General features: G+C 64.0%; 50 protein-coding genes (1 of these 50 running past the window's edge). 13 read left to right on the top strand and 37 right to left on the bottom strand.

Annotation, left to right across the window (positions count from 1 at the left end; translation table 11 throughout):
* The first annotated feature begins 179 nt into the window (after positions 1 to 179).
* Positions 180 to 1,478, top strand: coding sequence for a leucine-rich repeat-containing protein kinase family protein (locus AC1Q6X_RS25450; protein WP_492405377.1), 1,299 nt, complete (start codon positions 180 to 182; stop codon positions 1,476 to 1,478).
* Between the two features lie 54 nt (positions 1,479 to 1,532).
* On the opposite strand, the gene AC1Q6X_RS25455 is transcribed toward AC1Q6X_RS25450, so the two are convergent.
* A complete protein-coding gene (locus AC1Q6X_RS25455) occupies positions 1,533 to 2,798 on the bottom strand; it encodes a nitronate monooxygenase (RefSeq protein WP_070290627.1) in 1,266 nt (421 codons plus the stop codon).
* Positions 2,799 to 2,981: 183 nt separating this feature from the next.
* Positions 2,982 to 3,467, bottom strand: coding sequence for a YajQ family cyclic di-GMP-binding protein (locus AC1Q6X_RS25460; protein ID WP_034759416.1), 486 nt, complete (start codon positions 3,465 to 3,467; stop codon positions 2,982 to 2,984).
* A 185-nt stretch (positions 3,468 to 3,652) separates the two neighbouring features.
* Here AC1Q6X_RS25460 and murB point away from each other — a divergent pair, with 185 nt between their 5' ends.
* Complete coding sequence (murB, locus tag AC1Q6X_RS25465) at positions 3,653 to 4,681, top strand: UDP-N-acetylmuramate dehydrogenase (RefSeq protein ID WP_492498780.1); 1,029 nt, start codon at positions 3,653 to 3,655, stop codon at positions 4,679 to 4,681.
* Here the strand turns inward: murB and ppnP are convergent, their stop codons facing one another.
* The 15 genes from ppnP to AC1Q6X_RS25540 all read right to left on the bottom strand — a co-directional run bounded on the left by ppnP (position 4,682) and on the right by AC1Q6X_RS25540 (position 22,764).
* On the bottom strand, positions 4,682 to 4,996 hold the full coding sequence (gene ppnP, locus AC1Q6X_RS25470) for a pyrimidine/purine nucleoside phosphorylase (protein ID WP_492419311.1): 315 nt from the start codon (positions 4,994 to 4,996) through the stop codon (positions 4,682 to 4,684).
* Between the two features lie 25 nt (positions 4,997 to 5,021).
* The gene (locus AC1Q6X_RS25475; protein ID WP_070290630.1) at positions 5,022 to 6,047 is read right to left on the bottom strand and encodes a diguanylate cyclase; all 1,026 of its coding nucleotides are present in this window, start codon (positions 6,045 to 6,047) and stop codon (positions 5,022 to 5,024) included.
* A gap of 10 nt (positions 6,048 to 6,057) precedes the next feature.
* Positions 6,058 to 7,110 carry a chemotaxis-specific protein-glutamate methyltransferase CheB gene (gene cheB / locus AC1Q6X_RS25480; RefSeq protein WP_121668795.1) on the bottom strand — a complete coding sequence of 351 codons (1,053 nt, stop codon included), beginning with the start codon at positions 7,108 to 7,110 and terminating at the stop codon, positions 6,058 to 6,060.
* Positions 7,111 to 7,120: 10 nt separating this feature from the next.
* The gene (locus AC1Q6X_RS25485) at positions 7,121 to 9,430 is read right to left on the bottom strand and encodes a hybrid sensor histidine kinase/response regulator (RefSeq protein ID WP_492498781.1); all 2,310 of its coding nucleotides are present in this window, start codon (positions 9,428 to 9,430) and stop codon (positions 7,121 to 7,123) included.
* Entirely contained in the window at positions 9,427 to 10,113 is a 687-nt protein-coding gene (locus AC1Q6X_RS25490; RefSeq protein ID WP_492498782.1) for a chemotaxis protein CheW, read from the bottom strand. The genes AC1Q6X_RS25485 and AC1Q6X_RS25490 overlap by 4 nt, the downstream gene beginning before the upstream one ends.
* 9 nt (positions 10,114 to 10,122) lie before the next feature.
* On the bottom strand, positions 10,123 to 11,370 hold the full coding sequence (locus tag AC1Q6X_RS25495; RefSeq protein WP_070220075.1) for a CheR family methyltransferase: 1,248 nt from the start codon (positions 11,368 to 11,370) through the stop codon (positions 10,123 to 10,125).
* Positions 11,367 to 11,822, bottom strand: coding sequence for a chemotaxis protein CheW (locus tag AC1Q6X_RS25500; protein WP_492498783.1), 456 nt, complete (start codon positions 11,820 to 11,822; stop codon positions 11,367 to 11,369). Before AC1Q6X_RS25500 ends, AC1Q6X_RS25495 begins: the two co-directional genes overlap by 4 nt.
* Before the next feature lie 4 nt (positions 11,823 to 11,826).
* Positions 11,827 to 13,638 carry a methyl-accepting chemotaxis protein gene (locus tag AC1Q6X_RS25505; RefSeq protein ID WP_492498784.1) on the bottom strand — a complete coding sequence of 604 codons (1,812 nt, stop codon included), beginning with the start codon at positions 13,636 to 13,638 and terminating at the stop codon, positions 11,827 to 11,829.
* Positions 13,639 to 13,951: 313 nt separating this feature from the next.
* Entirely contained in the window at positions 13,952 to 15,187 is a 1,236-nt protein-coding gene (locus AC1Q6X_RS25510) for an argininosuccinate synthase (RefSeq protein ID WP_034759383.1), read from the bottom strand.
* A gap of 71 nt (positions 15,188 to 15,258) precedes the next feature.
* On the bottom strand, positions 15,259 to 16,179 hold the full coding sequence (gene argF / locus AC1Q6X_RS25515) for an ornithine carbamoyltransferase (protein WP_070220082.1): 921 nt from the start codon (positions 16,177 to 16,179) through the stop codon (positions 15,259 to 15,261).
* A 287-nt stretch (positions 16,180 to 16,466) separates the two neighbouring features.
* Entirely contained in the window at positions 16,467 to 19,316 is a 2,850-nt protein-coding gene (locus tag AC1Q6X_RS25520; protein WP_492498785.1) for an ATP-binding protein, read from the bottom strand.
* A gap of 180 nt (positions 19,317 to 19,496) precedes the next feature.
* Entirely contained in the window at positions 19,497 to 19,952 is a 456-nt protein-coding gene (locus AC1Q6X_RS25525; protein WP_070220085.1) for a hypothetical protein, read from the bottom strand.
* 267 nt (positions 19,953 to 20,219) lie between these two features.
* The gene (rsgA, locus tag AC1Q6X_RS25530) at positions 20,220 to 21,125 is read right to left on the bottom strand and encodes a ribosome small subunit-dependent GTPase A (protein WP_034785059.1); all 906 of its coding nucleotides are present in this window, start codon (positions 21,123 to 21,125) and stop codon (positions 20,220 to 20,222) included.
* Positions 21,122 to 21,487 (bottom strand): 4a-hydroxytetrahydrobiopterin dehydratase, encoded by a 366-nt coding sequence (locus AC1Q6X_RS25535; protein WP_230505819.1) that lies wholly within the window; start codon positions 21,485 to 21,487, stop codon positions 21,122 to 21,124. The genes rsgA and AC1Q6X_RS25535 overlap by 4 nt, the downstream gene beginning before the upstream one ends.
* Positions 21,484 to 22,764, bottom strand: coding sequence for a M48 family metallopeptidase (locus tag AC1Q6X_RS25540; protein ID WP_492498786.1), 1,281 nt, complete (start codon positions 22,762 to 22,764; stop codon positions 21,484 to 21,486). Before AC1Q6X_RS25540 ends, AC1Q6X_RS25535 begins: the two co-directional genes overlap by 4 nt.
* A gap of 56 nt (positions 22,765 to 22,820) precedes the next feature.
* Between AC1Q6X_RS25540 and orn the strand changes: the two genes are divergently transcribed.
* Positions 22,821 to 23,417 (top strand): oligoribonuclease, encoded by a 597-nt coding sequence (gene orn, locus AC1Q6X_RS25545; RefSeq protein ID WP_170846480.1) that lies wholly within the window; start codon positions 22,821 to 22,823, stop codon positions 23,415 to 23,417.
* A gap of 143 nt (positions 23,418 to 23,560) precedes the next feature.
* On the opposite strand, the gene AC1Q6X_RS25550 is transcribed toward orn, so the two are convergent.
* Entirely contained in the window at positions 23,561 to 23,923 is a 363-nt protein-coding gene (locus tag AC1Q6X_RS25550) for a hypothetical protein (RefSeq protein WP_492498787.1), read from the bottom strand.
* The gene (gene gcvA / locus AC1Q6X_RS25555; RefSeq protein WP_070220093.1) at positions 23,920 to 24,864 is read right to left on the bottom strand and encodes a transcriptional regulator GcvA; all 945 of its coding nucleotides are present in this window, start codon (positions 24,862 to 24,864) and stop codon (positions 23,920 to 23,922) included. Before gcvA ends, AC1Q6X_RS25550 begins: the two co-directional genes overlap by 4 nt.
* Before the next feature lie 303 nt (positions 24,865 to 25,167).
* Here gcvA and AC1Q6X_RS25560 point away from each other — a divergent pair, with 303 nt between their 5' ends.
* The 5 genes from AC1Q6X_RS25560 to AC1Q6X_RS25580 all read left to right on the top strand — a co-directional run bounded on the left by AC1Q6X_RS25560 (position 25,168) and on the right by AC1Q6X_RS25580 (position 30,116).
* Positions 25,168 to 26,067, top strand: a complete 900-nt coding sequence (locus AC1Q6X_RS25560) for a DMT family transporter (protein ID WP_070290640.1) — start codon at positions 25,168 to 25,170, stop codon at positions 26,065 to 26,067.
* 194 nt (positions 26,068 to 26,261) lie between these two features.
* On the top strand, positions 26,262 to 27,356 hold the full coding sequence (locus tag AC1Q6X_RS25565; protein WP_492498788.1) for a hemin-degrading factor: 1,095 nt from the start codon (positions 26,262 to 26,264) through the stop codon (positions 27,354 to 27,356).
* The gene (locus AC1Q6X_RS25570) at positions 27,344 to 28,270 is read left to right on the top strand and encodes a heme/hemin ABC transporter substrate-binding protein (protein ID WP_492498789.1); all 927 of its coding nucleotides are present in this window, start codon (positions 27,344 to 27,346) and stop codon (positions 28,268 to 28,270) included. Before AC1Q6X_RS25565 ends, AC1Q6X_RS25570 begins: the two co-directional genes overlap by 13 nt.
* The gene (locus AC1Q6X_RS25575) at positions 28,267 to 29,319 is read left to right on the top strand and encodes a FecCD family ABC transporter permease (RefSeq protein WP_492498790.1); all 1,053 of its coding nucleotides are present in this window, start codon (positions 28,267 to 28,269) and stop codon (positions 29,317 to 29,319) included. Before AC1Q6X_RS25570 ends, AC1Q6X_RS25575 begins: the two co-directional genes overlap by 4 nt.
* Before the next feature lie 8 nt (positions 29,320 to 29,327).
* Positions 29,328 to 30,116 (top strand): ATP-binding cassette domain-containing protein, encoded by a 789-nt coding sequence (locus AC1Q6X_RS25580; RefSeq protein ID WP_492498791.1) that lies wholly within the window; start codon positions 29,328 to 29,330, stop codon positions 30,114 to 30,116.
* A 21-nt stretch (positions 30,117 to 30,137) separates the two neighbouring features.
* Here AC1Q6X_RS25580 and AC1Q6X_RS25585 read toward each other — a convergent pair whose 3' ends face one another.
* From AC1Q6X_RS25585 to AC1Q6X_RS25615, 7 genes are all read right to left on the bottom strand, one after another.
* Positions 30,138 to 30,572 carry a hypothetical protein gene (locus AC1Q6X_RS25585; RefSeq protein ID WP_070310859.1) on the bottom strand — a complete coding sequence of 145 codons (435 nt, stop codon included), beginning with the start codon at positions 30,570 to 30,572 and terminating at the stop codon, positions 30,138 to 30,140.
* Positions 30,569 to 32,008, bottom strand: a complete 1,440-nt coding sequence (locus AC1Q6X_RS25590; protein ID WP_492498792.1) for an efflux transporter outer membrane subunit — start codon at positions 32,006 to 32,008, stop codon at positions 30,569 to 30,571. Before AC1Q6X_RS25590 ends, AC1Q6X_RS25585 begins: the two co-directional genes overlap by 4 nt.
* The gene (locus tag AC1Q6X_RS25595; RefSeq protein WP_492498793.1) at positions 32,005 to 33,075 is read right to left on the bottom strand and encodes an HlyD family secretion protein; all 1,071 of its coding nucleotides are present in this window, start codon (positions 33,073 to 33,075) and stop codon (positions 32,005 to 32,007) included. The genes AC1Q6X_RS25590 and AC1Q6X_RS25595 overlap by 4 nt, the downstream gene beginning before the upstream one ends.
* Positions 33,076 to 33,101: 26 nt before the next feature.
* Positions 33,102 to 34,640 carry an MFS transporter gene (locus AC1Q6X_RS25600; protein WP_492405349.1) on the bottom strand — a complete coding sequence of 513 codons (1,539 nt, stop codon included), beginning with the start codon at positions 34,638 to 34,640 and terminating at the stop codon, positions 33,102 to 33,104.
* 116 nt (positions 34,641 to 34,756) lie between these two features.
* Positions 34,757 to 35,674, bottom strand: a complete 918-nt coding sequence (locus AC1Q6X_RS25605) for a LysR family transcriptional regulator (protein ID WP_492498794.1) — start codon at positions 35,672 to 35,674, stop codon at positions 34,757 to 34,759.
* A 77-nt stretch (positions 35,675 to 35,751) separates the two neighbouring features.
* The gene (locus AC1Q6X_RS25610; protein WP_492498795.1) at positions 35,752 to 36,162 is read right to left on the bottom strand and encodes a hypothetical protein; all 411 of its coding nucleotides are present in this window, start codon (positions 36,160 to 36,162) and stop codon (positions 35,752 to 35,754) included.
* 435 nt (positions 36,163 to 36,597) lie between these two features.
* A complete protein-coding gene (locus AC1Q6X_RS25615) occupies positions 36,598 to 37,296 on the bottom strand; it encodes a UPF0149 family protein (protein ID WP_492498796.1) in 699 nt (232 codons plus the stop codon).
* 103 nt (positions 37,297 to 37,399) lie between these two features.
* Between AC1Q6X_RS25615 and AC1Q6X_RS25620 the strand changes: the two genes are divergently transcribed.
* Positions 37,400 to 38,413 (top strand): serine/threonine protein kinase, encoded by a 1,014-nt coding sequence (locus AC1Q6X_RS25620; protein WP_492498797.1) that lies wholly within the window; start codon positions 37,400 to 37,402, stop codon positions 38,411 to 38,413.
* A 245-nt stretch (positions 38,414 to 38,658) separates the two neighbouring features.
* On the top strand, positions 38,659 to 41,103 hold the full coding sequence (locus tag AC1Q6X_RS25625; RefSeq protein WP_492498798.1) for a coiled-coil domain-containing protein: 2,445 nt from the start codon (positions 38,659 to 38,661) through the stop codon (positions 41,101 to 41,103).
* Positions 41,104 to 41,281: 178 nt separating this feature from the next.
* On the opposite strand, the gene AC1Q6X_RS25630 is transcribed toward AC1Q6X_RS25625, so the two are convergent.
* From AC1Q6X_RS25630 to AC1Q6X_RS25680, 11 genes are all read right to left on the bottom strand, one after another.
* Positions 41,282 to 42,235 (bottom strand): hypothetical protein, encoded by a 954-nt coding sequence (locus AC1Q6X_RS25630; RefSeq protein WP_492498799.1) that lies wholly within the window; start codon positions 42,233 to 42,235, stop codon positions 41,282 to 41,284.
* A 273-nt stretch (positions 42,236 to 42,508) separates the two neighbouring features.
* Positions 42,509 to 42,883 carry a DUF8785 domain-containing protein gene (locus AC1Q6X_RS25635; RefSeq protein WP_096234439.1) on the bottom strand — a complete coding sequence of 125 codons (375 nt, stop codon included), beginning with the start codon at positions 42,881 to 42,883 and terminating at the stop codon, positions 42,509 to 42,511.
* 126 nt (positions 42,884 to 43,009) lie between these two features.
* Positions 43,010 to 44,248, bottom strand: a complete 1,239-nt coding sequence (locus AC1Q6X_RS25640) for a TerD family protein (RefSeq protein ID WP_492498800.1) — start codon at positions 44,246 to 44,248, stop codon at positions 43,010 to 43,012.
* A complete protein-coding gene (locus tag AC1Q6X_RS25645) occupies positions 44,245 to 45,231 on the bottom strand; it encodes an HpcH/HpaI aldolase/citrate lyase family protein (protein ID WP_492498801.1) in 987 nt (328 codons plus the stop codon). The genes AC1Q6X_RS25640 and AC1Q6X_RS25645 overlap by 4 nt, the downstream gene beginning before the upstream one ends.
* A complete protein-coding gene (locus AC1Q6X_RS25650) occupies positions 45,224 to 46,330 on the bottom strand; it encodes a cysteine protease StiP family protein (protein ID WP_492498802.1) in 1,107 nt (368 codons plus the stop codon). Before AC1Q6X_RS25650 ends, AC1Q6X_RS25645 begins: the two co-directional genes overlap by 8 nt.
* Positions 46,327 to 47,079 carry an HAD family hydrolase gene (locus tag AC1Q6X_RS25655; protein ID WP_230505837.1) on the bottom strand — a complete coding sequence of 251 codons (753 nt, stop codon included), beginning with the start codon at positions 47,077 to 47,079 and terminating at the stop codon, positions 46,327 to 46,329. The genes AC1Q6X_RS25650 and AC1Q6X_RS25655 overlap by 4 nt, the downstream gene beginning before the upstream one ends.
* Entirely contained in the window at positions 47,057 to 48,214 is a 1,158-nt protein-coding gene (locus tag AC1Q6X_RS25660; protein ID WP_230505838.1) for a phosphoribosyltransferase domain-containing protein, read from the bottom strand. The genes AC1Q6X_RS25655 and AC1Q6X_RS25660 overlap by 23 nt, the downstream gene beginning before the upstream one ends.
* A complete protein-coding gene (locus tag AC1Q6X_RS25665; RefSeq protein ID WP_230505839.1) occupies positions 48,211 to 49,248 on the bottom strand; it encodes an ATP-grasp domain-containing protein in 1,038 nt (345 codons plus the stop codon). Before AC1Q6X_RS25665 ends, AC1Q6X_RS25660 begins: the two co-directional genes overlap by 4 nt.
* Before the next feature lie 212 nt (positions 49,249 to 49,460).
* The gene (locus AC1Q6X_RS25670) at positions 49,461 to 50,177 is read right to left on the bottom strand and encodes a TIGR00266 family protein (protein WP_035826041.1); all 717 of its coding nucleotides are present in this window, start codon (positions 50,175 to 50,177) and stop codon (positions 49,461 to 49,463) included.
* Positions 50,178 to 50,308: 131 nt separating this feature from the next.
* Entirely contained in the window at positions 50,309 to 50,884 is a 576-nt protein-coding gene (locus tag AC1Q6X_RS25675; protein ID WP_492498803.1) for a TerD family protein, read from the bottom strand.
* Positions 50,885 to 50,983: 99 nt separating this feature from the next.
* The gene (locus AC1Q6X_RS25680) at positions 50,984 to 52,066 is read right to left on the bottom strand and encodes a DUF475 domain-containing protein (RefSeq protein WP_492498804.1); all 1,083 of its coding nucleotides are present in this window, start codon (positions 52,064 to 52,066) and stop codon (positions 50,984 to 50,986) included.
* A 246-nt stretch (positions 52,067 to 52,312) separates the two neighbouring features.
* On the opposite strand from AC1Q6X_RS25680, the gene AC1Q6X_RS25685 reads away from it, so the two are divergent.
* The 3 genes from AC1Q6X_RS25685 to AC1Q6X_RS25695 all read left to right on the top strand — a co-directional run.
* Positions 52,313 to 52,738, top strand: coding sequence for a divergent PAP2 family protein (locus AC1Q6X_RS25685; protein ID WP_070224702.1), 426 nt, complete (start codon positions 52,313 to 52,315; stop codon positions 52,736 to 52,738).
* 238 nt (positions 52,739 to 52,976) lie between these two features.
* Positions 52,977 to 54,149, top strand: coding sequence for an efflux RND transporter periplasmic adaptor subunit (locus tag AC1Q6X_RS25690; protein ID WP_409026908.1), 1,173 nt, complete (start codon positions 52,977 to 52,979; stop codon positions 54,147 to 54,149).
* A gap of 3 nt (positions 54,150 to 54,152) precedes the next feature.
* Positions 54,153 to 56,240, top strand: partial view of an efflux RND transporter permease subunit gene (locus AC1Q6X_RS25695; protein ID WP_070224700.1) — the 5' portion only. It continues 1,134 nt past the right edge of the window; only the first 2,088 of its 3,222 coding nucleotides appear in the window; its start codon is at positions 54,153 to 54,155; its stop codon lies beyond the right edge, outside the window.

Consider the following 56,240-nt stretch of genomic DNA (forward strand, 5'->3'; position numbering starts at 1 on the left):
CAGGACCGTGAAACAACTTTGCGCCGATGATAGTGCTGCAACCAGTGTGAAAGTAGGTTATCGTCAGGCTTGTTATTCGAAAAAACCCCCATCGGTGACCCGGTGGGGGTTTTTTTACGTCCGCTGGTTTTGTGTACGCCAGCGATTGCCGGATTTTTGAAAGGGATATCTTGTCTGCTATGCATACGCTGGAACAATTACGCACTGGCCAACTGGCCGGCCTGCGCCGCCTGAAGCTGTCGTGCGGCTTGACGGACTTCCCACGCGAGATATTCGACCTGGCCGACAGCCTGGAAATCCTCGACCTGTCCGGCAATGCGCTATCTTCGCTGCCCGACGATCTGCCGCGCCTGCACAAGCTGCGCATCATATTTTGCTCGGATAATCTGTTCACCACCTTGCCGGCCGTGCTCGGTTCCTGTCCTGGGCTGGAAATGATCGGTTTTAAGGCGAACCGGATCGGCCACGTGCCGGCCGCAGCCTTGCCATCGGCACTACGCTGGCTGACGCTGACCGACAATGCCATCGAAGTCTTGCCTGATGAACTCGGCAAGTGCGGGCAATTGCAGAAACTCATGCTGGCGGGAAATTGCCTGAGCAGTTTGCCGGCATCGCTGGTGAACTGCCGCAAGCTGGAACTGGTGCGCATCGCCGCCAACCGTTTCACGGCGCTCCCCGATTGCCTGCTGGCCTTACCACGCCTGAGCTGGCTCGCGTATGCGGGCAATCCCTTTACGGAAGCGCGTGAACTGGCGGCCCTGAGCGGCGCCGGGACGGCGGGCGTGGCTTGGCCGCGTTTGCAACTGGCGCAGCAGCTGGGCGAGGGGGCATCGGGCGTGATTTTCCGTGCCCGCCTCGATGGTGTTGAGGATGTCGCCGTCAAAGTATTCAAGGGGGCGATGACCAGCGACGGCTTGCCGCGCAGCGAAATGGCTGCCTGTGTCGGCGCCGGCGCCCATCCGGGGCTGATCCCCATCCTCGGGACGCTCGATGCGCATCCGCAAGGGGCGCTGGGACTGGTCATGCCGCTGATCGACGTGGCCTATCGCAACCTGGCAGGGCCGCCCAGCCTGTCATCATGCACGCGTGATGTGTATGCCGAAGGCGTGCGCTTTGAGGCACCGCAAGCCTTGACCATTGCCCAGGGCATCGCCTCGGCCGTATGCCAGCTGCATGCGCGCGGCATCGTGCATGGCGACTTGTATGCACACAATATCCTGTATGCGGACGGTGGCGCCTGCCTGCTGGGCGACTTCGGCGCGGCGTCGATGTTTGCGTCCGGTTCACCGCATGGGGAGGTACTGCAAGGCATAGAGGCGCGTGCCTTTGGCGTGCTGCTGGGCGAGTTGATCGCGCATTGCGCGGCGTCCATGCCCAGTCTGCAGGCCATGATGGATGCTTGCCTGCAGGAAGAAGTATTGCGACGGCCCAAGTTCGACGTGATCGAACGGGCATTGCGGCAGATGCTCCCCGCATAAAAAAATGGCGCAGCCTTCGCAGGCTGCGCCATTTTCATGTCATGCTGACAATATTCAGCCCGCTACCAGGATTTCTTTTTCCGGCAGGGCGATCTGGTTGTCGACGCTGAACTGGTAATCCTTGAAGACGTGTTCGGCCGTCAGGATCTGGTATTCGCCGTTGTCGAGCTTGTGCGTGGTGTCCTTCAGGCGATATGTGTAATGGCCGCAGGTCCAGCAGTTGAAGTTGCGCATGTGCGTGCACAGGCAAGTCTTGTCCATCACGACGACGGTTTTTTGTTCCGGATGGGCCGCCACTTCGCGGTTGTACGAGTTGATGTATGCGCAGTTGCCCGTCGCGTCGAGCAGGTAGCCATACGATTCGCAGCCTGGACGGATGCCGGCGCCGATGGCGGGCGTGTTCTTCAGCATGCGCATCGGGTAACCGGTCGGCGAGACGCCGTTGACGATGATGTCTTCTTCCGAGGCCTTGTAGTATTCCTGCTTGACCTTGTTCGGCAAGCCGCATTCCTTGGTGACGGTAAAGCGCGTCGCCACTTGCACGCCGGCTGCGCCCGCTTCCAGGAAGGAAACTGCGTCGCTGCCCGTGAAGATGCCGCCGGCGGCGATCAGCGGGATGTCCAGCTGTTCGGCTTTCAGGTAGGCCAGCAGTTCAGCCGTGATCGTGTGCAGGTCGTAATTGGCCCAGTCCATGCCGAAACCCAGGTGGCCGCCGGCCAAGGGTCCTTCGACGATGATGAAGTCGGGCAAACGGTCCAGCTTGGCGTTCTTGCGCAGGAAAATCTGCAAGGCGCGCACGGACGAGACGATGATGCCCAGCTTGGCGTCACGGAAACGTGGATGGTCGGCCATCAGGGCGAACGAACCGAAGTGCAGACCGGCGGACAGGGTGATGCCGTCGATGCCGGCGTCCAGTGCCGCGTTCAGGCGCACGCGCAAGGTTTCACGGGGGCCATTCATGGTCAGCTTTTCCATGCAATTGACGAAGATCAAGCCATCGCCCTTTTTCGCTTCCATGGTACGGCCGATGTGCAGACGCTGCGCTTCCGCCAGGCGGCCCAGGTCGAACTGCACCACGGCCTTGTCGCTGTTATTGATGTTGAATTTGTACAGTTTCGTCTTGTCTTTGACGAAGGTGGTGTCGAAACGGCGATCCGACACGTCTTCCACCATGGCATCGGAGATATGCCCGATACCGTTCAGCCGTGCCGCTTCCAGGGCCAGCTCCGACGTGGAAATATCCACACCCATTCCGCCTATCATGATGGGCACATATTCTTTTTTGCCAAATCGCAGGCGGAAATCATCAACACGTTTCATTGCTATCCTTAGACTACCGTGGTTATCACTGAGCCAGATGTACGGTCAAGCCCGCTGCCGGTCAGGCGCGCGGGCGCATGTAGCTGTGCGCAGCTTCAATTCTACCCCAAGCGGGCAGGTGCTCCGAGGCAGCTTGCCGCCATGCCGGTGCAAGCGCAGGCCGGAGCGTGCGCGTCATCGAAATTAATCGCGGAAATTGTTAAATTCCAGCGGCATGTCGGGCACGTCCTTGCGCAGCATGGCCATGGCCGCTTGCAGGTCGTCGCGCTTGGCGCCCGTGACGCGCACGGCTTCACCCTGGATGCTCGCTTGCACTTTCATCTTGCTGTCCTTGATGACGCGCACGATTTTCTTGGCATCATCCGATTCGATGCCATTCTTGATCTTGATGATCTGCTTGACCTTGTCGCCGCCGATCTTCTTGATGTCGCCTTCGTCGAGGAAGCGCACATCGACCTTGCGTTTGGTCAATTTATTGGTCAGCACGTCGCGCACCTGGCTGAGCTGAAATTCCGAATCCGCGAATGCGGTCAATTCGTTTTCCTTGTGTTCGACGCGGGCATCACTGCCCTTGAAGTCGAAGCGGGTCGTGATTTCCTTGTTGGATTGCTCGACGGCATTCTTGACTTCGATCATATCGGCTTCGGAGACTACATCAAATGACGGCATGGTCTGTTCCTTTTCTTGTTAAAGCGAGCGCGCGCTCGGCGCGCTGGGCCTTGGCGGCTGATTCTGCGCCATGGGACGGCCCTGTTAAAGATGCGACATTTTAACGGACAACGGGCAAGTCGCCCTTGTCCTGAGGTGGTTTTTTGTCGCTTTCGCTCTATAATCGAGCAAAATTTCCCTATCCCATGCATCCAGAGCTCACCATCGAACACAATTACAACCTCCAGCGCCTGAATACCTTCGGCATCGCGGCCCATGCGGCCGCCTACGTACGCATTACTTCGCAGGCCCAGCTGCAGGCCGGGCTGCAAGATCCCGCCCTGTCCGCCATGCCGCGCCTGATATTGGGCGGCGGCAGCAACATCGTGCTGACGGGCGATTTTCCCGGCGCCGTGCTGCACATGGCCACGCGCGGCATGCGCCTGGCGCAGGCGGATTTCGAGACGATACTCGTCACGGCCGCGGCCGGCGAAAACTGGCACGACTTCGTGCAGTGGACCCTGGCACAAGGCGTGGGCGGACTGGAGAACCTGTCCTTGATCCCCGGCACGGTGGGTGCGGCGCCTATCCAGAATATCGGCGCGTATGGCGTGGAAATCAAGGATTATCTGCATAAGGTGAGCGTCATGCACAGCGCCAGCGGCATCGTCTTCGACATGGACCGCGACGCCTGCCGTTTCGCCTATCGCGACAGCATCTTCAAGCAGGCCGACGGGCGCGAGCTGATCGTGCTGGAAGTGACGTTTGCCTTGCCCGCCGAGTGGCAGCCGAACTTGCGCTATGCGGAACTGGCGCAGGCCGTGGCCGAGCGCCATCTTGCCGAGCCGACGCCGCAACAGGTGGCCGACACGGTGATGGCGATTCGCCGGCAAAAATTGCCGGACCCGGCCGTGATCGGCAATGCGGGCAGCTTCTTCAAGAATCCGGTGGTGTCACGCGAGCAATGTCTTGCCTTGCTGGAACGTTTCCCCGCCTTGGTGCACCATGCGCAGCCCGATGGCACGGAAAAGCTGGCGGCCGGCTGGCTGATCGATCAGTGTGGCTGGAAGGGGAAAAACCTGGGGCCCGCGGGAGTGTATCCCAAGCAGGCGCTGGTTCTGGTGAATAATGGCGGCGCTCGTGGCGCGGACATTACCCGGCTGGCGGAAGCGATACAGGATGATGTAGAGGCGAAATACGGCGTGCGCCTGTCGCCCGAGCCTGTGTTTGTTTAATCAAGCGAAGTGGCAGACGTAATCCACGGTTTCCGTTGTTTCGATGTCAAAATAGCTATTGCCCGGGATTTTGAATTCCGTGCCCGCGCCATAGCTGTGCCACTCCGTCGCGTCGGCCAGGCGCACCTTGCACAGGCCGCCGATGATTTCCATCGTTTCCGGGGCGCCCGTGTTGAAGCGCAACGATGACGGGAAAATCACGCCCACGCTTTTCTTCGTGCCATCGGCCAGGATGACGTTGTGCGAGACGCATTTGCCGTCAAAGTAGATATTCGACTTCTTGACGACGCTGACATTGTCCAGTTGTGTGCTCATGCTTCACTTTCCTTGCTGTTAAAAATCAGTCCTGGACGTCATCGGCGCTCAGCACGCTGTTGCGTCCGCCGCGCTTGGCCGCGTACAGGGCCTGGTCGGCGCGGTTGATCAGTTGCTCGACCGTCGAGTCGGGCGAAGGCACGACGGTGGCCACGCCGATCGAGATGGTAACGATGCCCGTGCCTGCCGCCGGGTTCTCGATCTGCAAGCCTTCCAGATGGCGCCGGCATGCTTGGGCGATCAGCAGCGCGCCGGCCGCTTCCGTTTCCGGCAGGATCAGGGCGAACTCTTCGCCCCCGTAGCGGGCGGCCAGGTCGGCCGGGCGTTTCAAATGTTCCGTGAGCACGGCGGCAACTTTTTTCAGGCACAGGTCGCCCGCCAGGTGGCCGAAATGGTCGTTATAGCTCTTGAAATGGTCGATATCGCAGAACAGCAGGCTCAGCGGCGCCTTGTCGCGCTGGCCCCGCTGCCATTCGAAATGCAGGGTTTCATCGAAACGGCGGCGGTTGGCGATGCCCGTCAAGCCATCGAGGGCGGCCAGTTTCTGCAATTCAATGTTCGCGTCCGCCAGGTTCTTTTGGCTTTCGCGCAGGAAACGAAAAGCCTGGTCGCGCTGCAGGCGGCTGATGTGCGCGTTGGAATGGTAGCGTATGCGCGCCAGCAGTTCCAGGCGGTCCGGCAGTTTCACCACATAATCGTTGGCGCCGACGGCAAAGCTGTGGGCCTTCAGTTTCGGGTCGTCCTTGGCCGACATCACGATCACCGGCACGTGCGCGAGCGCCTCGTTTTCGCGGTACTGCTGGATCAAGGCGAAGCCGTCGATGCCCGGCATCACCAGGTCTTGCAGGATGACGGTCGGTTGCAAACGCTGCGCCGTGTCCAGCGCCTGCGTGGCGTCGGTCACATAATGAAATTCGATATCCTGCTGGTCGCTGAGCATGCGGCGGACTGCCTCGGCAATGATCAACTGGTCGTCCACCAGCAGCACGCTGACCTTGAATTCGGTCAATGCGGGTTCATGCTGGGTGAAGCTGGAGGAGAATTCTGGCATTGCATTCTTTTCAGATGTTAGGGGAGGGCTCCCACCCATTGTTGAGTTTGGCGCCCAGACGGCCGCGCAGGCTGGCGCCTATTCTATCCAATGGCAGGATTTGCTGCGCCGCATCGAGTTCAGCCGCCGCGCGCGGCATGCCATACACGGCGCTGCTGGCCTGGTCTTGCGCGATCGTCGTCTTGCCTGCGCGGCGCATGGCCAGCAAGCCGTCGCCGCCGTCGCGCCCCATGCCTGTGAGCAATACGCCGATGGCGTCGCCGCGCCAGTGCTGCGCCACGCAGTTGAAGAAGACATCGACGGACGGGCGGTAAACATAGTCGCGCGGTGCTGCATCGTAACCCAAACGATAATTTTGATCTAGCAGCAAGTGGTCATTGGTCTTGGCGATCAGTACCGTGCCGGACACCAGTTCATCGCCTTCGGCGATCACGCGCACGGGCATGCTGAGCTGGTCATCGAGCCATTTGGCGAAGTGCGAGGCGAAGGTTTCATCGATGTGCTGCACCACCACGATGGCGCAGCCGGGCGGCGCCGTCCAGCCGGCCAGCACCTTGGCCACGGCCGAGGGGCCACCCGTCGAGGCGCCGATGGCCACCAGCGTCGATACCTGGCCGTCGCCCCGTTCGCCGCCATTGCCGTTCGCCGGGCGCGGCGGCGGCGCTTCGGCGCTGTGGCGTATCAGCTTGCCGATGGTCTTGATCTTGGCCAGCAGTTCGCTGTCGCCGCCCACTTCCCCCTGCAGCACCGGCGTGGCCGTGACGTCGAGCGCCCCCGCGCCCAGCGCGCGGAAGACCTGGTTGACATTGTCTTGCGGCCGGCCCGTGACGACGAGGATGGCGCACGGGCTTTGCTCCATGATCAGGCGCGTCGCTTCCACGCCATCCATCTCCGGCATGTTCAGGTCCATCAGGATCAGGTCGGGTCGGTTGCCTTCGCACATGCGCACGGCCTCCAGCCCCGTGCGGGCGATCCACAGCACCTGGTGTTCCTGCGTACTGGCGACCACCCGGCGCAGGGCCTCGGCGGCCATGGCGACATCGTTGGCAATGGCAATTTTCATGAATGACGGCTCATAAGCGGGCATCTCCTATCAGGTCGGCCACCGCGTCGAGCAAGGTCTCGTCGTGGAAGCTGCCTTTGGTCAGATAATAATCGGCGCCGGCGGACAGGCCGCGCGCGCGGTCTTCCGGGCGGTCCTTGTACGAGACGATCATCACCGGCAGCTTGTGCAGGTGCAGGTCCTTCTTGATCAGCGAAACGAGTTCGATGCCATCCATGCGCGGCATGTCGACGTCGGTGATCACCAGGTCGTACTCGCCGCTGCGCACCACGTTCCAGCCGTCGATGCCGTCGATGGCCACGTCGACCTCGAAACCGCGCGCCAGCAACAGCTTGCGCTCCATCTCGCGCACCGTCAGCGAATCGTCGACGACGAGGATGCGCTTGGCGCGGCGCTGCTGCGCGTGGCCGGCCTGCGCCAGCTGGTGCAGGCCGCCTTCGTGCAGCAGCTTGTCGATCGACAGCAGCAAATCGGGCACGTCGAGGATCAGCACCGGCTCGCCGTCGTCGAGCAGGGCGGCGGCGGAAATGTCGCGCATCTTGCCGAAGATCGGGTCGATGGCCTGCACCGCCAGGCTTTGCTCGCCGCGGATGGCGTCGACCACCAGCGCATAGCTTTGCTTGCCGCGCCCGATCACCACCACCGGCAAATCGTCGGTCTGGCTGGCCGCTTCGCCCAGTTCCAGCACCTGCGCCGCCGACACCAGGCCCAGATGTTCGCCCTTGAGTTCGAAGAACTGCTTGTTTTCCAGGGTATGGATGGCTGCTTGCGGCACGCGCACCACGCTTTCCACCTTGACGATGGGGATGGCATAGGCTTCGCCGTGCACGTCGACCACCAGCGCGCGCACGATCGACTGCGTCAGCGGCAGGGTGATCAGGGCGCGGAAGCCCCGGCCCGGCTCCGATTCCAGGCGCACCGTGCCGTTTTGCTGGCGTATCGTCTCATGCACGATGTCGAGGCCCACGCCGCGTCCAGACAATTGATTGGCCGTCGCCTTCAGGCTGAAGGCGGGCAGGAACAAAAACTCCAGCAGCTCGCCCGGCGACAGCGCGGCGGCCATGGCGGGACTGGCCATCTTGCGTTCGATGACGGACTGGCGGATTTTTTCCAGGTCGACGCCGCGCCCGTCGTCGCTGATCTCGATGCTCAGCATGCCGGCGCGGTGGCGCGCTTCCATGCGTATCGTGCCCATCGCTTCCTTGCCCGCGTCGATGCGTTCGTACGGGCCTTCCATGCCATGGTCGATGGCATTCCTGAGCATGTGGTTCAGCGGGCTTTCGATCTTCGCCAGGATGTCGCGGTCGACCAGGGTGTCTTCCCCTTCGATCTCCAGCTGCACTTCCTTGCCCAGGCTGCGCGCCAGGTCGCGCACCATGCGCGGAAACGCATGGATGCCGTCGCGGAAAGGGCGCATGCGCAGGGCCAGCACTTCGTCGACCATGCCTTGCGAGACGGCCAGCAGGCGCCGCTCATAGGTTTCGATGTCGGCGATGTGCTCGAGCATGAACTGCTTCAGCGGTTGCGTCTTTTGCAGCGCCAGCAGGGACTTTTCCATCAGGCCCGGGTCGGCCAAGCGGGCAATGGCTTCGTGCAGGTGCTCGATGGCGGAAAACAGGCTGCTCTGGTTGCGCTTGAAACGCTGCAGGGCACCGACGAACGGGTGCATCTGGTGCGCATTGATGCGCGATTCGCTGGCCAGCGACAGCAGCTTGTCGAAGTTTTGCGCCACAGCCTTGGCCGGTGCGGCACCCGTACGCGGGGCAGGCGCGGCCGCCGACTCAGGCTCTTCGCCTGCCAGGCCGCTGGCCACGGGAGCCTGCAGTTCGGTCGGGTTGGGCGTTTCCTGCGGCAAGGGGGCGGGAGCGGAGGCAGGCAACGAGGGCAGGGCCGGCAATTCGGGCAGGTCGGCGATGCCGGCGATGGCGTTCAGGGTCTGGTCGATTTGCGCCGCATTCGCGGCCAGCCACGCTTCGGCGCCCGCGTCGTCCAGGCGCGACAGCTGCACGATCAGGTCGACGCCCGACAGCAGCACGTCGACCCGTTCCGGCGTCAGCTTCAAGCGGCCGTGCTGGGCGGCGACAAAGCTGTCTTCCATGCCGTGCGCCAGCTGCACCACCACCTGCAGGCCGACGATGGCGGCGGCACCCTTGATCGAGTGCGCCGCGCGCATCATCGCCTCGACGGCCGCCGCGTCGCCCGCATGGCGCTCCATGGCCAGCAAGCCGTCGGTGAGAATCTGGGTCTGGCTGTCCGCCTCCATGCGGAACAGGTCCAGCATGGAAAAGGCACTCAGGTCGCCGTGCTGGTCCTGGCTCATCGTAATAGTCTCGCAAGTTGAAAGCCGATCAGCGCCGTGTCGAGGCAGCCGATGCGCATATCGCCCTCGGTGATGACGCCGGACAAAAAGCGCGACAGGCCCTTGTTGATGGTCGCCGCCGGCGCCTGCACGGCGCCCGACGCATAGCGCACGATGCCGTGCAGGTCGGCCACGGGCAGGGCGTAAGCCTGCTCTTCCCAGCGCAGCAGCAGCAGGCGTGCAAACGTGTGGCGGCCGCGGGCCGCTGGCGCACCCTGTTCGTCGATGCCCAGCAAACTGGCCAGCGACATGCACGGATACAGCTTGCCGCCGATATTGACGATGCCCGCCAGACCGCGCCCGCTGCGGTGCGGCAGCACATGCGGCTTGGCCTGCGGCGCCACGGCGTCGAACACGTGCGTGGGCAGCGCCAGCCATTCGCGGCCGATGCGAAACACCAGCGCGGAACTGTCGCGCACTTCGCCGCCCGTATCGATCTGGCGGAAGTGGCTGGCCCAGTCGCGCCGGTAGTGTTCGTCCACGGGCCGCTGCAGGTTGCGCCGGGCGGCGCCCGCGTACACGTCGCAGTTGCGGCAATGCACGTTGGCTGGCAGCTTGGGGCAGCTCTGGTCGCCGACCACGCCGATATGGTTCCAGCAGTCGTCGATGGTGGCGGGGGACTCGGTGGCGATGAGATTTGTCATGCTTGCCCCTTAGTTGGACGCCTGGCGGCGCTCGTAAATGCGTGCCGCGCGCGCCTTCAGGGTGGCGGCGGCCGTTTGGTTGCCATTGCGTTCGGCCAGCAGGGCCAGATGGCACAGCGCCTCGTAATGGTCGGGCTGCAGGTAGATGCAGCGGCGCCAGTAGTCGTCGGCCAGGTCCATCTTGCCGGCCAGTTCGTTGATGATGCCCAGCATGAAATACGCTTCCGCCGCCTCGGGCACTTTCGCCAGGTGCGCGTGGCATTTGTCGCCGGCCTCGCGCAACTGGCCGCGGTCGGCCAGCAGGCGCGCCTCTGCCAGCAAATCGGCTTGCGCTGCCGGCGCGGGCGATGGCACGGACACGGGGCGCGTGCGCGGCACCGCCGACGCGGCGGAAGAGGGGGCTGCTACTGCAGCGCGCCCTGGCGCGGGCGGCACGCTGCGCAGGGGACGCGCGACAGGCAGCGGCGCCACTAGCACGGGGCTGGCCGGCGCCGCTGTTTCCTTCTTCAGGGCGAAAGCCTGGCGGAACTGCAGCGGCGCAAAGCCGTTCTGGCAGAACGAGGGCACTTCCGCATAACCGGCCAGCAGCATGCCGTCGTCGGCCAGCAGGGCGGACAGGTTGGCGATGGCGGCGCGCGTGGTCGGTTTGTCGAAGTAAATCAGCAGGTTGCGGCAGAAGATGACGTCGTAATGTTTGCTGCAGCTGGCGGTATCGAACTGCAGCAGATTGCCCTGCCTGAAGGTCACCTGGTCGCGCAGGGAGTCGATGATGCGGTAGGCGTCGTCGGCCACGTGCGTGAAATAGCGTTCGCGGAAGGCCACGTCCTGCGCGCGGAAGGCGTTGCGGCCATACACGCCGGCCTGCGCCCGCTCGATGCAGCCGGGGCTCAGGTCATACGCGTCGATGCTGAACGCCTGTTTCGGCACACCGCCGTCGCGCAGCGCCATGGCCATCGAATACGGTTCCTCGCCGCCCGCGCACGGGATCGACAGGATGCGCGTGGCGCGTCCGCGCGCCCAGCGCTCCTGCACCAGTTCGACGGTGGCGTAGAACGCTTGCGGATCGCGGAACAGCCACGATTCGGGCACCACCACCAGTTCGATCAATTGCGTCATTTCGGCCGGCGTGAGCGCCTGCAGGTAAGCCTGGCTATCGGCAAAGCCCGTCCGCTCCATGCGCTGATTGACGGCCCGCTCGGCCACGGATTTGGACACCGACAGGCCGGTCGCGCGGCGCAGCAGGGCTTGCGCCGTCATGCCGCGCTCGCTTCCTGAAACAGCAGCGCGCGCACGTCCGGCGGCAGCAGGTGTTCCAGCTCGACCAGCTGCACGATGCCGTCGGCGTCGCTGGCCACCTGGCCCAGGAAGGGCACCGTCGCCACGCCGCTGTCCTCAAGCCCTTGCGGGTCGATATCGGCGATGCCGCGCACCTGCGAGGCCAGCAGGCCCAGCGCATGCATGGCGCCGTCCGGCGCGCGGTAGTCGACGATGACGATGCGCGTGTCGAACTGCGCGGCGGCGGGCGGCAGCCCGGCCAGGCGCGACAGGTCGATCACGGGCACGGGCGTGCCGTGCAAGTCCATCAGGCCGGCCACGTAGTCTGGCGTAAGCGGCAACTGCTTCAGCTCCAGCAGCGGCAGCACGCGCACGATGCCGGCCAGGGGCAGGCCGTAGCGGTCGCGTCCGATGTGAAAGAGCAGCACTTTCATGGGATCAGATGGTGACGGCGAAGGTCGACACGCTCGACTGCAGGTCGCCCGCCGCATATTGCAACTGGTGCACCGCCTCGCTGGTGGCTTTTAATGACTCCACCGTTTGCTGGGTGGCGTCGTTGAGCTGCATCATGGTGTCGGAAATCTGCGACGCGCCGATCGCCTGCGACTGCATGCCTTGCAGCACGGCGTCGAACTGCGGCGTGAGTTTCTGCACCTGGTCCATGACGGACGACAGCTGCTCGGCCACTTGGCGCACTTCGCCCACGCTGCGGCGAATTTCTTCCGAGAATTTATCCATGCCCATCACGCTGGCGGATACGGCAGATTGCATTTCTTTCAACATTTGTTCGATATCCCAGGTGGACACCGAGGTCTGGTCGGCCAGGCGGCGGATTTCCGTCGCCACGACGGAGAACCCGCGGCCCGCCTCGCCCGCCTTTTCCGCCTCGATGGCGGCGTTCAGCGACAGGATGTTGGTCTGGTCGGCCACCTTCGTGATGGTGATCAGCACGCTATTGATATTGCTGGCCTTTTCCGACAAGGCGGCCAGCTTGGCGTTGATGGAATCGGTGGCCGAAACCATATGCTGCATGGTCGAATCCATGCGCTTGAGGTTATTCTGCGCTTCGGCCGTGGCATTCGTCGTGTAGTCGGCCACGGCGGTGGCGTCTTCCATGGTTTTGAGCAACTGGCTCGTGTTGGCCGAGATTTCCTTGGTGGTGCTGAGAATTTCCACGCTCGTTTGCGCTTGCTCAATGCCCGTGGCTTCCTGCTGGCGCGCCGAGGCGGCAATTTCCGTGGCGGACGTCGTCACCTGGATGCCGGCCTTTTGTACATTGTTGAGCAGGCTGCGCAGGTTTTCGAACATCTTCGCCAGGCCATTGCCTAGTTGCCCGATGGCATCGCTGCCCGTGATGCTGACCTTGCCCGTCAGGTCGCCCGAGGCCGCCTTGGATACCACATCCAGCAAGGAATCGACCTTGGCCCGCAAGGTGTTGGTGGCGGCCAATTCGTTGGCCTGGTTGTCCTGGATGGTTTGCGCCATGCGGTTGAACTCTTCCGTTACCTTGCCCAGTTCGTCGCGCGAGAGGATGGCGGCGCGCGCGCCTTGCTCGCCGCCGGCGATGCGCCCGACGGCGTCCGTCAGGCTGTTCAGCGGGCCGAGGATGGCACGGCCCAGCAGATAGGAAATGCCCAGCGCCAGCACCACGCACAGCAGGCCGCCCAGGGCCAGGGTCAACATCATGGTTTCCTGCAATTTTGCCGTGGTGGCCGTGCGTTCGGCCAGCAAGCGGGTTTCCTCGGCGGCCACTTCGTCGAGCAGCTTGTTCGCTTGCGCGACAGCCGGGTAGCCGCTTGGCGGCATGGAGCGCGCCACCGCTTCCGTGGCGCCCGGCGCATTGCCCAGCGCGCGGCGCTTCTCGATCAGGGGATGGATCCACTCCTTGACCCAGGTGCTGGTCAGCTGGTCGATCTTGCGGAAACGTTCCGACTGCAGCTTGTTGTCGACCGTCATGGCGATGGCTTTTTGCGTGTGTTGGCTCAGCATTGCCGTTTCATCGGTTTCCGGGGTCAGCGAGGCTTCGTTGCCGGTCAGGATGAAACCGCGCGCTTCCACCTGGATTTGCAGGATGGAATTGTGGATCTTGTCGATCTCGACCAGCACTTCCATCGTATGGCGGTCCCATGCATTAGCCTCGGACAGCCGCGAAAAGCTGTTGTAGGCCACGCCCAGCAGGATCAGGATGATGGCCACGATGGAGCCGAAGCCCAGGTACAGTTTATTCTTGATACTCAGGTCTTTGAACATGGTGGCTCCGGAAGCGGGAAGTTTTCGACTAAGAGTCGCCTAACAGAACCGTAGCGAGCGGCAGCGAGTTGCGGCTGAGAAGCGCAACTGTGCGCATGCACAGTGAGCATCGCAGGCCGCAAATCGCGCCGCGCAGTAGGTTATGTTAGGTGCTCTAAATTGCACTGTAGCATTTTGCCACGGGGACAGCAAAATGGGGGTGATCCGGGTGCGCGCAGGGCCGTAAATCGCGGACGAGTGCGTTTCAAACGCAAAAAAGCCGCCCGTGGGCGGCTTGAGCTGGCGCGGGAGCAGGTGCCCCCTGGCTAACTAATTACTTCTGGCCTCGTTTTTCGCGGGCGATGGCGGCGATGCGCATGCGCAAGGCGTTCAGCTTGATGAAGCCGCCGGCATCGGCCTGGTTGTAGGCGCCGCCGTCTTCGTCGAAGGTGGCGATGTTCATGTCGAACAGCGAATCCGTCTTCGAATCGCGGGACACAACGATGACATTGCCCTTGTACAGCTTGATGCGTACCCAGCCGTTCACGGTTTCCTGCGTGTGGTCGATCAGGGTTTGCAGGGCAACGCGCTCGGGCGCCCACCAGTAGCCGTTGTAGATCATCGACGCGTAGCGCGGCATCAGGTCATCTTTCAGGTGGGCCACTTCGCGGTCCAGGGTGATCGATTCGATGGCGCGGTGGGCCTTGAGCATGATGGTGCCGCCCGGGGTTTCATAGCAGCCGCGCGACTTCATGCCGACGTAGCGGTTTTCCACCAGGTCCAGGCGTCCCACGCCATGCTTGCCGCCAACCTTGTTCAGTTCGGCCAGCACGGTCGCCGGCGACATGCGCACGCCGTTGATGGCGACGATGTCGCCTTTTTCGTATTCGATGTCCAGGTATTCCGCTTCGTCCGGCGCCTTTTCAGGGCTGACGGTCCAGCGCCACATCGTTTCTTCCGCTTCGGCGCTCGGGTTTTCCAGGTGGCGGCCTTCAAAGCTGATGTGCAGCAAGTTGGCATCCATCGAGTACGGCGCGCCGCCGTTCTTGTGCTTCATGTCGATTTCGATGCCGGCGTCTTCCGCGTACTTCAGCAGTTTTTCGCGCGACAGCAGATCCCACTCGCGCCATGGGGCGATGATCTTCACGCCTGGCTTCAGGGCGTAGGCGCCCAGTTCGAAACGCACCTGGTCATTGCCCTTGCCGGTCGCGCCGTGCGAGATGGCGTCGGCGCCCGTGGCGTTGGCGATTTCGATCAGGCGCTTGGCGATCAGCGGACGGGCGATCGAGGTGCCCAGCAGGTATTCGCCTTCATACACGGTGTTGGCGCGGAACATCGGGAAGACGAAATCGCGCACGAATTCTTCGCGCACGTCTTCGATATGGATGTTTTCCGGCTTGATGCCGAATTTGATGGCCTTGGCGCGCGCCGGTTCCAGTTCTTCGCCCTGGCCCAGGTCGGCCGTGAAGGTGACGATTTCGCACTGGTAGTTATCTTGCAGCCATTTCAGGATGACGGAGGTGTCGAGTCCGCCGGAATAGGCCAGGACTACTTTTTTAATGTCGCTCATATTGCTTCCAGTTGTCGTTGTCGATGTATGTATTGCGATGCTGCCAGGTTTTTTATGCAGTGCCGGGCGAATTATTCGATTTTACCGAGTAACAGGTATTCGATCAGCGCTTTTTGCACGTGCAAGCGGTTTTCCGCCTCGTCCCACACCACCGATTGGGGGCCGTCGATCACTTCGGCGGCCACTTCCTCGCCGCGGTGGGCGGGCAGGCAGTGCATGAACAGCGCGTCGGGCGCCGCGCGGGCCATCTTCGCGCCATCGACGATCCAGCCGTCGAAGGCGGCGATACGGGCCGCGTTTTCCGCCTCGTAACCCATGCTGGTCCACACGTCCGTGTTGACCAGGTGCGCGCCTTCGCAGGCGTCGGACGGGTTGGCAAAGAAAGTGTAGCGCTCGGTCTTGACTTGCGACAGGTCGATGTCGTAGCCCTTCGGCGTCGATACGTTGACGTGGAAGCCGAACACTTCGGCCGCCTGCAGCCACGAGTACAGCATGTTGTTGGCGTCGCCGATCCAGGCGACGACCTTGCCGGCGATCGAGCCGCGGTGTTCGATGTAGGTAAAGATGTCGGCAAAGACCTGGCACGGGTGGTGTTCATTGGTCAGGCCATTGATCACCGGCACGCGCGAATTGGCGGCGAAACGCTCGATGATTTCCTGGCCGAAGGTGCGCACCATGATGATGTCGCACATGCGCGACATGACCTGGCCCGCGTCTTCCACCGGCTCGCCGCGGCCCAGCTGGGAGTCGCGCGTGTTTAGGTAGATGGCGGCGCCGCCCAGCTGGTGCATGCCGGCTTCGAACGACAATCGCGTGCGGGTGGAGTTCTTTTCAAAGACCATCACCAGGGTGCGGTCGATCAGCGGATGGTAGATTTCGTAATTCTTGAACTTGCGCTTGATCAGATGGGCGCGTTCGATCACATATTCATACTCTTCCAACGTGAAATCGGAGAACTGGAGGTAGTGCTTGATCGGTTTTTTTGTCGACATAATGACCACTTGAAGATGCGCAGGCCGCCGGCGGCGTGCCTTTCCCGCCGGGTTGCATCAGCGTACAACATCTCGTCTGATGACTGCCTCGCCCGGCGCGCTGCTGTGTTGATCGGTGCCCGCGCCTGTTTGTCGCGCGGGTCGATGCGGTTTGCCAAGTTGTAAATCATGCAATGGCAGGGACTTCAGCCATTCAATTATAAGGGTTTTGCTTTTAGATTGGAAAGACTGGCCGGACGGGTACTTGTGTAGACAAGTATCCGCGTCCAGCCATGGTCTTGCCGGCATCAATAGATGCTGGCCGGGCTGGCCGCATCGATCTGCGGCGCCACCAGGGGCAAGTCCAGCGTGAAATGCGTGCCGGCGGGGCTGCTGGCCACCTGGATGGTGCCACCCAGCAGGGCCGTGACGATGTTGTAGCTGATCGACAAACCGAGGCCGCTGCCGCCCTGGCCCAGCTTGGTGGTAAAGAAAGGGTCGAAGATGCGCGACAAATGCTGTTCGGCGATGCCGCCGCCATTGTCGGCGAAGACGATCCGCACGCGCGCGCCATCGAGCGTGGCGGACAAACGCATGCAGCCCTTGCCGGCGGCGCCGTCGTTGGGCGCGGGAGCGAAGGCGTGCAGCAGGGCGTTGTTGATCAGATTGGTGATCACCTGGCCGAACGGGCCCGGATAGCTGTCCAGCGAGATGCCGAATGCGATATCCGTCTCGATGCGGTGGCCCGAGCTGCGGATGCGGTTCATGACGGTGGCGATGATTTCATTGCTCACCTGCTGCAGGTCGAACTGGCGCCGTTGTTCGGTGGTGCGGTCGACGGCCACCTGCTTGAAGCTGTTGACCAGGTCGGCCGCGCTGTGCAGGCCGCGCATGACCAGCGCCGATGCCTTGCCCGCATCGTCGATGTAGGCGGCCAGGTCCGAGCGTCGCAGGCCGGGACCGTTCATCAGGCGTTCCACGTCTTCCGTCTTTTGCAGCATGGTGCTGGCGATCAGCAGGCTGTTGCCGATCGGGGTGTTGAGTTCATGCGCCACGCCCGCCATCAGCGAACCGAGGGCGGCCAGTTTTTCCTGCGATACCAGTTGCGCCTGGGCGTCTTGCAGTTGCCGGTAGGCGCTGGCATTGTCGAGCGCGATGGCGCCATACGCGCACAGGGTGCGGAAGATCAGGCGTTCGCGTTCGCCGTAGGCATGTGCATGGCAAGCCTGCACCGTCATCACGCCCAGCACGCGTTCGCCCACCGTCAAGGGCACGTACAGCACGCTCTGGTTATGCAGCGTGCCGGGCACGGTGTAGGCGTGGCGCTTGGGCGGTACCTGGTCGATATACACTTCGCGCCGGCCAAGCAGGCAGCGCACGGAATAGGCGCGTGGGTTGCTCAGTGGAATGGCGTTGTCGGACAGGGGCCGGCCCGCTTCCACGCCGTGCGCGCGGCGCAGCGCCGTGCCCGCCGCATCGAGCATGTAGACGGCGAAGGTGTTGACTGGCAGCAAGGCATGCACGTGGCGGTCCAGTACCTGGAACACGGCGCTGGCGTCGAGGTGGGTGGTGATTTCCTGGCCGATGGCCGACAGCCGCTCCAGGGTCTCGCTGGTCTGCTGCAATACTTCGGCGCGGCGCGCTTCGGAGGCGGCCAGTTCGCGGTGGTGATAGCCTTCCGAACGCGCATGTTCCGTCTGGTGGTAGACCTGCATGGCGGTGGCGCGGTTGCTCGCCTGCTGGGTGTGGCTTTTTTCGCGCGCCACGCCCGCATCGAGGGCGATATCGTAGGCGCGCGCATAGTCGCCCGCATGCGCGTACTCGCGCGCCAGCGCATCGAGCAGTTCGCCCGGCGGCACATAGCCTTCGATGGAGTCGGCCACCTGCAGTGCCTGGTGCAGGAAATGCAGGGCGGGATTGCGTTCCTGCATGCCTGCGGGCGGCGGCAAGTCATGGCGCGCATGCAGCATGGACAAAACGCGCAGCGCCGCCACCTGGTGCATGGCGTCGCCCTGCGCGGTGGCCAGCTGGCAAGCCCGTTCGGCCGCCTGCAGCGCTTCGTCCGGGCGATCCAGGTAAGACAGCGCGTGGGCGCTGCCGCGCTGGGCCATGCTGCGGAAATCGGCCTGGCCCAGCGCTTCGGCGCGCTGCGCCAGGCGGCTGAAGGCGTCGAGCGCCGTGTCGTAGTCGCCCTTGTCCAGGCTCAGTTCGCCCAGGTGGAACAGGGCGTTGGCATAGGTGCGCGCGCCCGCCACGGGGGCCAGGATGTGCAGCGCTTCGCGCAGCAGTGTTTCGGCGTCGGCCAGGCGCCCCAGCTTGCGCATGGTCTCGGCCGTATGCGTCTGGCAGGCGCCGATGCTGCGCGGCCAGCCGGTGGGGCGCGCCAGGTCCAGCGCGCACTGCATCCATTCGAGGGCCGATTCGTTGTCGTTGAGGCTGGAGAAGCAGTCGCCGATATTGATGGCGGCCGTGATCGCGCCGCGCAGCTGGCCGCTTTCCAGGGCCGCCTCATAGCTTTGCATGTAGTGGCCGGCGGCCGTGCCCAGGTCGCGTGACGTGTGCGCCAGCAAGCCGCGAAAGTCGTGCACCCAGGCGGCCAGCGGCGCGGGCAGCTTGCCGCTGGCGCCGTCGGTCTGGAAGTGGCCGCCCCATCGGACCTGGGCGGCCGGCGCGTCGTGCAAGACGGCCCAGCGCGCCGTGGCCGCGTCGGCCAGGCCGGCGCGCATCGCATCGCCGGCGCTACGCGCTTGCTGCGCCGCGGCCAGCAGTTCGGCGTCGCAGCGGGCATGGTCGCCACGGTCGACGGCGATCGAGGACAGCAGCCAGTGGGCGTCGGCGCAGCCGGCGCCGTCGCCATGCGCGCACAGGATGGCGTGCGCCGCCAGGGCCAGGCTTTCGGCCGCATCGAGTGCGCCTTGCAGCCATGCCACTTCCGCCTGCACCAGTTGCAGACGCGCTTGGGCGCTGGCCAAGGCGGGTGGCGGCAGTTGGACGTGGGGCAACAAGGCTGCCGCTTCGGCTGCATGGTGCAGAGCCTGTGCGCAGTTGCGCTGGCGCAAATACCATGCCAGCAACAGCAGCAGCGGTACGCGCCCGGCGCCGCGCAACGGCAGCAATGCGCTTTCCCACTGCGCTACGTCATGTTCGAGCGCGAACATTTCCATTCAAGCATTCTCCCCGCAAACAGTGGCGCCAGCCTGCGACCGCACAGGCCATGCGTCATCGCATTGTAAGCTGCATTCAGGGGAATTGTTCAGTCCGCAGGGCAGAATTGTGCGTCCCGCCCGGCCGCCACGACAGGGCGTTTCTCCGGCCGTGCTACGGCCGGCCGCAGGCGTCTAGCGTGACACGAGGCGGATGCGGGCGCTGCCGTCCATGGTGCTGGCGCTGCGCATGTCGGCAGGCATGCGCAAGCCGGGCAGGAACTGGGCGTCGTCGATCACCACGCGCTCGCCCGTATTGCTGAAAACGAAGGTCGAGCCCTTTTTGCTGACAAACTGGCCCGGCCCGGTGGGATAGATTTCCACGCTGGGCTTTGCATGCAATTCCCTGTCGTCGATCAGGCGGCCAAAGAAATGGGTGTCCTGCTGCTGGACTTCCAGCCGTTGTCCATTCGACAGGCGGTATTGCTGCTCGATGTCTAAGGCTTCCTGTGCCGTGACGTGATAGTAGGTGCCAGAGGTGACGCGCACGCTGTCTGCGGCTTGCGGCGTCATCGCGGTTTGGGCCTGGGCTGTGCCGCCGGCAAGGGCAAAGATAGCGACGAGGAGGGGGAGTAAGCGTTTGGTCAGCATGACATTCACCTTCGATCAGGATGGCAGGATGGAGAGTAGTTAGATCGTGTGGTCGCTGGCGGGTTTCCGGCAGCGACTGGTGTCAAGTTAGCAAACGCGCCTGGCCACCGCCAGCGGCAGGCGACGGGCGGCTGGTTCTGCGCGCTGAAATGCCTAAAACGGCGGATGAACGGTTTTGGGATTAAAGTCGAAAAGCAAGCTCGGCCGCAAAATTAAATTTTGCCGGCCGAGGTTTTGTTGTGACTTTATTCGTGCTGCGGCATTTTCTTAATACAGTGTCTGCGCCGATTCGTGCAGCAGCTGGCCATACAGGGTATGGCGCATCTTGGCGATCTTGCCTTCCGACAAGGCTTGCAGGATGGCGCATTGCGGCTCGATCAGGTGGCGGCAGTTATAGAACTTGCAGCCGCCCAGGTAGGGCTGGAACTCGCGGAAAGCCCGCTCGAGCATGCCTTCGGACAGGTGATACAGACCGAATTCCTGGAAGCCGGGCGAGTCGATGATGGAACTGTTGGCGCCCAGTTCATCGAGCTTGTACAGCCGCGTAAAGGTCGTCGTGTGTTTGCCCGTGTCGAGCGCGGCCGAGATTTCGCGCACGGCGATGTCCGCGTCCGGCACCAGCAGGTTGATCAAGGATGACTTGCCCATGCCCGACTGGCCGATCAGGATCGACGACTGGCCCGCCAGCAGCGGCGCCAGGGTGGCCACGGCGTGCTCGGGCTCGGCGCGCGCCGACACTTCATCGACGGGATAGCCCATCGAGGAATACGGCAGCAGGCGCTCGCGGGCCCGTTCCAGCGAAGCGGTCACGTCCGTTTTGTTCAGGATGATGCGCGCCTCAATGCCGGCCGCGTCGGCCGCCACCAGCGAGCGCGAGATCAGGTCGTCGGCAAAACCCGGCTCCGTCGCCACGACGATGAACAGCTGCGTCAGGTTGGCCGCCAGCAGCTTGGATTTGTACTGGTCCGAGCGGTACAGCAGGGTCTTGCGTTCCTCGATGCGGTCGATGACGGCCTGGTCGTTCGAGGTGCGCGTCAGGTGCACGATGTCGCCCACGGCCACATTGGTTTTCTTGCCGCGCGTCACGCATTGCAGCTTGGCGCCGTCCACGTCGGCCAGGTAGTGGCGGCCGTGGGCGGCGATGATGACGCCGGTCAACTTGCCTTCGCTCATGGGGTCACCTGGCTGCTCTGGAAGATGAGGTCGGCCTTGGCGGCGCAGATGAAGTCGTTTTCGGACAGGCCGCCGGCGCCCTGGTTGACCGAGTGCGTGTCGTAGCGCACGGCGCAGGTTTTGTAAGTAATGATGAGCTCCGGATGGTGGTCTTGCGTATGGGTCATATAGGCCAGGGCGTTCACGAACGCCAGGGTCTGGTAGTAATTCTTGAAGCCGAAGTCGCGGCACAGCTTGCCATTTTGTACTGTCCATTGCGGCAGCAGCGCGTGCAGGGTGGCGACGCCGGTGTCGCCCAGCGCGTGCTGGCGCGGCGCGCAGGACAGTTGGGCCAGCTCTTGCAGTGTGGATGGCGTATTCATGTCGTAGCCCCTTTCAGGTGGCGGATGCGCACGCTGGCCGGCGGGTGGCTATCGTAAAAGGCCGAGTGCAGCGGGTCGGGCGTCAGGGTCGACGCATTGTCTTCATACATTTTCACGAGGGCCGAGACCAGGTCGTCCGCCTGCGTGTGCGTGGCGGCAAAGGCGTCGGCTTCGAATTCGTGCTTGCGCGAGCTGAGCGAGGTCAACGGTCCCAGCAGGAAAGTGAATACCGGCAACACCAGCAGGAACAGCAGCAAGGTCAGCGCATCCGTCGGCTGGCCGGTGAGCGCCAGCGCCACGGGATCGACGCCCAGGCCCGCATAGAACCACGGCTGCGTCTTCAAATAGCCCAGCAGCGCCAGAAAGCCCAGCGAGATGACGAACATCATGGCGATGCGCTTGACGATGTGCTTGAGCTTGAAGTGGCCCAGTTCATGCGCCAGCACGGCTTCGATCTCCTGCGGCGCCAGGCGCGACAGCAGTGTGTCGAAGAAGACGATGCGCTTGTTGGCGCCAAAGCCCGAGAAATACGCATTGCCGTGGGCGCTGCGCTTCGAGCCGTCCATGACGAACAAGCCTTTCGAAGCGAAACCCACGCGCTGCATCAAGCCTTCGATGCGGTTTTTCAGCGCTTCGTCGGCCAGCGGCGTGAATTTGTTGAACAGGGGCGCGATGACGGTGGGAAACAGCACCATCATCAGCAGCTGGAAGCCGCTCCAGACGAACCACGCGTACAGCCACCACAGGCCGCCCGACTTGGCCATCAGGGTCAGCACGACCCAGATCAGCGGCAGGCCGATGGCAGCGCCCAGGCCCACGCCCTTGAGCATGTCCGTGAAGAACAGCTTGCGCGCCATGGTATTGAAGCCAAAACGTTGTTCCAGCACAAACTGGCGGTAGTAATCGAAGGGCAGGTCGATCAGGCCCGAAATGACGGCAAAGGCGGCGATCAGGCCGATCTGGTACAGCATGGGCGAACCCGCACCCATCCATTCATTCAGGTGCAGCGCCAGCCATTGCAGGCCGCCCAGCAGGGTAAAACCGATCAGCACGGCATAGTTGACCAGCAGGGTCAGCAGGCCGAACTTGGTCTTCGCCACAGTATAGTCGGCCGCTTTCTGGTGCGCGGCCAAGGGGATTTTTTCCGCGAATTCGGGCGGGACTGCCGCGCGGTGCGCCAGCACGTGGCGGATCTGCCGCGAAGCGAGCCAGAAGCGCACGGCCAGGGTCAAAACGAGGACGGATACAAACAAAATCGAAAACGCGAGTGAATACATTCTGTGCCTGTGAGAAAATGGCTGATTATTTAGTTTGATTAGGCCAAGAGAGAATTATGTCACAAGCGACCGACTTAACCGCATCCACCCCCGCACCCGCCGTGCCAGCACGTCCCAACGAGATGAACCTGGTCTGGGTCGACATGGAAATGACGGGCCTGGAGCCTGATACCGACCGCATCATCGAGGTGGCGGTGGTGGTGACGGACATGCACTTGAACCTGCTGGCCGAAGGCCCCGTGTTCGTGATTCACCAGTCGGATGAAACCCTGAACAAGATGGACGCCTGGAACAAGGGCACGCACGGCCGTTCGGGCCTGATCGACAAGGTCAAGGCGTCGACCGTGACGGAAGCGCAGGCGGAAGCGGAACTGATCGCGTTCCTGAAGAAATACGTGCCTGCTGGCAAGTCGCCCATGTGCGGCAACACCATCGGCCAGGACCGCCGCTTCATGGTGCGCGGCATGCCGAAGCTGGAAGCATTCTTCCACTATCGCAATGTTGACGTATCGACATTGAAAGAGCTGTGCAAGCGCTGGAAGCCGGAAATCGCCACCGGTTTCAAGAAACACCAGAAGCACACGGCGCTGGCCGATATCCTCGAGTCGATCGAAGAATTGAAGTACTACCGCGAGCATTTCATTAAATTGTAATGGTGTTGTCGGCTTACGCGCTGCGCGCTAAGCCGACCTACCTGCTCTGATCGGTTTCTCCGGTTGCTTTCCGGGTGTTGTCGGCTTACGCGCTGTGCGCTAAGCCGACCTACGGGGCATTGCAACCTCTGGCGTAGGTCGGGTTAGCGCCTTGGCGCGTAAGCCGACACAGCCGCCTCAAAGGCAAGGCTGTGCCAAACCCCATCCTCACCCCGCCACTCCAGCGCAAACGCTCCCGTTTGCCGCAAGTCCGTAATCCAGCGCACTTCGCCAGGCTGGCGGTAGTATTCCGCGCACTGGCCGAACCCCTGTTCCAGCCGGCAAATCACCAATCCTTCGCCCGCCACGGCGCACCATTGCTCATGGTCATCGATCAAGGCCACGGCCGGGTCGCCATAGAATTCGCCCAGGCTGGCGTGACGCCCATCGGCGGCCGTTACCCTGGCCTGTTCGTATTCGTGCTGGACAATATAGTCGGCGCTGCGCGCCAGTTCGTGTGTCGTCATGCTGTCTCCACGGTAGGCCAGACGGTTTCCTGGTCGGCGCGCGCTTCGGCGATCAGCCATTCGCAAAACGCGTGCACGAGGGGCCGCGTTTCCGCCTGGGGCGAACGCAGCAGATAATAGCAGTGGGGGCCGCGCACCGCGTGTTCGAACACGCGCACCAGGCGGCCCGAGCGCAGGTCGTCGCCGATCAAAGGACTGGCGGCAATGGCCACGCCCTGGCCGCTGGCGGCTGCGTCCAGGCATAAATACGTGTGTGAAAAGCGCGCGCCGCTGTTGCCGCTATTGCCGCTGTAATGCACGCCGCAGCTGTGCAGCCAGCGCGTCCAGTCGATTTCGCCGGGCAGGTGCACTTCCGGCTCGTCGTGCAGCAGCGGATAGCGCAGCAGGTCGGCCGGCTGGCGCAGGCTGGCCGCGTTGGCGCGGAAACCGGGGCTGCAGACGGCGGAAAACCATTCTTCCATCAATAAATCCACTTTGAGGCCCGGATAGCGGCCTGGTCCCAGACGGATGGCCACGTCCACGCCATCGCGCGCCAGGTCGACCGGGTGCATTGACGCCAGCACGCGCAGTTCGATCTGCGGGTAGCGGTCGCGCAGCCGGCCCAGGCGCGGCATCAGCCAGCGCGAGACGAGCGAGCTGGTGGCCGTCACCGTCACCACCTTGTCGTCGCCCTGGCGCCGCGCCTGTTCGGAGACGTCGGCCAGCTGGTTGAGTATCGGCCCCAGCGAAGCCGCATAGCGCTGGCCGGCGCTGGTGAGCACCACGCCGCGCGGCAGACGCTGGAACAGCACGATGCCGAGCCACGCTTCCAGCTGTTTGACGTGGTGGCCGATGGCGCCGGCCGAGACGTGCAATTCTTCGCCCGCGCGCTGGAAACCTTCATGGCGGGCGGCCGCCTCGAAGGCGTGCAGGGCGGCGAGCGGTGGCAAGGGACGTGACATGGCGTTCTTAATAGAATTGAGCCTCAGTAATATTCGGCCTATCCGTGAAGAATATTGGTTTGTTTCATTTTGCGCAAGCGAATATGATGCCGCTCATGCGTGAAACGACCCGCAACAGGATTCACGCATGCATCATCTTTCAGCCTTGCTTGGCATTAATATTTACAACACCTGGGAAAACCGTCGCGAGCGGCAGTGATTTGTGGCTGAGAAGCGCAACCGTACTTCAGTACGGTGAGCATCGCCGGCCGTAAAGCGCGACGCGCAGCAGGTTTACCCTGGCGTACTCAAAGAGGTTTAGTCATGTCTGATCGCCGCGCCGTTGCGCTGGTGTTGCTTTCGGCCGCCGGTTTCGGCAGTTCCGCAGTGTTTGCCAAGGCGGCCTATGCGTCCGGGGTCAACCCGTCGACCATGCTGGCCTTGCGTTTCGTCATCGCCGCCATGCTGTTGCTGCCGCTCGTGTGGCTGGGCGGCTGGCGCTTGCCGCGCGGCCGCCTGCTGGCCGGCTACATGCTGATGGGCCTGATGTACACGGCCCAGTCGCAAGGCTATTTCAATGCCCTCATGTATGCCAGCAGCGGCCTGTGCGGCATGCTGCTGTACGTGTATCCCGTTCTGGTCACCATCCTCGCGCTGGCCCTGGGCTGGGAAAAGCTGGACCGGCGCATGCTGGTGCTGATGGCGCTGGCCATTGCCGGCATGGCCATCACCCTGGGCGGCAAGCTGCAGGGCCAGCCCATCGGCATCGCCCTGGCCTTGATGGCGGCCGGCGTGTATGCCGTGTACATCCTGTTTGGCAACAGCCTGTCGAAAAGCCGCGAGAATATTCACCCATTGGCCGCTTGCGTCGTGATTCTGGGCACGGCGGGCCTGTCGAACAGTGCGATTGCCTTGTGGCAAGGCGTGTCCTTGCCGGGCACGGCGACGGGCTGGCTGGCCGTCAGCGCCATCGCCCTGTTCTCGACGGCCATCGCGATCGCCGCCTTCTTTGCCGGCGTGGCGCAGATCGGCGCGGCCAAGGCGTCGATCATTTCCACCTTTGAACCCGTCATCACGATGGCGTTCGGCGTGACCTTGCTGAAGGAATCCGTCAGCGGCACGCAGTTGCTGGGCGGCGCCATGGTGCTGGCCGCCGTGGTCTTGCTGGCGCAGCGGCCCGCGCCCAAGGCGGCGGCCATGCCGGGCGTGCAGGCCAGCGCCTGATCCTGTTTTTCCCGAACTGATCGGTTGTCTCGATCGGTCTCCTTTGGCGCCGCGACGGGTTTCCTGTCGCGGCGCTTTTTTTATGCGCGCACAAATAAGACTTGATTGCGAATGATTCTCATTTATAATTAACGTCAATTTCCCCACCACCAGCCAGCCCATGCCAGCCAGTGTTCGCCTTGAAAGGAGACACCGTGTCGAGCACGTTCCCCATTTGCAATATCGAGCTGGTCACCAGTGAATTTGCCCGCCTGCGCCGCGAAAAGAAGGCCCGCCACCGCGACATCGCCGAGGAACTGGGCATAGCCGAAGGCGAGCTGATCGCCGCGCATGCGGGCCTGTCGCTGGCCGATGGCGCCTTGCTGGGCGCCGAGCGCCTGCAGGCCGACTGGCCCGCCATCGTCGCCGCGCTGGAGCCGCTGGGCGAAGTCATGGCGCTGACGCGCAACGCCTCGTGCGTGCATGAAAAGACGGGCGTCTACCGAAAAGCCAGCCACAACAACCATGTGGGCCTGGTGCTCGGTGGCGACATCGACCTGCGCGTGTTTTACCGCCAGTGGGCGCATGGCTTTGCCGTACGCGAGATGGGCGAGCACGAGGTGCAGCGCAGCCTGCAATTTTTCGATGCGGCCGGCCACGCCGTGCACAAGATTTTCCTCAAGCCGCAAAGCGACCTGGCCGCCTACGACGCGCTGGTGACGCGCTTTGCCGACGCGGACCAGACGGCCGGCATCGCCGTGACGGCGCCGCCGCCGGCGCCGGCCGAACTGCCCGATGCGCAGATCGACGTGGCCGGCTTTCGCGCCGCCTGGGCCGACTTGCGCGACACGCATGAATTTTTCACTTTGCTGAAAAAATATGCGGTCTCGCGCCTGCAGGGCCTGCGCCTGGCCGAAGCGCGCTTCGTGCAGCAGATCGACAAATCCTGCGTGCTCGACCTGCTCAACGATGCCGCGCTGGAAAAAGTGTCCATCATGGCCTTCGTCGGCAATGCGGGCATGATCCAGATCCACTCGGGTCCCGTGCACAAGATCGCCGTAATGGGGCCGTGGATCAATGTCCTCGACCAGCGCTTCAACCTGCATTTGCGCGAAGACCATATCGCCAGCGCCTGGGTGGTGAAAAAGCCGACCGTCGACGGCCTGGTGACGTCCGTGGAACTGTTCGATGCGAAGGGCGACACCATCGTCATGTTCTTCGGCGAACGCAAGCCGGGCGTGCATGAATTGTGCGAATGGCGCCATATCGTCGACAGGGTGGCGCGGGAGGGCGAACTATGCGCCGCATGATCGCCGCCAGCGTGGCGCGCCGCATCGCGCTGAAAAAAATGGGGGCGGGAGCGCTGGCCCTGGCCGCGCCGATGCAGGTGCTGGCGGCAGTGACCGACGCGGCCAAGCCGCTGGCCAAGGCGCGGCGCATCGTCAGCGTGGGCGGCGCGCTGACGGAAATCGTCTACGCGCTCGAGGCGCAGGGCGAACTGGTGGGCGTCGATACGACCTCGCTGTATCCGGCCGTGGCGCAGCAGCTGCCGCAGGTGGGCTATGCGCGCACCCTGTCGGCCGAAGGCGTGCTGTCGCTGGCGCCCACGCAGCTGATCGCCACCGAGGAAGCGGGGCCGCAAGCGGTGCTGCGCCAGGTGCGCGAGGCGGGCGTGCCGGTGGCGGTGCTCAGCGCGAACAACCAATTCGAAGGCTTGCTCGAACGCGTAAAGCAGGTGGGCAGGATCACGGGACGTGCCGACCCCGCCGCGCGCCTGGCGCAAAGCCTGCAGCAGCAGTGGAGCGGCGCCCTGGCCAAGGTGCAGCAGCGCCAGCATGCGCCCGTACGCGTGCTGTTCATCCTCGCCCATGCGCCGAACCAGGTGATGGTGGGCGGGCGTGAGACGGGCGCCGACGCCATGCTCGCGTATGCGGGCACCGTCAACGTGATGGGCGGGCAGGGCGGATTCGCCGGCTACAAGCCGCTGACGCCTGAAGCCGTGATCGCCGCGCGGCCCGACATCGTGCTCGTCACGGACCAGGGCTTGAAAGCTTCGGGCGGCGTGGACGGCATCTTGAAACTGCCAGGCCTGGCGCAGACGCCGGCCGGGCGCAAGCACCGCATCGTCTCGCAGGAAGCCATGCTGCTGCTGGGCTTTGGCCCGCGCATGCCGCAGGCGCTGGCGGAACTCGACGCCGCTTTCGCCAAAGCCATGGCCGCATGAACGTGGCCTCCCTGGTCTCCGCCGCGCCCTGGCGCTGGCCACGCTGGGGCGCCGGCGGGCTGCTGGCCGCCGCACTGGCTGGCGGCCTGCTCGTCGCCGTGCAGGCGGGCGCCGTGCCCGTGACCCTGGCCGACTGGCTGGCGCCGTTTCAAGCGGGCGACGAGGCGCTGTCCGGCGGCGCGTACGTGCTGTGGCATATCCGTTTGCCGCGCGCCCTGTTCGCCATCCTGATCGGCGCCGCGCTGGCGCTGGCCGGCGGCTTGACGCAAGGGCTGTTCCGCAATCCGCTGGCCGACCCGGGGCTGCTGGGCGTGAGCAGCGGCGCCGCCTGCGCGGGCGCGGCCACCATCGTCTTCGCCGCCAGCCTGCACGTGGCGCCCGAGCTGCGCGTGTGGCTGCTGCCGGCCGCCGCGTTTGCTGGCGCCATGCTCATTTGCGTGCTGCTCGACCGGGTCGCCCGCTGGGCCACTCCCGGCTCCATCGTCGGCCTGCTGCTGACGGGCGTGGCGCTGAACGCCATCACGGTGGCCGTCATGGGACTGTGCATCTACCTGGCCAGCGACGATCAATTGCGCACCCTGACTTTCTGGACGTTAGGCTCGCTGTCGGCCGGCAGCTGGCGCCAGGTGGCTGCCCTGCTGCTGGTGCTGGCGGGCGCGCTGTGGGCCACGCGCATCCTGATGCGGTCACTCAATGCGCTGGCGCTGGGCGAGGCGCAGGCGCTGCACGTGGGTGTCGACGTGGGCCGCCTGCGCACGCAGGTGATCGTGCTGGTGGCCGTGCTGACGGGGTTTGCCGTCGCCTGGTGCGGCGGCATCGGCTTCATTGGCCTGATCGCGCCGCACCTGGTGCGCACCTGGCTGGGGGCCGACCAGCGCAAGGTGCTGCCGCTGGCGATGTTGATGGGCGGCTTGCTGCTGCTGTTGGCCGACACCCTGGCGCGCACGGTCGCCATTCCCGCGGAAGTCCCCGTCGGCATTTTCACGGCCTTGCTGGGCGGGCCATTTTTCCTGATGCTGTTGCGGCGCTTCCGCCACGGCACCGCCTAGAGGTGAACATGACGCCGATACTGGAATTGACGTTCGCCACCACGCAACTGGGCCAGCAGTATTTCGGCCCGTTCAATCTGCGGGTGGCGCCCGGCGAGCGCATCGCCATCCTCGGCCCCAGCGGCGCGGGCAAGTCGACCCTGTTGAAACTGATGGCGCGTGAACTGCATCCGCAGTCGGGCCAGGTGGTCTTCGCCGGCCGGCCGCTGGCGCAGTGGCCGCTGGCGGAACTGGCGCTGCGCCGCGCCGTCCTGCCGCAAGGTTCGACCGTGGCTTTCGGCTTGCCGTGCGAACTGGTGATCGGCCTGGGGCGGGTGGCGCGCCTGGCCGACCCGCAGCTGGGACGGATCGTGCAGGACGCGGCCGCCCTGGCGCATGCCGCGCATCTGCTGGGGCGGCGCCTGGACACCCTGTCCGGCGGCGAGCAGGCCAGGGTGCAGCTGGCGCGCATCTTCGCGCAGATGTGGGATGTGCAGAATGGCTTGATACTCGTCGACGAACCGCTGGCGGCGCTCGATCCCGGCCTGCAATTCGATTTGCTCGACAGCCTGCGGCAGTTTTGCGCCGCGCGCGGCCACTCCGTCGTCGCCATCCTGCACGACATCAACCACGCCTTGCTGGGCTTCGAGCGCTTGCTGCTGGTGCGTTCGGGCCAGCTGGTGGGCGATATCGCCAGCGATGCCGGCGCCGTGCCCGCCCTGGCCGCGCTGTACGATATCGCCCTGACGACGGCGACCAGCAGCGACGGCGACGTGTGCGTCATCCCCGCCAGAAGCGCGGTACGCAGGGCAGCCTGACTCACTCATTCAATCAATCACTTACCACACGTCCGCCGCGCGCGGCCGCGCCATCTGGCCGCTGCCCAGCAGCCAGACCATCAGGGCATCGGCCTGTTCGCGCGTGGCCGTCACCTCCTGCACGATGCCGAAGGCTTTCATGGCGCCGGCCGCCAGCGCCTGCAGACGCGCGCGCTGCTCCGCGTCCGCCTCGACCGACACGAGGCCGCGGCAAAGGGCGGCCAGCGCCACCTTGTTATGCTTGAGCCACAGGCCGCGCCGCTTGCGGTCGATGTGCGCTTCATCGCTGCGTTCCGCTTCAAACAGCAGGACGAACGGCTCGCCATGGCGCAGCAGGGCGTCCATGTCGTTTTCCCACAGCGGGGCATAGCCGTCGACGGCCGTTTCAGGGCGAAAGCGCACGATGGGAAAGTCGCTGACGTCGTGGATGGAGAAATGGGCGGGATTCGGTTTCATGGCGTGCTTCCTTGCGAGGTAGTTGAAAATGCTTGCCAGCCGCCGCCCAGCGCCTTGTAGACCTGGACCAGCGACAGCGAGGCGGTGGCGCGGCTGTCGACCAGCGCCGCTTCGTTGTTCAATAAGGTGTTTTGCACGTGCAGCACGTTGATCAAGTCCGTGCCGCCCTGGCGGTACCGCAGTTCCGCGCTGCCCAGCGCCCGCCGTCCCTGCCTGACGGCTTCATCGAGGCTGGCCTGGCGGCGGGCGTTGGCCTGGTAGCCAGAGAGCGCGTCTTCCACTTCGTGCCAGGCGGCCAGCACCGTCTGGCGGTAGGCGATGGCCGCTTCCTGCTGCTGCGCCTCGCGCAATTGCAGTTTGCCGCGCAGGCGGCCGCCATCGAACAGGGGCACGCTGAAACCGGGGCCGAAGGCAAAGCGTTTGGCGTCCCAGCCGATGTCGGACAGCTGCATCGTTTGCAGGCCGATGCTGCCCGACAGCGTGATGCGCGGATAAAAATCGCCTTGCGCCACGCCGATGGCGGCCGTGGCCGCGTGCAGCTGTGCTTCGGCACGGCGGATGTCGGGACGGCGCTCGGCCAGGCCGCTCGGCACGCCCAGTTGCACCTGCATGGCCACGGCCGGAATGTCCTTGCCCTCAGCCAGTTCCGCCTGCAAGGCTTGCGGCGGCAGCGCCAGCAAGAGGGCGAGGGCGTTGCCCAGGCGCGCTTCGCGCTGCTGCAGCGGCGGCAGGCGTGCTTCGATGGTGGCCACGTGGGCCGCCGCCTCGGCTTCGTCGAGTTGCGTCGCCACGCCTTCGCGCATGCGGATGCGGGTCAGGTACAGGGTATGGCGGGCGATATCGAGCAGCTGCTGCGTGATGGCCAGCGTCTGCTGCGCGCCGCGCAGCTCGATGTAGTCGCGCGCCGTCTCGGCCAGTACGGCCAGCAGCACGCCGCGCTGCGTTTCCAGCGCCACGTCGACGTGCGCGTCAGCCGCTTCCACTTCACGGCGCACGCGGCCCCACAGGTCCAGCTCCCAGGCGGCGTCGAGGTTGCCTTGCCACAGGTTGTAGGCTGACTGGCCGTTGTTGCGCGACGGGTCGCTCAAGCCTTGCTCGCTGTTGCGCGCGCGGCCGTAGCTGCCATTTGCGCCCAGGGACGGGCCTTGCGCGGCGCCCGCCACGCCGCGCGCGGCGCGGCTTTGTTCCAGCCGGCTGCCAGCCGCCAGCACGTCGAGGTTGGCGCCGGCGGCGCGCCGCAGCAGGGAAGATAAGGTAGCGTCGCCGAAGCCGTCCCACCAGCGTTGCTCGATGGCGGCGTCTTGCTGGGCGGCGAAACGGGCATCCTGCGCCTGGCGCCATTGCTGCCCCAGCTCGTGGTGCGGAGGCTGGAAGTCGCTGCCCACGCTGGCGCAGCCGGCCAGGCCCAGGGCCGTGAAAATGATCAGTGCTTTCATCGCGCGCTCACCTGTTGCGGCAGTTGACGGCGGGGGGCCATATCGATGCGCACTTCGGCCGACATGCCCACGCGCAGGCGGCTGCCGTCATCCTGGCCGGGATCGAGCGCGATCCTGACGGGAATGCGCTGCACCACCTTGGTGAAGTTGCCGGTGGCGTTTTCCGGCGCGATGGCGGCAAACGTCACGCCCGTGGCCGGCGCGATGCTGTGCACCGTGCCGCGCAGGAGCATGCCCGGATAGGCGTCGACGGCGATGCTGGCGCGCTGCCCCTGGCGCACGTGCGTGAGCTGGGTTTCCTGCAGGTTGGCGACGACGAAGCTGCGGTTCAGGGGCACTACGGCCATCAGGCTGGCGCCGGGCGCCACCAGGGCGCCGACGCGCACGGCGCGGCGTCCCACGATGCCGTCGATGGGGGCGCGCAGCTGCGTATGCGACAAATCAAGTTCGGCCCGCTGCAGGCTGGCGCGGGCGCGCAGCAGGGCCGCTTCCGCCGCGCCTTGCTGCGCCTGTAAAATGTCCGTCTGCTTGCGGGTGGCGACGAGGGCGGCGCGGTTTTGCGCCAGGCGCGCCCGGCTCACGTCGAAGCGCGATTGCGCCTGCTGCGCGTTCTGCACGCTGCCCGCGCCCTGGCCTGCCAGGTGCGTTGAGCGGGCCAGTTCCTGCTGCGCCAGCTTGTCTTCCGCCTGGTTGGCGTCGACCAGGGTCGTGGCTTGCTCGATCACCGATTGCTGGCGCTGCAAGGTGGCGCGGGCATTGGCCAGCTGCGCCTCGGCGCCGGCTACCTCGGCGCGGGCCGAGGCGGCGGCGGCCTGATAGTCGCGGTCGTCGATGCGCGCCAGCAGCTGACCCGCCTTGACAGTCTGGTTGTCTTCCACCAGCACTTCCCGCACGATGCCGCCCACCTTGGGGGAGAGCACGGTGTAGTCGGCGCTGACGAAGGCGTCGTCGGTGCCTTGTTCGTCGCCGCGGGCGAACAGCAGTTGCCAGGCGCAAAAGGCCAGGGCGCAGGCCAGCAGGACCAGGCCGAGAAGAAATGCGCGTGAGCGCAGTATGGTTGTTTGCATGGGGATGCTCTTTCTTGAAATAAAAGTCAGGCTGCGCGCGGCGGATAGACGCGCGTCGGCAGGATGGGAATGATCACAATCATGGCCAGCGCGATGGCCGCCACGCACAGGTACAGATCGGACGAGGTCAGGGTGACGACTTGCGCATGCATGCGCGCACTCAGGCCCGGCACGTCCACGACGCCAGGCAGGTTGCCCAGGCGCTCGCTGAGCACCGTCGAATGAAAATGGTTGCGGCGCGTGATCAGCGCGTCGAGCACGCCGGTGGCGACGACGGCCGACATGCCCTTGATGGTGTTGAACCAGGCCGAGGCGAAGGGGCCATCCTGCGGCGCCAGGCCCGTGGTGGCCAGCAGCAGCAAGGGAATCACGGCCATCGGTTGCGCGAAGATCTGCACCGCCTGCAGCAGGTAGAAGTGCGTGCGTATCCAGTCCGGCGACATGCGCGCGCCCAGCACGCAGGACAGGGCCAGCAGGGCCAGGCCGATGGCCAGCACCCAGCGGCAGTCGACGGCGCGGATATTGCACAGGGCGGCCACCAGCGGCAGGGCGACCAGCTGCGGCAGCGCCACCATCAGCATCACGGGCGCCGTTTGCAGCGGGCGGTAGGCGTGCACCTGCGCCAGGTAGGACGAAGGGATCAGGATCACGGCCAGCAGCACGAACAGCACGCCGCCCAGGGTCAGCAGGGCGTGGCTGAGGTTACGCCGCGACAGCAGCTGCAGCTTGAAGAACGGCAGCGGATGCGACCATTCATTGACAAAGAACAGCACCAGCAGCAATAGACCGCCACCCAGCAGCACGCAGATCAGCGGCGAGGCGAACCACGCCAGGCGTTCGCCCTGCAGCAAGCCCACCACCAGCATGCTGATCGCGGGCAGACCCAGCAGCAGGCCGCGCCAGTCGAATTGACGGAAACGCTCGAGGCGCAGCGGGTCTTGCGGCAAGCCCCACGACACCATCAGCAGCGCGACGATGCTGCCCGGGACGACTTGCCAGAACGCCCATTGCCAGCCCAGGTACTCGGTCCAGAAGGCGGCCAGCGGCGTGCCCAGGCTGGGGCCGAAGGTGGCGCTCAGCGCGTAGCCGCCCAGGCCATACAGCTTGATGTTCGGCGGCAGGAAGCGCAGCGCCACCGTCATCAGCATGGGCGGCAAGGCGCCGCCGGCCGCGCCCTGCACCACGCGCAGGAACATCAGCACGGACAGGTTCGGCGCGAACGGGCAAAGCACGCCGGCCGCCATGCAGACGACGATGGCGGCGGCCGTCAGGCGGCGCAGCGAGAAGGTGACGGAGCACCACGGCGCGAACGCCATGGCCGACACCGAGGCGGCCGCATACAGGGCCACGAGCCAGCTGGCGTCGTCGCGCGCGATGCCCATGGCGCCGCGGATGTCGGCCAGCGCGACCTTGGTGATGTTTTCATTCAGGCCCGATACCAGCACGGCCAGCAGCACGCCGGCCAGGCCGGTGGCCAGGCGCGGACCAAAGACGGGTGGCGCCGGCGGTGAAGGGGGAGGCGGCGCCATCGTCGGGATGGCGCCAGGAAGCAATACAGCGGACACAGGGAACTCCGTGGATGAGAATCAGTCCACGCAGTATAGGTAGCCGTTAATCTTGTGAAAATTGATAATTGATGAAGTCTCGATTGCGTCTGGCGCAATGATATTGGGTTCAGCGCCTACGCGCCCGGCGCGCTGCCGCACAGCGACTTGATCGTCGCGCGCAGCCAGCGGTGTGCGTGGTCGTGGTCGAGGCGCGGATGCCAGGCCTGGAATACGTCGACGTTGTCGACGGGAATGGGCAGCGCGAAGGTGCGCAGCTTCAATCCCAGCCGCTCGACGATGGGCAGCAGGGGCGTGGGCATCAGCGGCAGCAGCAGGCGCGAATCGGCCACGGCGAAGATGGCGGACTGAAAATTGGGCGTGATCAGCGAAACGCGGCGCATGTAGCCCCGCTCGGCCAGGGCCGTGTCGAACGGGCCGCGCGCCAGGCCGCGGCGCGACACGCTGATATGTTCGTACTCGGTGAAGCTGTCCAGGTTCATGGGGCCGTCGAAGATCGGATGGTCGCCGCGGGCGATGCCGACAAAGCCGCTGCTAAACAGCTGCTGCAGCTTGATGTCGGGCGCAAAGGCGCGCCGCGCGCTGATGTACAGGTCGATGCGGCCCGCGTGCAGGGCGTCGTTTTCCGTGGCGCCATCGCCTTCGGGCACGAAGCGCAGCACCGTGTTCGGCGCATGGCTGGCCAGCAGGTCGCGCAGCTTGCCGCCGTAGGCGCCGACAAACACGTCGTTGGCGCACAGGCTGAAGGTGCGTTCCAGGGTGCGCAGGTCGATTTCACGGCCGGACGTGAAGACGGCGTGCGCCTGCTCCACCACGCCGCGCACCTGCTCGCGCAATTCCAGCGCGCGCGGGGTGGGCGCCAGGCCGCGCCCGGAGCGCACGAAGACGGGGTCGCCGATGGCGTCGCGGATGCGCGCCAGGGTGCGGCTCATGGCCGGCGCGCTCAGATTCATGCGCCGCGCGGCGGCCACGGCGCTGCCTTCCTCGAGCAGGATGTCGAGGGCGACGAGCAGATTCAGGTCTGGGAGTTTCATGCGGCGATTATAGCGTCAAGCAAGGAGCTTTCTGCGGTGGCAACGCCGATCTTAAGGGCGGACAGACGCCAGGAAAATTACTCTTTTGCCTGCCTATTCATGCATGCCGGTGTCGGTGCCAGCTCTGCCTTGGCGCATTGCAGGGCGATACAATGGCTTTTGCTGTCATCATCGATACTGTCGTCACAAGCCTGCAATGCCAGCAAACTTTCGGCTAATACTCTTTTGTTTAGCTTTAGCTCATCCTCTGTTACAACGCGTTCATTTTCTGCCATGGGAAGTGGTTGAGCCGAGATTGCCTGTGGTGGCGCTATTTCCTCGTTCGTCTCGATGAAATTCTTTGAACGGGGAGCGGCGGACGGCGGGGATGTCTCGGTGAAGCTTGCGGCAGGCTCTGTTTCTGTAGTCAGGCTCTTTGCCGAAGGGGCTTCCTTTTCCGTTCGTGGACCGAACGCTACAAAGCCGATGATAACGAGGCCGAGAATCATCAGGCTCTTGTAGAGGAGCCTGCGTATGGAGTCGCCCATGCCGGAGCGACCTATACTTGAGAAGCCAATATTGCGGTTCCCGCAGTTGGGACACTTTATTGATAGGTCTTTCCCTCTGGGGAACCACGTATATTCGCAATCCATGCACTTGTTTTCTATCCGTTTTGTAGTACTCATTTTCTACTGAGTCCCCCGTAGTAATAGCAAAACAGGCTGGAATTTACATGATGTGAAGAGGGCGGGCCAAGACATGGAGCGGTCTGGCATGCGCTGTCCTGCAGCACAAATGAATGCCGAATGATTCTTGATTATAGACAAGTGAAAAGGCCGGTGCAATCGCGTGCCAGTAACAACAGCGGCGGCGAGCGAATGGAGAGGGCTGCGAGGAAGAGAACTACGCCGGGATAGTGCCCGGCGCAGGGTAAAGCGAAGGTATTACTCGGCTGCCGGCTCGGCGCCGCAGCATTTCTTGAACTTCTTGCCGCTGCCGCAAGGGCAGTCGTCGTTGCGGCCCACTTTCGGCTCTTCGCGCTTCAGGGTTTGCACCGGAGCCTTGCGGCGCGGCACCCAGAAACGGTGGATGGCCGGCAGGTTCGCTTCCAGTTCCTGCGCCAGCTTGTGCGCCTTGACCGGGTCTTCCACCAGTTTCAGCTCTTCTTCCTTGATTTCGTCGGCGCCCAGCAGGTAGATCGGCTGCATCAGCTCGGCCACTTCGGAATCCCAGATTTCGTTCCACGAGCCGGGACGCAGTTCCATGCCGTCCCAGAAGCCCCAGCACCAGGCTTCGGCGTCGATCAGGGTCTGGCCTTCGTAGTCGTGCTCGACGAACAGGGCTTCGAATTCCTTCGGCGCCACTTCAAACGTCACCAGCACTTCATTCATGAAGCGCATGATCAGGTTGACGATGCGCTCTTCTTCCTTGCTGTTCTTGAATTTCGGCGCATCTTCGGCATCTTCGCCCCACACGCGCGGCAACCACTCGGCCGGCATGATCGGTTCCGGACCGATGGCGACGGCCGTCAGATAGCCGTGCAGCATATCCATGGTCATGGCGTCTTCGGAGCACCGGTCCGACAACAGGAATTGGTCTAATTCGTCAAATTCTTTTTCTGATAATGGCTGTTCGAGTGACATGGCTTGCTCTTTGATGAAATGTAAGGCGCCAGTATACGCCTTGCGGCGCTTCATCACCGAAGTGTTTGCACCGGCGGCCCGCGCGCGCCTTACAATGTCGCTTATGCACAATGAAAACCAGCCGCACGAGGACGACCGGCCCGTCCATCCCTTTTCCGCACTGAGCCCCGATTGCGTGCTCGACGCCCTCGACAGCGTGGGCTTGCGCGGCGACGGCCGCCTGCTGGCGCTGAACAGCTATGAAAACCGCGTCTACCAGGTGGGCATCGAGGACAGCGCGCCGCTGGTGGCCAAGTTTTACCGTCCCGCGCGCTGGAGCGATGCGGCCATCCTGGAAGAACACGCGTTCGTGTCCGAGCTGGTCGAGCGCGAAATCCAGGTGGTGCCGGCGCTGGCGATCAATGGCAGCACCCTGCACCAGTACCAGGGCTTCCGCTTTGCCGTCTTCCCCCGCCACGGCGGCCGCGCGCCCGAGCTGGACGACCCGGCGACGCTGGAATGGATAGGGCGCTTCATCGGCCGCATCCACGCCGTCGGCGCGCTGTCCGCCTACAAGGAACGCCCGGTGCTCGATCACCAGACGTTTGGCGTCGAACCGCGCGAATTCTTGCTGGAAGGTAATTTTTTGCCGCCCGAACTGCTGGCCGCCTATTCCAGCGTGGCGCAGCAGGCGCTCGATGGCGTCAAGCGCTGCTATGACCGCGCGGGCGACGTGGCCGTGCTGCGCACGCATGGCGACTGCCATGGCGGCAACGTGCTGTGGACGGACGCCGGCCCCCATTTCGTCGATTTCGACGACAGCCGCATGGGTCCGGCCATCCAGGACCTGTGGATGATGCTGTCGGGCGAGCGCGGCGACCAGGTGCGCCAGATGAGCGACATCCTGGCCGGCTACGAAGATTTCTGCGATTTCGACCCGCGCCAGCTGTACCTGGTCGAAGCGCTGCGCACCCTGCGCCTGATCCATTATTCGGCCTGGCTGGCGCGCCGCTGGGACGATCCTGCCTTCCCCGTTGCCTTCCCTTGGTTCAACACGCAGCGCTATTGGCAGGACCGTATCCTGGAACTCAGGGAGCAGGTGGCCTTGATGGATGAGGCGCCCCTCTGGCCCATCTGAATGCATATTTTGCCAATAAAACCGTAGCGAGCGGCAGTGATTTGCGTCCGAGAAGCGCAACTGGGCTGACGCCCAGTGAGTATCGCCGGACGCAAAGCGCGACGCGCAGTAGGTTTGATTGGTGAAATGATGAAAAGGGCGGTAAAACAGGCTCTTCTTGTCGCGCTGATTTGTGCATGCCTGTTCGATAATGGTGGTAATAAATTCCCATAAGCAACGGAATTCACCCGAATAAGCGAGAAATCATGCAAGCACAGCAAAATCAGCGCCAGGCCGCCTCCCTCACCGTCGCGTATTCCGCCGACGACGAGTTCGACCAGGACAGCATCGTTTCGCTGCATGATTTCAAGGACCTGGAGCGCAAGGCGGAAGCGCCAGCGCCGGTTCCAGCCGCTCCTGCCACTCCTATGCCCGAGCCGCAAGCCGAGCCGGCAGCGGAAACCGACAGCAAGGCGCCTGCCGCCGAACGCCAGAAAATGGAACTGAAGGCCATCCACGAGGCGATCGCCCGCGTGGAAGCGGAAGCGAAGGCCACCTGCGCCGCCGAAAGCCGGGCCCTGGCCGAGGCGCGCGTGCGCTCACTGGCCGAGGACCGCGCCGCCATCGACGCGGCCGCCGCCGCCGCCGCGCAGCAAAATGCGCAGGCAGCCGAGGAAGCGATCGCCGCCAACCGCGAACGTCTCGACACCATGCGCGCCGCCGCGCAGGCCAGCGTGGCCCGCCTGGAAGCCGTCAAGCAAGAGACGGCCGAACTGCGCGCCCGCGTGGAATCGGATAATGCCATCCGTCTGGCCGCCGAACAGCGCGCCCGCGCCGAGCAGGAAAGCCGCTTGCGCGCCAGCGAGCAGGTGGCCGTGCAGTCGGAACTGGCCGAGCAGGCAGCCCGCGCCGCCGAGGAATTGCAGGTGCAGACGGAGCAGGCGCGCCTGCAGGCCGTCGAGCGCGTCGCCGCCGTGCAGGCGGCCAAGGAAGAAATGGTGGGCATCGCTTCGGCGGACGCCCGTGTCGCCGTGCTGGCCCGTGAACGCGAGCGCCATGCGCACGGTGCGCGCCAGACGGCGCAGATGCTGGCCGAAGCGGAAAGCGAAGCGCTCGACTTGACGGTGCAGCGCGAGCGCGCCGACCAGATCGCGCTGGAATCGGCCTTCAACCGGGCCGCCGCCGAAGTGCGCGCCCTGGAAGAAGCGCGCGCGCTGGCGCACCTGGAGCAGGAACGCGAAGCCATCGCGCTGGCGCAGGCGGAATCGGAACGCCATGCGGCGCAGTCGCTGCGTTTGCGCCTGCAGACGGAAAAGGAATTGCGCGACGCGGCCATCCACCGCGAGCGCCTGGAAATGGTCGCCGTGGCCAGCGCGCAGGCGCGCCGCGATGCCGACGTGCGCATCCTGGCCGCCACCGAGGCGCGCATCGAGGTGGACCGCCAGCTGCGCGCCGTGGCCCTGGCCCGCGTGACCGCCGAACAGGATGCGGAAATCGCCGGCCACGCCAAGCTGGAAGCGGAAACGGCGGCCCTCGAAGAAACAAAGGCCCGCGAAGCGGCCGAGCAGGCGGCCGCCGTGGCAGCGGCCCGCGAACTGGAAGAGCAGCAGCGCGCCGCCAGTCTGGCGCAGGAACGCGCCGAACTGGCGCGCCAGGCGGCGGAACTGGCCGCCAGCCAGAACGACGCCGAGCAGGCCGAAGTTGATGCCGGCAAGGCGACACTGGTTGCGCAGGAGCAGGCAGCGCAACTGGCGCAGGAAAAAGCCCGCCAGGCAGAGCAGCTGCTGCAGGCCGAGCAGGAACGCCTGGCCGCCGAACAGGCCGCCCTCGCCGCCTTGAAAGAAAAACTGGAAGCGGAAGCGCTGGCGTGCCAAGCGGCGCAGGAACGCACGGCCGTCGAAGCGGCGCAAGCGGAACTGCTGCGCGGCCAGCAGGTGGCCGAACAGGTCTTGCGGGATGCGGCGCAAAAGGAAGCGGACGCCATCCGTATCCTGATGGACCAGGCGCTGGTCGAGGGCGAACAGAAAGCGGCGGCAGCGCAGGCCGTGCAGGCGCAGGCGCGCCTGGCCGTGGAACTGGGGCAAGTGCATAGCGAGCGCGCCCGCGTGGAAGAAGACAAGGCGCAAGCTGCCGAAGCGCTGCTGGCATCCGAGCGCGATTTCGTCGCGGCCGAACGCGAGTCGCTGGCCCTGATCGCGCAAAAACTGGTGCAGCAGCGCCAGACCAGCAGCGCCGAAGAGCGCGCCTCGCAAGCGATCGCCGGCCGCCTGGAAGCGGAAAAGCAGGCGACGGCGGTAGCCGAAGCGCGCGCCGCCATGGAACAGCAGGCGCTGGAAGCCGTGCGCCAGCGCGAGCAGCTGGAACTGGCGGCGCAGCAGGCCGCCAGCGAGAAACTCGACGCGCAGCAAGCCTTGCTGGCCAGCGCGCAAGCCCATGCCGCCCTGCAGCGCAAGGCGGCCGAGACGACGCGCGCGATGGCGGCTGCCAAACAGCAGTTGCTGGAACGCGATACGGCCCGCGCGCAGCAGCAGGAGCGCGAACTGGCCGCCCTGCGCGCCAGCCTGGAGCAGCCGCAAAGCGCGTTTTCCAGTTCATTGACCGCCGCCCGCGCGAAAGCCGAACAGGTGAGCTCGGCCAGTCTGACGCGCGAAGTGATCGAGCGGCTGACGCAGCCTAATGAGTCGGCCGGTGCAGTCTGGCGCTCGCGCTAGGCAGGATACCGAACCAAACCTACTGCGCGGCGCGCTTTGCGGCTGGCGATGCTCACCGGCTCGGCGCCCCCGTACTAAAGTACGGTTGCGCTTCTCAGCCACAAATCACTGCCGCTCGCTACGGTTTTGTTCGGTATCGTTACTTTAGCGGAAGAGCAGGATTTTTTACGTTTTTCCATCAGAACTTGCGTCCTACCCCCACCAAAATGACATCCGCATCGCGGTGATAATCGGTGATGACCCGGTTCCACGCCACGTGCGTCACCCAGCGGCGGTCGACGTGGTAGCGGGCCACGGCCGACAGCAAGCCCGTCAGGCGCGTGCTGTGGCCCTGGGTGTCGCGGTCGTCCCACGCCACGTAGGGCCCGCCGCCCATGCCGAATTCCACCTTTTCATTCAGTGAGCGGATCAGCCACAGCTGGGCGGCGATGCCGCGGCGGTGCGCCAGGTCGGTGTTGCCTTCGTCGAGGGCGGTGACCGTCCAGTCCACGTATTTTCCTGCCGCGCGCCGGTATTCCAAGGTGAACGGGCGCGAGGACTCCGAGCGCAAGCTGTTGACGATGGTGTGGCCGGTCGATAAGGTCAAGGTGTCGTCGTGCGCCCAGTTCTGCAAGTGCAGCTTGGCACCCGGCACGCCGTCATAGCGGTAGCCGGCGCCGATCAGCAGGTGCGTGGTGTTGTCCTTGCCGCTGGGCCGGATGCGGTTGAGCTGCGCTTGCGCATACCAGCGGTTGTCGAACTGCCAGCGCGCCTGCAGGCTGACGATGGAGCCCCAGCCGTGGTCATTGTCGAAGTTGTGCAGGCCGTCGTCGGTCTTGGCCGTGTCGAAGAAAAAGTAGCGGCCCGCGCCGGCGCCCAGCATCAGGCCCTGCTCCACTTTTTTCGTGCGCAGCCAGACCTGGCCCGCCATGCCGTCGCGGTGATGGTCTTGCGGGTGGCCTTCATTGATGTACGACAGGCTGACGGCATTGTAGTCGCCCACCGGCTGGGTGTAGCTGATGGCCGCGACAAAGGTACGCTCGTTGGTCGTGTTGACTTTCAGGGCGCCGGCCATGCCGGAGATATCCTGTGCCTGGGCGGACAGGGCGAGCGAGGCGGCCAGCAAGGCCAGGGCGGCGGGGCATATGCGCATGGTATTTCCGATAGTGGTGATACACGCTAATGGTGGGCTGGCTGAACGTGTTGCGCTAGCGCAAGCATTGTGTGTTTTTACTACAGCAATGAACAGTTCCAGTCAGAACTAATTGCGAGTGTATAAGAAAGTGAGAATGTGTGAGGCGCGCCATGCATTGCTTGCTGGAGCGGGCCGGCGGCGGGAGCGGAGGAAGGGGGCGCCGGCGCGAGTATGGCTGGCCGGCGCGATGCTGCTGAAGTTGCTGGACTTGCGGTGGTATTGCTGTCTGTATTACTGACTCAGGACGACTTTATCGGCAAAATATTCCGTCTCGCCGAAGCATTGCGTGGGCACGCCCTTGTGCTGGCTGTAGGTGACGAGGATGCGCTTGCCGGCGGCGGCCGACAGTTGCTTCGCCACTTCCTCGTCGCGCACGCTGAACTGGAATTTTTCCGGGATGGTGCCCGGCAGCGCCGTCAGCAGCAATTCACCCTCCCAGGTCTTGCAAATCCAGCCCCGCTTGGAAAACTTTTGCAGGTAACCCGCCCGTTCGCCTTCCGAGTACGAGAAGCTGAGGGCCATCCACGTGTAGGCGGCCAGCAGCAGGAAGCCGGCTACGAGGAAGATGACGAAGGCGAAGGTGACTTTTTTGGTCGTAGGGGTCATGGTAGGGTTATCTAGGTAAAAAATGGGGATGCTTAAAAATGTTCAGGGCAAGGCGCATTGCCGAAGACAGTACGACTAGTACGGCAAGGCAATGCAACGCCGCCATGGACTTTTTTAAGCGTTCCCTCAGTCTTTGCGGCCGGCTTTCCAGTTGAGGCCAAAATTGTATCGCTCGTCCATGGCCTGGTGCGCCGTGATTTTACCTTGGCCGCCGAAGTATTCCACCAATTTTGTCACCTGCAGGTTGCCGCCGTGGTTTTCCAGCATGGCGATGGCGCACATGGCGTGCGGGCTGTCTGTGTCGAGGCGTACTTCCACGGTCGGCTGGCCGGGAATTTCGATCGTCACGACGCCATCCGTGGCGGCCCAGTTCGGCACGCCTTCGTAGATGAACGCGTACACGAGCACGCGCTTGATCTGGTCGAAATGGGTGCCGTTGATGAAGATGTTTTCGCCGCTGCTGACGCTGCCCGTGCGGTCGTCGCCTTCCAGGTGGATGTACGGTGGCCTGTCATACGCGCCCCAGCTGTTGCCCAGCGCCTGCACGGCGCTCTTGGCGCCATTGCTCATTTCGAACAGGCAGCCGATGTCGAGGTCGATGCCGCCCGAACGGCCGGCCGGCTTGTTGAACAGCTTGCCGAGGAAGCCCGTGTCCAGTTTCGAGGCGGGCGCCTGGCCTTGCGACGCGTTCTGGTTCCAGTTCAGGTTGACGCGGATGCGTCCATAGCCGCCGCTGTCGCGCTTGTCGAGCGAAATCTTGTCGCCGCGCTTTTCCAGGCGGATCTTCGACAGCGAGATTTTATTCGCCGCTGGCGGTGCCGCTGGCGCAGGCACGGGGGCCGGCGCCGGAGAGGATTGCGCTGCCTCGCTGCCGCCGAAGTGCTTCAGCAGCGCCGCCAGGCCGCCCGCGAAACCCTGGCCCACGGCGCCGAAGCGCCAGCTGCCGTCGCGGCGATACAGTTCGCCGATGATGACGGCTTTCTCATCCTGGAAGTCATTGCCCGTGAAGGCGAACGTGGCGGCCTGGCCCAGCGCCATGCTGGAGTTGCCCAGCGCGCGCATGCTGCCCTGTTCCGTCGCGGCCGTGAAGACCAGCTTGTCGATCGAGGCGGGCAGGCGGGAAAGGTCGACCTGGAAGGTGGAGCGGGGACCGTTCAATTCCACCGTGACGGCGTTGTCCGGCGCGCTTTTCTGGTTGTAGAACACCATGTAGCGGTCGTCCGACAGCTTGCCGGCCGCATCGACGCCGAAGCAGCTGACGTCCACTTCCATCGAGCCCGAAACGATATCGAGCGTGACGGCAAACGGGCCGTTCAAGCCCAGGTCAGCCAGTTTGCCTTTTTGTCCGCGTGTGAAATTGGTCATGGTCGTGCAATCCCTTCGTCGCTTGAGAGTTGAGTCAATGAGATAGTCGGCACGTGCGCGGCGGCGTTGTCGGCCGCATGGCGGATGCCGAACAGGCGCGCCTGCTCGATGATGCGCAGGGCCCAGCTGCTGTGCGTGGCCACTTCGCACATCGATTCCTGCATGCGGAACACGGCCGGGCTGTCCGGGTCGATGATGCGCAGCGCCAGTTCGATGTCCGACTGCGCCACCTGGTAGTGGCGCTCGATCTGCGGCACCTGGTCCGGATGGATGGCCGTCTTGGCGATCATGCCGTGCGCCATGTCCTGCGCCACTTCGGCATCGAGCCAGCTGCCCTGCGACAGGTGCTCGAAGACGGGCGCCGTCAGCTGGAAGCCGTGCGGCTTGAAGATCGTCACCAGGCGGCCGATGACCTGGCCCAGCGGCGTTTGATAGATGGTGCCGCTGGTGGGGCGGCGCAGGCCCAGCAGGGCCAATAAATCGTTGCCGCCGATGCGCAGGGCCAGGATGCGGCGCCGCACTTCCGGCGCCGACAGGAGGAGGCGGAACTGCTTCATTTCCTCGTCGTCGAACACTTCCGCCGTTTCCAGGGTCGGCATCAAGAGGTGATGCGTGTGGCGCACGAGGTCGAAATACATGGCGAAATTGTGGCGCGTGGATTTCGGCAGCACGAAGCCGCTCAATTTGTCGGCGCCCGGCATGGCCAGCACGCGCGCCAGCACCTCGAGATTGCGCACGCGCACGAAGCGCAAGGTGTCCGATTCGTCGGCCATGTTTTGCAGCGCCAGCGACAGGTTGAACAATGCGTAACTGAGGTCGCGTTCGGCGATGGCGTCTTCGGTGCAAAGGATGACCGAGCGCAAATGGCTGAATTTGTCGCCATTGGCGATCGCCAGCAAGTCCTTGTGCGTGGTCGGCACATACATGGAGGCACCCAGCGCCGCTTTATGCTCGCTTTGCGGGTGTAGGGAGTTGTTATCCATCGACTGCGCTCCTGATAAGGGCGACCGCCTGGTAAGGCAGCGCCGGTTCTACTGTGACGGGTATGGCTTTTTCCTGCGCCAGAAGCAGCAAATGTGCCACGTCCGGCGCATTCGTGTCGCGCACGATCAGGCGCTCGGGCACGCGGCGCAGCAGCACGCGCGTCGCTTCGCCGATGCCTGGCTTGATCAGGTTGATGTCGCTGATGCCGTATTGCTGCTGCGCGGCGGCCATGTAGGCTTGCGAGCGGGCCGCCATGGCTGGCGCATCGCTCGCTTCGGCCAGCGGGATACCGCTGCTGGCGGCAATCGCCATGGCGTCGGCCACCAGGCCGTCGGCGAAAGCGCGCGACTGGTCGTGCTGTTCGAACTGCGCGTAATACACGCAGCCGTGGAAGTCGTCCGGACCGATGGCATCATTCAATACGGAGCGGCTGACCAGGCCCGAGACGGTGGCATTCAAGATGCTCGACGGGATCAGGTAGTCGCCCGACGAGGCGGCGCAGGCGGCCGTGCCGGCCAGGTCGGACAACACGAACAGGCCGCCGTCGATGGCCGTGCCATTGGCCGCGTTGAAATCGTGGACCGTCTGGCGCAGCTCGCGCGAAATCACGCCCTTGCCCGTCCAGCCGTCGACGAAGACGATGGAGTCGGCCGCATGGCCCTGCGCCAGGATGTGCTGCAGGGCGTTCGCGTCGATGCCGCGGTCGCGGATGATGGAGACGGAATAATGGCTGCACTTGCGCTGGAAGACCTGGCGCAGCAAGTGCCCGAGGATGACGCCCACGGGCGTGCCGGCGCGCGCCAGCGACACGAGCGTGATGGGGCCAGTGCGGCGCGCCGCGATCAGGGCGGCCAGGCGCAGGCAGTCGCGCGCCATCTGCAGGCGGTTGGCGGCAAATGCGCTCTGGAACAGGGCCAGGTAGGCGGGCGAGGGCAGGGACTCCGGCGACAGCATCTCGCTGTAGTGGCGCTGGCCCGACTGGATCAAGCGCTCTTTTTCGGCCAGGTCGAGGATGGGTTCGAGCGCCATCGGCGTCAACAGAAACTCCACGTCTTCCTGGCGGTAGCTGCCGCTGAAATGCTGCGTGCTGTCGCTCATAGCGCCGCCACCGTGAGTGCCGCCAGCTGGGTGCCGTTGGGGATGATGGCGTAGTCGCAGGCGGCCATGAAGCGGGCGTCCGAACGGCTGTCGCCCATGCCGAAGCTGACGATGGGGCCGTGTTCGGCTTCCAGTTCCGCGCGCAGGTAGGCCACGGCGCGCGCCTTGTTCAAGGTTTTCGGCAGCACGGCCAGGTTGTTGCCGTTGCGGTGGATGAAGTAGTCGGCGCCTTCGCCGGCGATCCACTGCTGCAGCACCTGCTCTTCGATGTCGGCCAGGCGTTCGCCGCGCGCTTCATGGTCCTTGACGACGATGTAGAACGGCGTGTTGTAGTCCTCGATCAGGCGCGCGCGCGAAGGCATGCCCGTCCTGGCCTGGAAATCGTCGATGATGCGCATGGCGTCCCGCAGGCCTGGCAAGGCCGTCTGCATGTCGTCCTGCATCAGGGACAGCCAGCCCGCATCGAGCGCGCCGCCCGGCTGCAGCACGATGCCGCCGTAATCGAGCACGCTGTAGCTGGTAAACGGCAGGTCGACGCGGCGGAATGCATCGCCATTTCTCGCCGTAGCGGGGATCAATGTCATGCCGCCCTGCGCGAATTCAAAGAAGGCGCGCTGGCGCGCCGTCGTAAACGAGCAGGCGTCGCCATTTTTCAGATAGGCGGCCGCTTGCAAATCGGTCTCGCCAGGGCATTTTTTCGGGGTCTGGAACAGTGTGTCGTCCAGATCAACAAACAGGAATTTCTTCAATTTTGGTCTCTGACTGAAAGTGGAACAGGCGGCCGTTCAATTGGCCGGCGAGTTGCATGAGGGCGGGGCTGGCCGGGGTTTCATGGCAGATGAACACGTGCTGGTACTGGCCAGGCGCCACGTTGTACAGGTAATTGGCGATGCCTTCGCCGTAATTGTCGTCGCAGTGGACGATATGGCCGACGGAGCCCCACGACAAAATGGGCGAGCGCGTGGTCGACTGCACCACGACGTTCTTGCCCAGCGCTTCGAGTTCGCGCGCCAGCAAAAACGACGGGTGCATGAATTCGCCCGTGCCCAGCACCAGCACGGAATCGCCGGCGCCGATTTCCTGCGCCAGCTGCACGGCCAGGCCTTGCGGCGGATTCAAGGCGCGTCCCACGCCGATGCGCCCGAACGCGGGGCTGGCACCCCGTTCTTCGTTCGCCTCGAAGCGCTGCGCGCTGGCCGCCACGGGAGCGGGCGCGGCGCCGGCCTGGAAGGCGTAGTGGCCGGACAGCGCCGCGCCGATGGTCGTGGGCAGGCCAAAACGCTCACTCAAGCCCGCGTTGGCGGCCTGGCCCATGAAGTTGGTGATCACGCCCAGGTGCAGCTTTTCCAGTTGCGGATAGCGCGCGCGGCACACTTGCACCAGGTTGGCGAAGGTGTTGCCGGTCGACGCTTCATCGTCGATCAGCACCAGGCTGCGGGCCGTGGAAAACAGGGCGCTGGCCGCGTCCGACAAATGCAAAAACTGGCGCGGCGCGTGGCTGTGCGATTCCTCGAATTCGAAGAAGGGCACCGTGCCCACGCGGTAGCGCGAACTGTGCAAAAACAGCGCTTTTCCATTCGGGTTGGCGCGCAGCCAGGCCTCGAACACGCCCTGGCCCAGGCCGACGGCCGTTTCCGCCATGGCGATGAAGACGACGGGGCCGGGCAGGCTGGGGGGAATCTGCGCGGCCAGGTCGTCGTGGATGGCTTGCATGGCGCGCGGCGTGACGGGCCAGTGCTTGCCCAGCACCTTCGAGAGGAACAAAAAGCCCCGCTTGGCGTTGGCGCGCGCGGCAAAGCCGATCAGCCAGTCCAGCGGAAAGCGCGCCTCGTCCACTTTCAGGGTCAGCTCGCCCGTGGGCATTTGCTGCTTGACGAGGTTCATGGCAGCTCCACGGCATAGGCGGCTTCGCCCACGCGCATGCCATCGCGGATGGCGGGCGCGGTGAGCTTGTCGAAACCCTGGTCGAAGCCGGCCAGCGCCAGGTAGGGCAGGTTGGGGCCGGCCGCGCAGGCCATGCCGATGCCGCCCGACATGCGCGGGTTGATTTCCAGCAGCGCCAGGCCGTTCGCCCCTTCGCGGAACTGGATGTTGAACACGCCATTGAGCCGGTAGTCGCGCGCCAGTTTGTCGCAGGCCGCCAGCAGGTCGTCGCGCAGTTCGATCAGCTGGCCGCTGCCGCCTCCATGCAGCTTCTTGCGCGGCACGGCGCAAATGAGCTTGCCCTGGTCGGCGACGCAGTCGGCGCTGTATTCGTGGCCGTCGAGGTATTCCATCAGCAGCAGGGTTTTAAATGTACCCATCTGCGCCAGGCCGGCGCGCAGCTCCTGCGCATTGATCTGGTAGGCGGCGCCGGCCAGCAGCAGCTGGGCGCTGGTGCGTTCTTCATCGAGTATGGCAAAGCCCAGGGCATACACGGATTCGGACGGCTTGATGCACAGCTTGCGGTGCAGCGGGCGCAGCTCGGCGTAGGCGGCGTCGTATTCTTCAATGGTGGTGACGGCGCGGTAGTCGGCCGGGCGCGCCATGGGCAGGTCGAGGCCCTCGCAGAAGCGCGCCTTGTCATGCATCAGGGTCAGGGTGTCTTCGCTGGCCACGCTGAGCACGCGCGTGCCGATGGCGGCGAAGCGCGCGCTGGCGCTGCCGATCAGGCCCGCTTCCTTGCCGGGCCAGAAAATCGTGATGCCCCGGTCGCGGCAAAATTCCAGGCACCACTCGACATAGTTGTGTCCCGTCAGGCCCGACGGTTCGACCGCGTATTCGTGCGCCGACAAAAAGGCGGCCGCATGGGCGTTCGTATTGCTGCATACGATGTGATAGCGGGGCGCGCCACTGGTCGCGGCGCTATCGGCTTCGCGGATCAGGCGCATGGCCGTGCCGACCGAGGAAAATGTTTTGTTGAACCAGACTCTTTGCATGTACGGGGACCGGGTGGAAATAGGAGAAGCCGCGCGCAGGTGCGCGCGCGGGCAGTGTAGCCAGAAAAACTTAACATGGCCTTAGAAAAACGCCAGCCCAAACCTGCTGCGCGTCGTGGACGCGGCCTGCGATGCTCACTGTGCCTCCGCACAGTTGCGCTTCTCGGCCACGTCCCCATCCGCTCGCGACGGTTTTGGCGGGCGTTTGGGAATCAGCCGGCCTTGCCGCTGGCCGTCCACTTGAGGAAGGCGTCGCGGTTGCGCGAGCAGATGAACACCTTGCCCGAGCCGGAAAAGCGCAGCACGATGCCTTCACCGCTGGTCACGCTGTTGACGATATTGCCGAGGAAGCCGCCGATGCCGCCGCCGCTGGCACCGCCGCCCGTGGTCACGGAAATTTCGTATTTCAGGCTGTTGTCCCAGCACACGACGTGGGAATTGTCGATCACGACGTCCTTGCCCGGCTCGACGTCGAGCTGGAACATGGAGCCGAAGCCCGACACCACCACTTGTCCCGTGCCGGCCGTCTCCATGACGAAGAAGCCGCCCGACTGCGCGAACAGTGCGTTGCCGATGCTTTGCGTGCGCACTTTCATTTCCGTGCCCGAGGTGGCGGCGACAAAGGCGCCGTCGTTGAGCAGGTACTGGCGCGCGCCCACGTCGACCACTTCGATGGCGCCCGGCAGGGTGGGCGAGAGCAGGCAGTCGCCGCTGCCGCGCACCGCTTCGATGTGCTGCTGGAAGAATGATTCGCCGTTGGCGAAGCGGCGCATGATGGCGCTGCCCAGGCCGCCCGTCATCTTGCCCTTCAAATCGAGCGCCGTTTCCATCATCACCATCGCATCCGATTCGCAATAGATGGTTTCGCCCTGCTTCATGCTGACGTGGAGGAAGGGATCGACGTCGCCCGTGACACTAAATACTGGCATGATAAATCTCCAAAAAAAAGCCGCCTGATCTGTGCAGGCGGCAGTAATGATATGACAAAAGTGCAATTCACCCCGGAAAACCGTCGCGCGCACGTTCCATGCGCGGCGCAGCAGGTTTAATGAGCGTAAATTTAAGCGTTGACGCCGAACGAGCGGGCGAGGGGACCGAGGCCGCCGTTGAAGCCCTGGCCGATGGCCTTGAACTTCCATTCGCCGTTGTAGCGGTAGATTTCGCCAAAGATCATCGCCGTTTCCGTCGAGCTGTCTTCGGACAGGTCGTAGCGGGCGATTTCTTTTTCGCCTTCCGCGTTCAGGCAGCGGATGAAGGCTTTCGAGACCATGCCGAAGTTCTGGCGGCGCGCGTCGGCGTCGTGGATGGTGACGGTGATGCTGATGCGGTCGATGTCGTTTGGTACGCGGGTCAGGTCGATTTCGATGCGCTCATCGTCGCCTTCGCCTTCGCCGGTCGTGTTGTCGCCCGTGTGCACGACGGAACCGTCGGTCGACTTCAGGTTGTTGTAGAAGATAAAGTCAGAGTCGCCACGGACTTTACCGTCGTTTTTCAGGAGGAAAGCACTGCCGTCAAGGTCGAAGGTGGCGCCGTCCGTCGAACGAGGATCCCAGCCGAGGCCGACGATGATCTTCTTCAGGTTCGGTGCTTCCTTGCTCAGGTTGACGTTGCCGCCTTTTTGCAAACTGATTGCCATGTGGTGCTCCTTAAATAATTAAACTTGATCATGCCTTCATGGGATGAGCGCAAGGCGCTCGTGCCATCACTCTCTCAATTGGGGGCGGAACCCCCGATTTCAAGCTTGTGCCGCGTGCCGTTTGCGGTAACGCAAGGACGACCACAGCGAGACCAGGATGAAGGCCACGCCCGACAGGCCCGTGAACCACTCCGGAATATGGTACTTGACGGACGCCAGCATGATCAAGGCCAGGATGCCGATCGCATAGTGGGCGCCGTGCTCGAGGTAGACGAATTCGTCCAGGGTGCCCTTGTGCACCAGGTACACTGTCATCGAGCGCACGAACATGGCACCGATGGCCAGGCCCAGCATGATGATGACGACGTCGTTGGTGATGGCGAACGCGCCGATCACGCCGTCAAAGCTGAACGAGGCGTCCAGCACTTCCAGGTACAGGAAGCCGCCGATGCTGCCGCGCGCCACCGTTTTTACCAGGTCGCCATTGCCGCTTTTGGCGGGCGCGGCGCCTTCTTCATCATCATCCTGCAAGTCCGGCTCGCCTTCTTCCAGCAAGCCGCTGATCCAGTTCACGCCGATGTAGACGGCGATGCCGACGATGCCCGACGCGAGCACGCTGTATTTTGCTTCCGCGGGGCCCATCGCCACGCAGGCGGCCACGGCGCCCATGGTGATCAGGACGGCCAGGCTTTCCGTGCCCAGCGCGTTGACTTTTTCCTCTGCCCAGCCCAGCCAGTGCAATTCCTTCTCGTCGTCGAACAGGAAGTTCAGGAACACCAGCAGCAGGAAGGCGCCGCCGAAGGCCGCCACTTGCGCATGGTTATCCGTCAGGTGCTTGGCATACACGTCCGGCGTCGTGGTGGCCATGGTCCACACGTCGACCAGGCCCAGGCCCGTGGCGACGGAAACGATGACGAGCGGGAACAGCAGCCGCATGCCGAAAACGGCCACGAGGATACCGACCGTGAGGAACAGTTTTTGCCAGAATTCATTCCAGTGGCGCAAGACGGATGCATTCACCACGGCATTGTCGAACGACAGCGACACTTCCATGACGCCCAGCACGCCCGTGATCCACAGCGCATTGATCAGGCCGGGCATGCCGCCATGGCTGTAACCCCACCAGCCCGACACCGCCATCAGGATAAAAGTGACTAAAAAGGAAATTCTGAAATGCCGCATGAGTACCCCGTTGCAAGTGAAAGACGTTTGATTATCCGCGCCGCTGTGCGCGCCGCGCTCAGTGTTGATATACGTCAATTGTTGTATATGCCATGATTTTATATTAGTTGCCGCCCGGGGCGGCGTTTTATAGACCGGCGACAGACAGTTCTGCTGGCGCGGACGATCTGCGATAATTGCGGCGCGCCCATCCGGCTGCCGCAGTCTCTTGCACACTCTCGACATATATAGAAGAAGGAATACCCCGTGGATATCGCTTACCTCGTCACGCCCCTGATCACCTGGATCCTGGTCGGACCGATCAAATTCCTGATCAACAGTGTCCGCACGCGGCAATGGGCGTTCGGCCTGGTCGGCAATGGCGGCTTTCCCAGCAACCATAGCGCCGTCGTGTCCAGCATGGCCACCCTGATCGCCTTGCGCGAAGGCATAGGCCATCCCGCCTTCGGCGTGGCCGTGACCCTGGCCTTCATCGTCATCATCGACGCCAACAGCCTGCGCCAGCACGTGGGCAAGCAGGCGGCCGCCATCAACCGCCTGGCGGGGGAAGCGGCCAGCCCCGCGCACAAGACCTTGCGCGAGCGCATGGGCCATACCCTGGTGGAAATCGCCGGCGGCCTGTGCACGGGCGTGGCCATCGGTTTCCTGATCAATTACGTGTTTGCCCGCTAAGCACTCGTTTCCTCTAGTCAAAACCCCGCTTCAAGGCGGGGTTTTGCGTTTCAGGGCGCAAAAACTACGTTTCATCCACTGATTAAAGCATTACAGGAAACGGCCGATTGACATGGCCGGATGCGCTCATGGATACTTTGGCGCTTGTGGTTTTAATAAAAATATATGCCTGCCATCGCCTGCAGTCCTATCCGGGCCGCCGGGACGGTCGCGGCGCTATCTATCCGGAGAATTACCCATGTTGCGCAAAACCCTGTTTGTTCTGGCAATTGCTTCTGCCTTGGCCGCCTGTGGCAAAGAGTCCAAAGATCCCGGCAAGGGCGGCAAGGATGGCAAGGAACAGGCGGGCGCTAGCGTCAATCTGCTGGTGTCCCCGGAAGACTTGCTGACCATCCAGAGCAATGCGCTGGCATCGGGCCCCGTCATCACCGGCTCCGTGCAGCCCGAGCGCAACGCGGACTTGCGCGCCGAAGTGTCGGCCGTGGTGATCCAGGTGATGAAGGAAAACGGCGAAATCGTCAAACGGGGCGACGTGCTGGTGCGCCTGGACGAAACGGCCATCCGCGACAGCCTCAATTCGGCCGAGGAAGCCAGCCGCGCCTCGAGCCAGGTGCTGGAGCAGTCCGAACGCATGTTCCAGCGCATGAAAACCCTGCGCGCCTCGGGCATGACGTCGACGCAGGCGCTGGAAGACGCGGAAATCCGCCGCAACAATGCGCAAAGCGATTTGTCCGCCGCGAAGAGCCGCGCCGCCCAGGCGCGCCAGCAGCTGCAGCGCACCCTCGTGCGCGCGCCGTTCGACGGCATCGTGAGCGAGCGCAAGGTATCGAATGGCGATACGGCGCAAATCGGCAAGGAATTGATCAAGGTCATCGATCCGACCAGCATGCGCCTGGAGGGCCTGGTGTCGGCCGACAAGATCGGCGTCGTCAAGGTGGGCCAGCCTGTGCTGTTCCGCATCAATGGCTATCCCGGCCAGGATTTCGCGGGCAAGGTGCGCCGCGTCGATCCTGCCGCCAACGCCGTCACGCGCCAGGTGGCCGTGCTCGTCGATTTCAATGACAAGCAACAGCCGCGCGTGGCCGGCCTGTACGCGGAAGGCCGTATAGAGACGGAAACCGTCAGCGCGCTGATGATCCCCGATTCGGCCCTGGTGAAGGCGGGCGACGTCACGTACACGTGGAAAGTCAAGGACAAGGCCTTGCATAAAACTAACTTGCGCATCGGCGCGCGCGACGTGCGCACGGGCCAGTGGGAAGTGCAAAGCGGCCTGGCCAGCGGCGACACCGTGCTGCGCACGCCCGGTTCGACCTTCAAGGATGGGCAGAAAGTGGAATTGACGGCAGCCAAGGCCGTACCGGCAGCCGCCATGGCCAGCAGCAGCGCCGCCGTTGCCGGTAAAGGAAACTAAGCCATGTTCCTTTCCGATTTCAGTATCAAGCGGCCCACCGCCACCATCGTCCTGATCCTGGCGATGATGTGCGTCGGCTTGCTGGCGCTCAAGAAACTGCGCGTCAACCAGAATCCGGACGTCGAAGTGCCGTTCATCGTCGTCAGCATTCCTTACCCTGGCGCATCGCCCGACACGGTCGAGCGCGAAGTGGTGAACCGCCTGGAAAAGTCGCTGCAAAGCATTTCCGGCGTGACCGAGGTCAACAGCGACTCGAATGAGGGTGCGGCCAGCATCTTCCTGAAGTTCTCCTTCAATACGAATTTGATCGAGGCGTCCGACAATATCCGCAATGCGATTGCCGCCGTGCGCTACAAGTTGCCGACGGAAATGCGCGAGCCCATCCTGCAGCGCATCGACCCGGCTGCCGAGCCGATCATGCAGCTGGCGCTGTCGTCGAACTCGCAAAGCCATGCGGAAATTTCGCGCCTGGCCGAAGACGTGCTGTCGGACCGCTTCCGCACTGTCGATGGCGTGGCGCTGGTCAACGTGGGCGGCTCGCTCAAGCGCGAACTGTCCGTGCTGCTGCGGGCGGAGAAACTGCGTGAATACAATGTGTCCGTCAGCGACGTCGTCACCGCCCTGCGCAACCAGAACACGAATGCCCCCGTCGGCAAGGTGCGCGGCACCCTGGACGAGAAAAGCATCCGCCTCGTGGGCCGCATCGAGTCGCCAAGCGACTTCGAGAAAGTGGTGATCAAGCGCCGCGGCGAGGAAATCGTGCGCCTGGCCCAAGTGGCCACCATCGAGGACGGCTTTGCCGAAGTCAACAGCCTGAGCATGCGCAGCGGCAAGCCCAACGTGGGCATTTCGATTACCCGCGTGCGCGACGCGTCCACCGTCAGCGTGGCCAACAAGATCCGCGACATGGTGGCGGACATCAACAAGACTTTGCCGAAAGGCACCTTGTTGCAAGTGACGCGCGATGGCGGCGAAAACGCCCAGCATAGCTTGAACAATGTGATCGAATCGCTGGTCCTGGGCGCCGTGCTGACGATTTTCGTCGTCTACGCCTTCCTGAACTCGTGGCGTTCGACCCTGATCACGGCGCTGAGCCTGCCCACGTCCGTGATTGCCGCCTTCATCGCCGTGTGGCTGTGCGGCTTTACCCTGAACTTCATGACCCTGCTGGGCCTGTCGCTGGCCATCGGCGTGCTGATCGATGACGCCATCGTCGTGCGTGAAAACATCGTGCGCCACATGCAGATGGGCAAGGACCGCCGCACGGCCGCGCTGGAAGGTACGGCCGAGATCGGCATGGCCGTGGCCGCCACGACCTTCTCGATCATCGCCGTCTTCATTCCCGTGGCCTTCATGCCGGGGATCTCGGGCGAATGGTTCCGTCCGTTCGCCCTGACGGTGACGTGCTCGGTGCTCGTCAGCCTGGGCATTTCGTTTACGCTCGACCCGATGCTGTCGGCCTACTGGGGCGACCCGGTGGAAGAGCACTCGGCGCCGAAAAAGGGCATCGGCCGCGTGCTCGATAAATTCAACCACTGGTTCGACCATCAGGCCGACCGCTATGGCCGCGTGATCGCCTGGGCCCTGCACCACCGCCGCTGGATGGCCTTCATCGCCGTCATCAGCCTGGCGGGCGCCATCGCCCTGCACATCACGCATGGCGGCACGAGTTTCTTGCCGGCATCCGATTCGGGCAATCTGATGATCAATGTGCGCACGCCATCGTCGAGCAGCATCGAGTATTCGCGTCTGAAACTGGAAGCGGCGGCCGTGCTGGCGCGCACCTTGCCTGAAACCAAGGATACCAACAGCTCCATCAATGCGGGCGGCGGCCGCGTGTATGTCGACATCGGCAAGCGCAACACGCGCAAGCGTTCGGCCAAGGAAATCGCCGTCGAGCTGCGCGAGAAGATGTCGCGCCTGGTGGGCGCCGAATACGTGGTGCAGGATGACTTGAGCAACGGTTCGCAAAAGCCGATCCAGGTGGAATTCACGGGCCCGGATTCGCGTAAACTCATGGAAATTACCAACGCCTACATGGACAAGCTGCGCGCCATTCCCGGCGCCGTTGACGTGGGCTTGTCGGAGCAG

This window comes from Janthinobacterium sp. GW823-FHT06H09 (genome assembly GCF_058794735.1).

What these genes read in the sequence shown, in the direction of transcription:
- AC1Q6X_RS25450 (WP_492405377.1), top strand. Translation starts at nt 180, where the DNA reads ATGCATACGCTGGAACAATTACGCACTGGCCAACTGGCCGGCCTGCGC.
- AC1Q6X_RS25455 (WP_070290627.1), bottom strand. Translation starts at nt 2,798, where the DNA reads ATGAAACGTGTTGATGATTTCCGCCTGCGATTTGGCAAAAAAGAATAT.
- AC1Q6X_RS25460 (WP_034759416.1), bottom strand. Translation starts at nt 3,467, where the DNA reads ATGCCGTCATTTGATGTAGTCTCCGAAGCCGATATGATCGAAGTCAAG.
- murB (WP_492498780.1), top strand. Translation starts at nt 3,653, where the DNA reads ATGCATCCAGAGCTCACCATCGAACACAATTACAACCTCCAGCGCCTG.
- ppnP (WP_492419311.1), bottom strand. Translation starts at nt 4,996, where the DNA reads ATGAGCACACAACTGGACAATGTCAGCGTCGTCAAGAAGTCGAATATC.
- AC1Q6X_RS25475 (WP_070290630.1), bottom strand. Translation starts at nt 6,047, where the DNA reads ATGCCAGAATTCTCCTCCAGCTTCACCCAGCATGAACCCGCATTGACC.
- cheB (WP_121668795.1), bottom strand. Translation starts at nt 7,110, where the DNA reads ATGAAAATTGCCATTGCCAACGATGTCGCCATGGCCGCCGAGGCCCTG.
- AC1Q6X_RS25485 (WP_492498781.1), bottom strand. Translation starts at nt 9,430, where the DNA reads ATGAGCCAGGACCAGCACGGCGACCTGAGTGCCTTTTCCATGCTGGAC.
- AC1Q6X_RS25490 (WP_492498782.1), bottom strand. Translation starts at nt 10,113, where the DNA reads ATGACAAATCTCATCGCCACCGAGTCCCCCGCCACCATCGACGACTGC.
- AC1Q6X_RS25495 (WP_070220075.1), bottom strand. Translation starts at nt 11,370, where the DNA reads ATGACGGCGCAAGCCCTGCTGCGCCGCGCGACCGGCCTGTCGGTGTCC.
- AC1Q6X_RS25500 (WP_492498783.1), bottom strand. Translation starts at nt 11,822, where the DNA reads ATGAAAGTGCTGCTCTTTCACATCGGACGCGACCGCTACGGCCTGCCC.
- AC1Q6X_RS25505 (WP_492498784.1), bottom strand. Translation starts at nt 13,638, where the DNA reads ATGTTCAAAGACCTGAGTATCAAGAATAAACTGTACCTGGGCTTCGGC.
- AC1Q6X_RS25510 (WP_034759383.1), bottom strand. Translation starts at nt 15,187, where the DNA reads ATGAGCGACATTAAAAAAGTAGTCCTGGCCTATTCCGGCGGACTCGAC.
- argF (WP_070220082.1), bottom strand. Translation starts at nt 16,179, where the DNA reads ATGTCGACAAAAAAACCGATCAAGCACTACCTCCAGTTCTCCGATTTC.
- AC1Q6X_RS25520 (WP_492498785.1), bottom strand. Translation starts at nt 19,316, where the DNA reads ATGTTCGCGCTCGAACATGACGTAGCGCAGTGGGAAAGCGCATTGCTG.
- AC1Q6X_RS25525 (WP_070220085.1), bottom strand. Translation starts at nt 19,952, where the DNA reads ATGCTGACCAAACGCTTACTCCCCCTCCTCGTCGCTATCTTTGCCCTT.
- rsgA (WP_034785059.1), bottom strand. Translation starts at nt 21,125, where the DNA reads ATGAGCGAAGGCAAGTTGACCGGCGTCATCATCGCCGCCCACGGCCGC.
- AC1Q6X_RS25535 (WP_230505819.1), bottom strand. Translation starts at nt 21,487, where the DNA reads ATGAATACGCCATCCACACTGCAAGAGCTGGCCCAACTGTCCTGCGCG.
- AC1Q6X_RS25540 (WP_492498786.1), bottom strand. Translation starts at nt 22,764, where the DNA reads ATGTATTCACTCGCGTTTTCGATTTTGTTTGTATCCGTCCTCGTTTTG.
- orn (WP_170846480.1), top strand. Translation starts at nt 22,821, where the DNA reads ATGTCACAAGCGACCGACTTAACCGCATCCACCCCCGCACCCGCCGTG.
- AC1Q6X_RS25550 (WP_492498787.1), bottom strand. Translation starts at nt 23,923, where the DNA reads ATGACGACACACGAACTGGCGCGCAGCGCCGACTATATTGTCCAGCAC.
- gcvA (WP_070220093.1), bottom strand. Translation starts at nt 24,864, where the DNA reads ATGTCACGTCCCTTGCCACCGCTCGCCGCCCTGCACGCCTTCGAGGCG.
- AC1Q6X_RS25560 (WP_070290640.1), top strand. Translation starts at nt 25,168, where the DNA reads ATGTCTGATCGCCGCGCCGTTGCGCTGGTGTTGCTTTCGGCCGCCGGT.
- AC1Q6X_RS25570 (WP_492498789.1), top strand. Translation starts at nt 27,344, where the DNA reads ATGCGCCGCATGATCGCCGCCAGCGTGGCGCGCCGCATCGCGCTGAAA.
- AC1Q6X_RS25575 (WP_492498790.1), top strand. Translation starts at nt 28,267, where the DNA reads ATGAACGTGGCCTCCCTGGTCTCCGCCGCGCCCTGGCGCTGGCCACGC.
- AC1Q6X_RS25580 (WP_492498791.1), top strand. Translation starts at nt 29,328, where the DNA reads ATGACGCCGATACTGGAATTGACGTTCGCCACCACGCAACTGGGCCAG.
- AC1Q6X_RS25585 (WP_070310859.1), bottom strand. Translation starts at nt 30,572, where the DNA reads ATGAAACCGAATCCCGCCCATTTCTCCATCCACGACGTCAGCGACTTT.
- AC1Q6X_RS25590 (WP_492498792.1), bottom strand. Translation starts at nt 32,008, where the DNA reads ATGAAAGCACTGATCATTTTCACGGCCCTGGGCCTGGCCGGCTGCGCC.
- AC1Q6X_RS25595 (WP_492498793.1), bottom strand. Translation starts at nt 33,075, where the DNA reads ATGCAAACAACCATACTGCGCTCACGCGCATTTCTTCTCGGCCTGGTC.
- AC1Q6X_RS25605 (WP_492498794.1), bottom strand. Translation starts at nt 35,674, where the DNA reads ATGAAACTCCCAGACCTGAATCTGCTCGTCGCCCTCGACATCCTGCTC.
- AC1Q6X_RS25610 (WP_492498795.1), bottom strand. Translation starts at nt 36,162, where the DNA reads ATGATTCTCGGCCTCGTTATCATCGGCTTTGTAGCGTTCGGTCCACGA.
- AC1Q6X_RS25615 (WP_492498796.1), bottom strand. Translation starts at nt 37,296, where the DNA reads ATGTCACTCGAACAGCCATTATCAGAAAAAGAATTTGACGAATTAGAC.
- AC1Q6X_RS25620 (WP_492498797.1), top strand. Translation starts at nt 37,400, where the DNA reads ATGCACAATGAAAACCAGCCGCACGAGGACGACCGGCCCGTCCATCCC.
- AC1Q6X_RS25625 (WP_492498798.1), top strand. Translation starts at nt 38,659, where the DNA reads ATGCAAGCACAGCAAAATCAGCGCCAGGCCGCCTCCCTCACCGTCGCG.
- AC1Q6X_RS25630 (WP_492498799.1), bottom strand. Translation starts at nt 42,235, where the DNA reads ATGCGCATATGCCCCGCCGCCCTGGCCTTGCTGGCCGCCTCGCTCGCC.
- AC1Q6X_RS25635 (WP_096234439.1), bottom strand. Translation starts at nt 42,883, where the DNA reads ATGACCCCTACGACCAAAAAAGTCACCTTCGCCTTCGTCATCTTCCTC.
- AC1Q6X_RS25640 (WP_492498800.1), bottom strand. Translation starts at nt 44,248, where the DNA reads ATGACCAATTTCACACGCGGACAAAAAGGCAAACTGGCTGACCTGGGC.
- AC1Q6X_RS25645 (WP_492498801.1), bottom strand. Translation starts at nt 45,231, where the DNA reads ATGGATAACAACTCCCTACACCCGCAAAGCGAGCATAAAGCGGCGCTG.
- AC1Q6X_RS25650 (WP_492498802.1), bottom strand. Translation starts at nt 46,330, where the DNA reads ATGAGCGACAGCACGCAGCATTTCAGCGGCAGCTACCGCCAGGAAGAC.
- AC1Q6X_RS25660 (WP_230505838.1), bottom strand. Translation starts at nt 48,214, where the DNA reads ATGAACCTCGTCAAGCAGCAAATGCCCACGGGCGAGCTGACCCTGAAA.
- AC1Q6X_RS25665 (WP_230505839.1), bottom strand. Translation starts at nt 49,248, where the DNA reads ATGCAAAGAGTCTGGTTCAACAAAACATTTTCCTCGGTCGGCACGGCC.
- AC1Q6X_RS25670 (WP_035826041.1), bottom strand. Translation starts at nt 50,177, where the DNA reads ATGCCAGTATTTAGTGTCACGGGCGACGTCGATCCCTTCCTCCACGTC.
- AC1Q6X_RS25675 (WP_492498803.1), bottom strand. Translation starts at nt 50,884, where the DNA reads ATGGCAATCAGTTTGCAAAAAGGCGGCAACGTCAACCTGAGCAAGGAA.
- AC1Q6X_RS25680 (WP_492498804.1), bottom strand. Translation starts at nt 52,066, where the DNA reads ATGCGGCATTTCAGAATTTCCTTTTTAGTCACTTTTATCCTGATGGCG.
- AC1Q6X_RS25690 (WP_409026908.1), top strand. Translation starts at nt 52,977, where the DNA reads ATGTTGCGCAAAACCCTGTTTGTTCTGGCAATTGCTTCTGCCTTGGCC.